The 57,671-nt window shown below is 43.4% G+C and carries 50 protein-coding genes and 1 tRNA gene (2 of these 51 cut by a window edge); 26 read left to right on the plus strand and 25 right to left on the minus strand.

Features of this window, described 5'->3' with window-relative positions; translation table 11 throughout:
- The 8 genes from AACS92_RS21150 to AACS92_RS21185 form a co-directional block, all read left to right on the plus strand.
- Positions 1-1,002 carry the final stretch of a hemagglutinin repeat-containing protein gene (locus AACS92_RS21150; protein WP_099109474.1) on the plus strand. 3,414 nt of this gene lie to the left of the window's left edge, so 1,002 of the gene's 4,416 nt are visible here — the last part of the coding sequence; its start codon lies beyond the left edge, outside the window; the stop codon is at positions 1,000-1,002.
- Positions 1,003-1,294: 292 nt separating this feature from the next.
- Positions 1,295-1,828: a ComF family protein gene (locus tag AACS92_RS21155; protein WP_206602239.1), complete on the plus strand. Its 534-nt coding sequence runs from the start codon at positions 1,295-1,297 to the stop codon at positions 1,826-1,828.
- A 1-nt stretch (position 1,829) separates the two neighbouring features.
- The gene (locus AACS92_RS21160; protein WP_099109476.1) at positions 1,830-2,387 is read left to right on the plus strand and encodes a hypothetical protein; all 558 of its coding nucleotides are present in this window, start codon (positions 1,830-1,832) and stop codon (positions 2,385-2,387) included.
- Between the two features lie 53 nt (positions 2,388-2,440).
- Positions 2,441-3,412, plus strand: coding sequence for an inner membrane protein YhjD (gene yhjD, locus AACS92_RS21165; RefSeq protein WP_099109477.1), 972 nt, complete (start codon positions 2,441-2,443; stop codon positions 3,410-3,412).
- 55 nt (positions 3,413-3,467) lie between these two features.
- On the plus strand, positions 3,468-3,674 hold the full coding sequence (locus tag AACS92_RS21170; RefSeq protein ID WP_099109478.1) for a 2-hydroxymuconate tautomerase family protein: 207 nt from the start codon (positions 3,468-3,470) through the stop codon (positions 3,672-3,674).
- Positions 3,675-3,806: 132 nt separating this feature from the next.
- Entirely contained in the window at positions 3,807-4,304 is a 498-nt protein-coding gene (locus AACS92_RS21175; protein ID WP_099109479.1) for a CPCC family cysteine-rich protein, read from the plus strand.
- Positions 4,305-4,787: 483 nt separating this feature from the next.
- Positions 4,788-5,147 (plus strand): hypothetical protein, encoded by a 360-nt coding sequence (locus tag AACS92_RS21180; protein ID WP_099109480.1) that lies wholly within the window; start codon positions 4,788-4,790, stop codon positions 5,145-5,147.
- 111 nt (positions 5,148-5,258) lie between these two features.
- Entirely contained in the window at positions 5,259-5,990 is a 732-nt protein-coding gene (locus tag AACS92_RS21185) for a hypothetical protein (RefSeq protein ID WP_099109481.1), read from the plus strand.
- A 98-nt stretch (positions 5,991-6,088) separates the two neighbouring features.
- Here AACS92_RS21185 and AACS92_RS21190 read toward each other — a convergent pair whose 3' ends face one another.
- The 10 genes from AACS92_RS21190 to glyQ form a co-directional block, all read right to left on the minus strand.
- The gene (locus tag AACS92_RS21190) at positions 6,089-7,558 is read right to left on the minus strand and encodes an insulinase family protein (RefSeq protein ID WP_099109482.1); all 1,470 of its coding nucleotides are present in this window, start codon (positions 7,556-7,558) and stop codon (positions 6,089-6,091) included.
- A 93-nt stretch (positions 7,559-7,651) separates the two neighbouring features.
- Positions 7,652-8,353 (minus strand): HAMP domain-containing protein, encoded by a 702-nt coding sequence (locus tag AACS92_RS21195; RefSeq protein WP_099109483.1) that lies wholly within the window; start codon positions 8,351-8,353, stop codon positions 7,652-7,654.
- A 203-nt stretch (positions 8,354-8,556) separates the two neighbouring features.
- Positions 8,557-9,582 carry a dipeptide ABC transporter ATP-binding subunit DppF gene (gene dppF / locus AACS92_RS21200; RefSeq protein WP_099109572.1) on the minus strand — a complete coding sequence of 342 codons (1,026 nt, stop codon included), beginning with the start codon at positions 9,580-9,582 and terminating at the stop codon, positions 8,557-8,559.
- A gap of 17 nt (positions 9,583-9,599) precedes the next feature.
- The gene (gene dppD / locus AACS92_RS21205; protein WP_099109484.1) at positions 9,600-10,580 is read right to left on the minus strand and encodes a dipeptide ABC transporter ATP-binding protein; all 981 of its coding nucleotides are present in this window, start codon (positions 10,578-10,580) and stop codon (positions 9,600-9,602) included.
- A 9-nt stretch (positions 10,581-10,589) separates the two neighbouring features.
- Positions 10,590-11,513 (minus strand): dipeptide ABC transporter permease DppC, encoded by a 924-nt coding sequence (gene dppC, locus AACS92_RS21210; RefSeq protein WP_099109485.1) that lies wholly within the window; start codon positions 11,511-11,513, stop codon positions 10,590-10,592.
- A gap of 10 nt (positions 11,514-11,523) precedes the next feature.
- Entirely contained in the window at positions 11,524-12,543 is a 1,020-nt protein-coding gene (gene dppB, locus AACS92_RS21215) for a dipeptide ABC transporter permease DppB (RefSeq protein WP_099109486.1), read from the minus strand.
- A 140-nt stretch (positions 12,544-12,683) separates the two neighbouring features.
- Complete coding sequence (gene dppA, locus AACS92_RS21220) at positions 12,684-14,294, minus strand: dipeptide ABC transporter periplasmic-binding protein DppA (protein WP_099109487.1); 1,611 nt, start codon at positions 14,292-14,294, stop codon at positions 12,684-12,686.
- Positions 14,295-14,882: 588 nt separating this feature from the next.
- A tRNA-Pro gene (locus tag AACS92_RS21225) sits at positions 14,883-14,959 on the minus strand.
- A 195-nt stretch (positions 14,960-15,154) separates the two neighbouring features.
- Positions 15,155-17,224, minus strand: a complete 2,070-nt coding sequence (gene glyS, locus AACS92_RS21230) for a glycine--tRNA ligase subunit beta (protein WP_099109488.1) — start codon at positions 17,222-17,224, stop codon at positions 15,155-15,157.
- A gap of 9 nt (positions 17,225-17,233) precedes the next feature.
- A complete protein-coding gene (gene glyQ / locus AACS92_RS21235) occupies positions 17,234-18,157 on the minus strand; it encodes a glycine--tRNA ligase subunit alpha (protein WP_099109489.1) in 924 nt (307 codons plus the stop codon).
- A gap of 322 nt (positions 18,158-18,479) precedes the next feature.
- Here glyQ and AACS92_RS21240 point away from each other — a divergent pair, with 322 nt between their 5' ends.
- From AACS92_RS21240 to AACS92_RS21250, 3 genes are all read left to right on the plus strand, one after another.
- Entirely contained in the window at positions 18,480-19,043 is a 564-nt protein-coding gene (locus tag AACS92_RS21240) for a DNA-3-methyladenine glycosylase I (protein ID WP_099109490.1), read from the plus strand.
- Between the two features lie 156 nt (positions 19,044-19,199).
- Positions 19,200-20,456 (plus strand): valine--pyruvate transaminase, encoded by a 1,257-nt coding sequence (locus tag AACS92_RS21245; protein WP_099109491.1) that lies wholly within the window; start codon positions 19,200-19,202, stop codon positions 20,454-20,456.
- 732 nt (positions 20,457-21,188) lie between these two features.
- Positions 21,189-21,539 (plus strand): YceK/YidQ family lipoprotein, encoded by a 351-nt coding sequence (locus AACS92_RS21250; protein ID WP_193756907.1) that lies wholly within the window; start codon positions 21,189-21,191, stop codon positions 21,537-21,539.
- Positions 21,540-21,753: 214 nt separating this feature from the next.
- Here AACS92_RS21250 and AACS92_RS21255 read toward each other — a convergent pair whose 3' ends face one another.
- Positions 21,754-23,043, minus strand: coding sequence for a DUF3748 domain-containing protein (locus AACS92_RS21255; RefSeq protein ID WP_099109493.1), 1,290 nt, complete (start codon positions 23,041-23,043; stop codon positions 21,754-21,756).
- Positions 23,044-23,179: 136 nt separating this feature from the next.
- Here AACS92_RS21255 and AACS92_RS21260 point away from each other — a divergent pair, with 136 nt between their 5' ends.
- A complete protein-coding gene (locus tag AACS92_RS21260; protein ID WP_099109494.1) occupies positions 23,180-23,797 on the plus strand; it encodes a trimeric intracellular cation channel family protein in 618 nt (205 codons plus the stop codon).
- Positions 23,798-23,894: 97 nt separating this feature from the next.
- Here AACS92_RS21260 and ligB read toward each other — a convergent pair whose 3' ends face one another.
- The gene (gene ligB / locus AACS92_RS21265) at positions 23,895-25,568 is read right to left on the minus strand and encodes an NAD-dependent DNA ligase LigB (RefSeq protein ID WP_099109495.1); all 1,674 of its coding nucleotides are present in this window, start codon (positions 25,566-25,568) and stop codon (positions 23,895-23,897) included.
- Between the two features lie 306 nt (positions 25,569-25,874).
- Between ligB and gmk the strand changes: the two genes are divergently transcribed.
- The 5 genes from gmk to recG are packed head-to-tail and all read left to right on the plus strand — an operon-like array spanning position 25,875 to position 31,822.
- Complete coding sequence (gmk, locus tag AACS92_RS21270; protein WP_099109496.1) at positions 25,875-26,498, plus strand: guanylate kinase; 624 nt, start codon at positions 25,875-25,877, stop codon at positions 26,496-26,498.
- 54 nt (positions 26,499-26,552) lie between these two features.
- Complete coding sequence (gene rpoZ, locus AACS92_RS21275) at positions 26,553-26,828, plus strand: DNA-directed RNA polymerase subunit omega (protein ID WP_086954696.1); 276 nt, start codon at positions 26,553-26,555, stop codon at positions 26,826-26,828.
- An 18-nt stretch (positions 26,829-26,846) separates the two neighbouring features.
- Positions 26,847-28,973, plus strand: a complete 2,127-nt coding sequence (gene spoT / locus AACS92_RS21280; RefSeq protein ID WP_099109497.1) for a bifunctional GTP diphosphokinase/guanosine-3',5'-bis pyrophosphate 3'-pyrophosphohydrolase — start codon at positions 26,847-26,849, stop codon at positions 28,971-28,973.
- Positions 28,974-28,978: 5 nt separating this feature from the next.
- Positions 28,979-29,686 carry a tRNA (guanosine(18)-2'-O)-methyltransferase TrmH gene (trmH, locus tag AACS92_RS21285; RefSeq protein WP_099109498.1) on the plus strand — a complete coding sequence of 236 codons (708 nt, stop codon included), beginning with the start codon at positions 28,979-28,981 and terminating at the stop codon, positions 29,684-29,686.
- A 54-nt stretch (positions 29,687-29,740) separates the two neighbouring features.
- Positions 29,741-31,822, plus strand: coding sequence for an ATP-dependent DNA helicase RecG (gene recG / locus AACS92_RS21290; protein ID WP_099109499.1), 2,082 nt, complete (start codon positions 29,741-29,743; stop codon positions 31,820-31,822).
- A gap of 86 nt (positions 31,823-31,908) precedes the next feature.
- Here recG and gltS read toward each other — a convergent pair whose 3' ends face one another.
- Entirely contained in the window at positions 31,909-33,120 is a 1,212-nt protein-coding gene (gltS, locus tag AACS92_RS21295; protein ID WP_099109500.1) for a sodium/glutamate symporter, read from the minus strand.
- 239 nt (positions 33,121-33,359) lie between these two features.
- On the opposite strand from gltS, the gene AACS92_RS21300 reads away from it, so the two are divergent.
- A complete protein-coding gene (locus AACS92_RS21300; RefSeq protein WP_099109501.1) occupies positions 33,360-34,745 on the plus strand; it encodes a uracil-xanthine permease family protein in 1,386 nt (461 codons plus the stop codon).
- A gap of 214 nt (positions 34,746-34,959) precedes the next feature.
- Positions 34,960-36,735, plus strand: coding sequence for an AsmA family protein (locus AACS92_RS21305; protein WP_193756901.1), 1,776 nt, complete (start codon positions 34,960-34,962; stop codon positions 36,733-36,735).
- Positions 36,736-36,797: 62 nt separating this feature from the next.
- Here AACS92_RS21305 and fabY read toward each other — a convergent pair whose 3' ends face one another.
- The 4 genes from fabY to typA form a co-directional block, all read right to left on the minus strand.
- Complete coding sequence (fabY, locus tag AACS92_RS21310; RefSeq protein ID WP_099109502.1) at positions 36,798-37,715, minus strand: fatty acid biosynthesis protein FabY; 918 nt, start codon at positions 37,713-37,715, stop codon at positions 36,798-36,800.
- Positions 37,716-37,796: 81 nt separating this feature from the next.
- Positions 37,797-38,234, minus strand: a complete 438-nt coding sequence (dtd, locus tag AACS92_RS21315) for a D-aminoacyl-tRNA deacylase (RefSeq protein WP_099109503.1) — start codon at positions 38,232-38,234, stop codon at positions 37,797-37,799.
- Between the two features lie 234 nt (positions 38,235-38,468).
- The gene (gene yihX, locus AACS92_RS21320) at positions 38,469-39,086 is read right to left on the minus strand and encodes a glucose-1-phosphatase (RefSeq protein ID WP_099109504.1); all 618 of its coding nucleotides are present in this window, start codon (positions 39,084-39,086) and stop codon (positions 38,469-38,471) included.
- A 240-nt stretch (positions 39,087-39,326) separates the two neighbouring features.
- Positions 39,327-41,150 (minus strand): ribosome-dependent GTPase TypA, encoded by a 1,824-nt coding sequence (gene typA, locus AACS92_RS21325; protein ID WP_099109505.1) that lies wholly within the window; start codon positions 41,148-41,150, stop codon positions 39,327-39,329.
- 565 nt (positions 41,151-41,715) lie between these two features.
- On the opposite strand from typA, the gene glnA reads away from it, so the two are divergent.
- From glnA to glnG, 3 genes are all read left to right on the plus strand, one after another.
- Positions 41,716-43,125 carry a glutamate--ammonia ligase gene (gene glnA / locus AACS92_RS21330; RefSeq protein WP_099109506.1) on the plus strand — a complete coding sequence of 470 codons (1,410 nt, stop codon included), beginning with the start codon at positions 41,716-41,718 and terminating at the stop codon, positions 43,123-43,125.
- Between the two features lie 174 nt (positions 43,126-43,299).
- The gene (glnL, locus tag AACS92_RS21335) at positions 43,300-44,349 is read left to right on the plus strand and encodes a nitrogen regulation protein NR(II) (protein ID WP_193756902.1); all 1,050 of its coding nucleotides are present in this window, start codon (positions 43,300-43,302) and stop codon (positions 44,347-44,349) included.
- 8 nt (positions 44,350-44,357) lie between these two features.
- On the plus strand, positions 44,358-45,788 hold the full coding sequence (glnG, locus tag AACS92_RS21340) for a nitrogen regulation protein NR(I) (protein ID WP_099109508.1): 1,431 nt from the start codon (positions 44,358-44,360) through the stop codon (positions 45,786-45,788).
- An 8-nt stretch (positions 45,789-45,796) separates the two neighbouring features.
- On the opposite strand, the gene AACS92_RS21345 is transcribed toward glnG, so the two are convergent.
- From AACS92_RS21345 to yihI, 4 genes are all read right to left on the minus strand, one after another.
- On the minus strand, positions 45,797-46,204 hold the full coding sequence (locus AACS92_RS21345) for a type II toxin-antitoxin system VapC family toxin (RefSeq protein WP_099109509.1): 408 nt from the start codon (positions 46,202-46,204) through the stop codon (positions 45,797-45,799).
- Entirely contained in the window at positions 46,204-46,530 is a 327-nt protein-coding gene (locus AACS92_RS21350; protein WP_099109510.1) for a hypothetical protein, read from the minus strand. Before AACS92_RS21350 ends, AACS92_RS21345 begins: the two co-directional genes overlap by 1 nt.
- Positions 46,531-46,609: 79 nt before the next feature.
- Positions 46,610-47,983 carry an oxygen-independent coproporphyrinogen III oxidase gene (hemN, locus tag AACS92_RS21355; protein ID WP_099109511.1) on the minus strand — a complete coding sequence of 458 codons (1,374 nt, stop codon included), beginning with the start codon at positions 47,981-47,983 and terminating at the stop codon, positions 46,610-46,612.
- Positions 47,984-48,271: 288 nt separating this feature from the next.
- The gene (yihI, locus tag AACS92_RS21360) at positions 48,272-48,787 is read right to left on the minus strand and encodes a Der GTPase-activating protein YihI (RefSeq protein ID WP_099109573.1); all 516 of its coding nucleotides are present in this window, start codon (positions 48,785-48,787) and stop codon (positions 48,272-48,274) included.
- 147 nt (positions 48,788-48,934) lie between these two features.
- Between yihI and AACS92_RS21365 the strand changes: the two genes are divergently transcribed.
- Positions 48,935-50,401: a glycosyltransferase family 39 protein gene (locus tag AACS92_RS21365; RefSeq protein WP_099109512.1), complete on the plus strand. Its 1,467-nt coding sequence runs from the start codon at positions 48,935-48,937 to the stop codon at positions 50,399-50,401.
- Positions 50,402-50,503: 102 nt separating this feature from the next.
- On the opposite strand, the gene AACS92_RS21370 is transcribed toward AACS92_RS21365, so the two are convergent.
- Together AACS92_RS21370 and AACS92_RS21375 are read right to left on the minus strand one after the other, a co-directional pair.
- The gene (locus AACS92_RS21370; protein ID WP_099109513.1) at positions 50,504-51,838 is read right to left on the minus strand and encodes an NCS2 family permease; all 1,335 of its coding nucleotides are present in this window, start codon (positions 51,836-51,838) and stop codon (positions 50,504-50,506) included.
- Positions 51,839-52,001: 163 nt separating this feature from the next.
- On the minus strand, positions 52,002-52,553 hold the full coding sequence (locus AACS92_RS21375) for a TetR/AcrR family transcriptional regulator (RefSeq protein ID WP_099109514.1): 552 nt from the start codon (positions 52,551-52,553) through the stop codon (positions 52,002-52,004).
- A gap of 105 nt (positions 52,554-52,658) precedes the next feature.
- On the opposite strand from AACS92_RS21375, the gene AACS92_RS21380 reads away from it, so the two are divergent.
- The 3 genes from AACS92_RS21380 (at position 52,659) to AACS92_RS21390 (ending at position 56,231) form a co-directional block, all read left to right on the plus strand.
- Positions 52,659-54,152 (plus strand): MFS transporter, encoded by a 1,494-nt coding sequence (locus AACS92_RS21380; RefSeq protein ID WP_099109515.1) that lies wholly within the window; start codon positions 52,659-52,661, stop codon positions 54,150-54,152.
- A 377-nt stretch (positions 54,153-54,529) separates the two neighbouring features.
- Entirely contained in the window at positions 54,530-55,645 is a 1,116-nt protein-coding gene (locus AACS92_RS21385) for an acyltransferase family protein (RefSeq protein WP_193756903.1), read from the plus strand.
- Positions 55,646-55,844: 199 nt separating this feature from the next.
- A complete protein-coding gene (locus AACS92_RS21390; protein WP_099109517.1) occupies positions 55,845-56,231 on the plus strand; it encodes a cupin domain-containing protein in 387 nt (128 codons plus the stop codon).
- On the opposite strand, the gene AACS92_RS21395 is transcribed toward AACS92_RS21390, so the two are convergent.
- Together AACS92_RS21395 and AACS92_RS21400 are read right to left on the minus strand one after the other, a co-directional pair.
- Positions 56,232-56,483, minus strand: coding sequence for a LuxR C-terminal-related transcriptional regulator (locus AACS92_RS21395; RefSeq protein ID WP_099109518.1), 252 nt, complete (start codon positions 56,481-56,483; stop codon positions 56,232-56,234).
- 70 nt (positions 56,484-56,553) lie between these two features.
- Positions 56,554-57,671, minus strand: partial view of a hypothetical protein gene (locus AACS92_RS21400; RefSeq protein WP_099109519.1) — the 3' portion only. 82 nt of this gene lie beyond the right edge of the window; the window shows 1,118 of its 1,200 coding nt (coding positions 83-1,200); the start codon falls outside the window, past its right edge; the stop codon is at positions 56,554-56,556.

Below are 57,671 nucleotides of genomic sequence, written 5' to 3' on the forward strand. Positions count from 1 at the left end.
GGACAGAATGTAAACCTGAATGCTGCGAATAACCTGACTCTGCAAGGCACGAACGTTTCTGGCAAGCAGGTCGATCTGACGGCACAACGTGGCAGGATTGAACTGGCCTCAGCTCATGATGCAGTCAACAACAATGGCTGGAACTTTGGCGCTAAAGGCAAAGGCGGTATGGCTAACACAGTGCGTAATAATGAAGGCGGCGATGGCAACGCCGGCAATGGAGAGGCCGGTAACAGCATCATCGATAACAAATACAATATAGGCGGTGAAGTTAAATTCGGTGTTGATAGACTGAATAAAGTGACTTACCACAACAATCAGGTTACTGGTGGTAACGTCACACTGACCAGTGCCCGGGATACCTCACTCAAAGGCAGCAACATCAACGCAGATCAGGTCACGGGTAATATTGGTGGCAACCTCAACGTTGAAAGTCTGAAAAATAAAACCGACAGCCTGAATATCGGATTAGATAGCAGATTAGGGTATAGCAGAACAGTCAAAGGTGATAACAGCCATAAAGCGACATTACCGATTGCTGACAATAATGCTCCGGAAATCGCTGCAACTAACGATGATAAAACAAACACGGAAGCGCCAAGCCTGACAGATCGTCTGACTGCTGCTTTTAAAGATTACAACGGAAAACTGAAGAGCAATTACGACACGCTTGATCAGGAAACCGTTGGTGAGCAATCAACCCTGAACGGTGCTAACGGGGTTAATCTGAATGTCGCGGGCAGAACCTATCTGACCGGTAGCCGGATTGACAGCACTCAAGGAGCCGTATCCGTGAATACGCAGCAAATCGCTCATCAATCCATAAAAAGCCACGACAGAGGCAAAAACATGGGAGTTAACTTACCTGACTCAATCGCAGATTTCACCGGAGCAGCCCAGAAAGATGTCTTTTCGGGTAAAATTCCTTTCGTGAAAAACGAAAATCACAATACAGAAACGCCAACCACATATAGTGGAATCAAAGGACATCAACTGGATTAATTGATCACACTCTGAGTTATATTCGCGAATCTTAATACAAACGGCATCATAAACATGATGCCGTTACTCATAGAAACACAAAAACCATATAAATAAACAAATAAATATCATCATTAACTCATTTATTTTACTTGAGTTTTTCCAATGATTGTATATGTGAAAATGAAATTGAAGACACTACGTTTGCGTAGTAATTTCTCAGTAAACAAAAAATATACAATAACGGGATACATGATGAAAGTTAGCCTGAGAAAAATAATAGGAAACTGGAAACTGGACACTGGGATATGCATTGGATAAGCACTCGGTAGGTAGTACCTTTTTAGGTTACAACGGGGCCGGGCATCCGATTTTCGATACCGTCAGAACAGACGTTGGCCAGGCACTTTATCAGCTAAAATATCATAATAACTTTCAATATATTAACCAACTTTCTCATTGTATTGTGGAGGAAATAGTTAAACCTTACTTTCCTAAAATCGGGTTTGTCATCCCTATGCCAGCGTCAAATATCAGAAAGGTTCAACCTGTCAGCGAACTCGCCAAAAGAGTAGCCAAATTGATAGATCGCCCATTCTTCGATGGTATCCTGCTTAAAGCTACCGGAGGAACTTCTCTCAAAAATTTATCAAATAAAGAGGAAAAGGAGGAAGCTATTGGTAATTCATTTTCAATTGAAGATACCATCAAAAATGAAGGAAAATGGAACGTACTGCTAGTAGATGATCTGTTCCATACCGGTGCTACAATGGAAGCAGCCTGTAATGCACTTTCGAGCTATAGTAAGGTTAAGAGCATTTATGTCGCAACATTGACTTGGAGGTAAAATGACAACCGTTTTTATCGCTGGATCTATCACAATCAAAAACCTCGACCCACTGGTCACAGAGCGCATACGGAAAATTGTGAACTCCCGTTACAACGTTGTTGTGGGCGATGCCAACGGCGCAGATTCCTCCATTCAGAAACTGCTACTAGAGATGGGTAGCCATCAAACAACCGTATTCAGTAGCAGCAATACACCAAGGAATAATCTGGGATCCTGGCCTGTTCGTGTCATAGATTCAGCGCATACAAAAGGAACGCGTGCGTTCTTTACGGCGAAAGATCTGAAAATGGCGGAAGAAGCCGATTATGGTCTGATGGTATGGGATGCGAAGAGCACAGGTACTCTGAGTAACGTGATTGAATTACTGTTACAGAATAAATTCAGTGCAGTATTCATCAATAAAGCAAAGAAGTTTGAGGTCATTAAAAAAACGAAAGATCTTGAAACACTGATCGCATATATGTCTCCGATAGCATTGGAAAAAGCTGAGCAAAAGATAAAACTCCGCTATAAATTGGCATCACTAAATAATAGCCAGTACCAAATGCCATTGTGAATGAAAAGGATATTATGGCATATATCAAATACGACCAGAATTAAGAGGATGTAATGCCCACTGACTTAAAAAAAAGGGAAAATATCAATAAGGAAACTATCAGCACACCATTACAGAAGGGGCTGGATGGTGGAAAAAAAGCACTTTCAGTGACGATCCGCATTGGCAACTATATCCGTCATATCCCATTCATTGCCCACTTGATCCGGGCAGCACAGCGTTTCAACGATAGAATGGGCAGCCAATTTGGTGCTGCTATTACCTACTTTTCCTTTCTGTCACTTATTCCGATATTGATGCTCTCTTTTGCCATCGCGGGTTTTGTGTTGGCTTCCAACCCTGATTTGCTGACAAGACTCATCAATGGAATTGCTAATAGTATCAATGATCCATCACTGGCAAATACGCTGAAAAACAGCGTGGATACCGCCATAAGGCAAAGAACAACCGTAGGATTAACAGGTCTGGCAATTGCACTCTATTCAGGCGTGAATTGGGTCGGCAATCTGCGTGAAGCAATCCGCGCTCAGTCCCGCGAGGTCTGGGAACGCACTCATGAAGATAAAGAGAAAATCTACTTTCAATATATCCGTGACGTTTTCTCCCTGTTTGGCCTGTTATTTGCGTTAGTCATAACACTCTCCCTGAATTCCATTGCCGGATCTGCGCAGGCAAGCATAGTTCATGCCCTTGGCTTAGAGAGTATAGAGTGGCTTCGCCCAGCATGGACATCCATTGGCATGTTCATTTCCATTTCAGCCAATTATCTGTTATTCCTGTGGATATTGTGGATCCTGCCCCGCCATCAGCCCGAACGGAAAGCGCTGTTTCAGGGAACCTTAATGGCTGCTATCGGGTTTGAGATCATTAAATCGATTATGACAATGATGCTACCACGCCTTGCCAGCTCACCTTCTGGCGCTGCTTTTGGTTCTGTTATTGGCCTGATGGCATTTTTCTATTTTTTTGCCCGACTGACCCTATTCTGTGCTGCGTGGATAGCCACCGCAGAGAAAAAAGAGTGACAAAACGAGACTGCTTCACCAGAAGCACTTTATAAAAAACTACAAGGAGTCATATATGCCATTTGTAAACATCAAAATCACCCGCGAAGGTGCAACTGCTGAACAGAAAAAACAACTGATTGAAGGTGCAACCCAGCTGCTGGTGGATGTACTTGGCAAAAACCCGGCCACCACTTTTGTCATCATTGATGAAGTAGAAACGGATAACTGGGGAGTGGGTGGAAAAAGCGTAACAGAAGTGCGAGCCGCCGCGAAGAAATAACGTATTTCTTGAAAAGAGAAATCAGCGATTAGGGCGAATATATCGCCCTTTTTATTTTAATTGGGTAAGGAGTCATGTTATGCTATCAATAAGTTTATTTGGCAATTTAAGGAGTAAAAAGCAGGTTAATTTATGAAGAAGATTGAATTTTCATGCTCCCAAGTAATGGACTTTTTGAACGTTTATTCTTTATTTAAGGAGAGAATAGATGAACGGGCTAGAATACTTATTGAAGCAGGAGAAATAGAAGATAAACTACCATCAGAAGCAATAAAACAAAAATACAACCTTATCATATTGAATAATATCCTATACTCAAAGTTACTAAAAAATAGCTTTTTGGAAAAAACAGTCAAGGAAATTACAGGAAATGATATATCCATTATAGACCGTGATAATAGCTTAATTAGTGGTACTAATTGCCCAGCTTGTAATTATATTGTATTTGAAAGTAAAGAAGATTCATTCTATGAAATTTGTCCTGTGTGTATGTGGCAAAATGATGGCACCATCGGTGATAATTATAGTAGCTGCAATCATAGCACCATAAATGAATACACAAAAAAAGATTCGTTTAAACTAAGATTAATTATAGGAAATGAAAAATATATTAAATTTGACAATCAATAATCGGAGATAAATTATTACCAATAAAGCAGGAAAGTTCCCTATGATCTTCCGGCTTTAATCTTTCAGTAGTTGCTCACTTGCTAGTGATTGGCGTTATCATTTTGTGGCAATATCCCATTGTAATAATGTTCTGTTTTCTCGGCTTTACTTATTGCCCATTGCCGAATAGAATCGGAGTACAACATCAGTCTGTTAAGTGAATCACTGCCTATATAATTTACCAATGGTTATTGAGCCAAAAGTGCATCGAGGCATATAGATGAGAATATCAAAATATTATATCTGTGTTTTGAATTCACAGAAGTAAGCGAAACAGGTAAAACAGTCTTTTAATAAAAAGACATTGAAAGATAAAATCACTAAAAAAGTATTACAGCTTTCAAAACTGTCCACAACTGTGTAAGCTCACTGTGCAATAACACAAATCACACAGTAACAATAACCGCTATGGCTATAATAATTGGTAAAATAGAGTAATTTTTCATGGCTAGATTAATCGCGAACGTCAAAATTAATTGGGTTTCTGAAACTCAAGGTGGTAAATCAACTCTACCACTTAATGAATTATATTATGTTATTACTGACCCAATAAAAGGAAAATTTGGAGAATCAATTTCTTGGAGTTTAGTATTAGACATAAATAATAACTATTATGATGTTGTAATAGGAAGCAGAATAGGATTAGGAAGAGCTTATTTTTTAGTTGATGAGGCTCCTCACTTTTTGCTTTATGAAGGGTTTACTTTAAATGTATATGAAGGACCTCACTTTGTTGCCGTAGTAGAAGTAAAAAGTCTTACTTCCTATTACAGCGACAATCATACAGTTCTCAATGATCCCTGAATTAAAACTGTATAATTTTTTGCACCCTTGTTAACCTGATAAGATAAATACTTATCCATAACTAAACTTTATAATAAATACCTCATGGATATTCAATAAAATGGTACCACGATGATTCTTAGTCAATATTACATATATGTCAATGATAAAAAACTTGCTATATCTGACAACATCGACTTATTTCACCTAAAGACTTATGGTAACGATGAATTCGAATTAATTTTATTGCAATCGAGAGAAATTACAATATTTAATGACTTTAAAATCAGACAAGAGGATCTTGTTACCATATCTTATTATATTAATAATACGTGTATTTGTGAATTTTTTGGAAATATCATAGAAAAAGAATACACTCTAACAAACTGTCAGAAATTTTCATTGTTAATAAAAACTTCTGATGAGCCACCTATTACAATCATGACCATTTTGAAAGAGTGGGCTCAAGGAAATGATTTTCTATACTGGAAAAATAACAAATGCAAAGAATCGAAAAAACTATGGCTAACTGCATGTTTATACTGGCAACAAATTTTTCTACCAAAATCTGAAAAAACAATCCATGTTTCACTATATTTAGACGGAGTTAGCAACTATCTTGATTTTTTTTGTATGCTCGGGGAGGCATTTTTTGGTAAAAGAGGATACATAGGTAAAGATTTTCATGGATTCGATGGTTTATTGAGTGATTTAAGTTATAAAAAATCAGAAATTAATATTTACACTAATAACATTAAGAAGTTAAAACTACTTTTAGAGAGAATTAGCCCTCCCGAACATAATTATTATGATATATTTATAGATATATTGATAAATAGAAATTGTAATCTTATCGAGAAATAAGGAAATAACTAAAACTGTATACGAAGCAATCATCACCTCCTATGGAGGTGATTTAAAATTAACAATAAAAAAGCAGTTTAGGTCCTCTTGGGATAAGGTCAGTCTGCTTTTTTTATCGCTTCAGTTTCCTGCGGTTCTTCCGGCAATGGCCCCGGACGCATAATCTGGTTAAAGCTGTCCCTGAGCTGATTCACATCAATAACCGCTTCCCCTTTTGGCTGCACCAGAATAAATGAGGTTTCCTGAGATAACATCTCTTGCAGTTTTTTGTTTAACACTTGCGGTGTGAGGGAAGATAAAAATATCTGTCTCAGTCTGCTGTATTGCTCAGGAGCAATATCGATCACATTGTTCTGTTGGGAAATCAGGCGTTGGTTAATGAGTACGTCTGTGTCTGTGCGAGCATATACGGCGAAAAGATGCTGAAGTTGAATACGCTTCTGCTTGTACAGTTCATCAAACTGTTCCTGTGGTAACCCGCTTTCACGTAGTGATGCCAAAGCGGAAGCCAGATAAAGTGTGGAATCTGTCAGTTTGCCTGATGAGGTGTTCAGATTTAAGTAGCAATTTGCCCGTTGATACACAACCCGACAGTCCAAATCCAGTTTGGCGTTATTTTGATTTTCTTCCAGCTTCAGTTGCAAATAATGGTAAAGAGCCTCACGGGCAAGTTCATTAGACCAGTGCTGAAATAGTGTCTGAGAATCATTAATCGGCTGCCAGTTCAGGTTCCAGGCTAAAGAAAGCCTGTCCTGTATGGCTTTCTCACTTTCTACTCCCAGTGTTTCTGTTTTTAATGGCAGCAGGATAGGAACCGCAACAGGGGTCTGACGTTTGCCTTCTAATGATGAAAATACCTGATTAAGGCGCTCTGGTAATATCCGGCTATCCACATTGCCTGCAATATATAAAGTCATTGCATCCGGCGTATACCACTGCCGATAAAATGCTTCGACTTTTTTGACATCGACAGGGATTGATACATTCGCTCCGGGGTCATGACCAATCAGAGTTGAGCCCTGTAATCGTATACGCCATGCAGGATCATGGATGTCTGATGGCAGAGTTGATACCAGATGTTCCGATGTTTTCATCGCCGGAGTTAACGTTTGCGGTGTGAATACAGCACCGCCAGCAATATCGGATAGCCAGATCAGTGCATCCTGCAATAATTCAGGCCTATTATTCGGTAAGCTGAGGCTATAAAGGGTGAAATCATAGGAAACTACGGCTGGCGGGAAAGGATTTTTGCTGTCAACTGCGTTGTGCCACAGGTTTTCCAATTTTTGTGAGGATAAATCTTTACTGGAGGAGAGAACGATTTTGGGTATGAGATAAGTATAACCCTGCTGATAGCTTTTCTCCGCCAGAGATCCGGTTTTTACCATTAAGCGCAACTGTATTCTGTCATTCGGCCGTTGTGGGGTTTGCAGGATTTGCCAGCTGAACCCATTTTCCAGTTTTCCTTGTTGCCAAGCAGGATCAGGCTGTAAAGTCTCTGCCTGAGCAAAGTAAGTTGTAGCCAGAATGGTGCCACCAATAAGATATCCGATTTTTTTGCATTGCATTCTCACTTACCCCTACCTGTTTAATTTTATCCTTGTCTGAACCAATAAAGATCGCAAACTGTTAGACCTTTATTCACCTTGTAAGGTTTCATTTCACCGAGACTTTTGCTTACTTATTTGGCGATTATAACCTTTTACCAGCAGACCCAATTCATCATCCTGATGACCTTTGGGGCAGGTCATGGAAGCTGGCGGATGTTCTTCATGCAGTTCTCTCGCGATGTCACGCAACGGATGTATGATGATACGATTTACACACCAACTTACTGACACCGTAATAATAAGCGCGAGCAATAAGTAAGTCGTCAACATTAACGCAAGTGTATTTAATGCAAAGCGATACACACGATTGGAATCAACCTGTAAGATGAGATGCCCCTGTGACGCCAAGTCTTTCGATGAAATACCATAGACATGTAAAGGAATATTAATTTCTACAGGGATGCCGAAAACTCGCTTTGCCAGTTCCGGTATAGGCCGATGGGTTGCGAAATCCAGACTCATAATCCGGGAGTCATCTCTGGATATCAGTTCAGCCCGCCCTAAAATACCCGATGTTTTCAGCCCGATCAGTAATGTTTTCGCTGTATTGAGATCAGACCTCAATAAAGCATCTGTCAGGGGAGTTTGAATCTGAGCAGCCGCATTATGGAGTTGGTTAATATAATCATCTTTTCGCTGCTGCAACAAATGCGATAATTGGATAGTAATGAAAATAGCAAGAGTGACCAAAGTAACTCCAGTCACTGCCGCCATCTGTTTAATAGTTAACGAACGTTTGACACGCGATTTCATTTTATCCAAACCAGTAATTAACCAAAGACGGGCTATAACGCCTTATTAATGCGGCTGAGTATACTTGATTTTTATTCTTATCGTCTCGTTTAGATGAATACCCCGCCGTAATTGGCGGGGTATTAGAGAATAAAGGGTGAAATCAGCTACTGCGTAGTCATTCTATGTACGCCCACTGACGTTAATGCTACTACCCGTGGCAATTATGCCGGTGGATTTTGATTCTGTTCTACTGCAAAGCAAGCAACAAGCCGCTCGCCGTATTGCTGTAATTTAGGCTGGAGCTGAGTACATGGGCCAAAAGCATGGCGGCAACGGGCTGCAAAAGCACAGCCCGGAGGCGGATTCATCGGGCTGGGCAGTTCTCCTGTTAATTTGATGCGTTCACGACGGAGTTCAGGATTTAAACGCGGTGTTGCAGACAATAGTGCCTGAGTGTAAGGGTGACTCGGGTTATTGAAAATCGTATGTTTGTCGCCCTTTTCAACACAGCGCCCCAAATACATGACCATCACTTCATCCGCAATATGCTCAACAACAGAGAGGTCATGAGAAATAAATACGTATGACAAACCCAGTTCTTGTTGCAAATCCATCATCAGATTCAGAACTTGCGCCCGTACCGAAACATCCAGCGCGGAAACAGGTTCGTCTGCAATAACGACATCAGGATTCAGCATTAATCCACGGGCAATGGCAATACGCTGGCGCTGCCCCCCAGAAAACATATGAGGGTAACGCTGGTAATGTTCAGGTTTTAGCCCTACTTTCTCCATCATTTGCAGAACGTTTTCTCTGCGCTCTTCTGATGTCAGTGTTGTATTGATAAGTAAAGGCTCTTCCAGAATCTGCCCCACTTTTTTTCGTGGATTTAATGATGCATAAGGGTTCTGGAATACAATCTGGATTTTCTGACGTCGCAGTTTTTCGGCTTCTTTATCTGGCAGCAATAAATCCTGCCCCAGATAATACAGTTCCCCTTCTGTCGGCTTTTCTATCATAGTCAGCAGGCGCCCTAACGTGGATTTTCCACAGCCAGATTCCCCTACGACAGCTAGCGTTTTGCCTTTTTCCAGTTCAAATGAGACGCCATCCAATGCTTTCACCATACGTTCAGGTGAAAATACCCCCGTTTTAACCGGATAATATTTTTTTAACTCTGTCGCTTTCAGCAAAGGGGCAGAAGCTTTTTCCTGCCCACCCGTGTTGTGAACAGCCTGTTTGTGCATAACCGTTTCTTGAATACTCATATCGTCGGCCTCCCCTTATCATCCAGCGGCATATGGCATTTAACCTGACGTTCTCCAACCAATTGCAATGCAGGCTCTACCTGATAGCAACGTTCAGTGGCATAAGGGCAGCGCGGATTAAGCAGACACCCGACAGGACGATCATATTTACCCGGAACAACACCCGGCAACGAGGCCAGACGAGCCTTGTCTACCGCAAATTCCGGTAATGCCCGCAATAATGCCTGCGTATAAGGATGACGGGGCGCTTGGAATATTTCAGTCGCCTTCCCGGCTTCCACTACCTGACCTGCGTACATCACAATAATATGCTGTGCAGCTTCGGCAACCAGCGCCAAATCATGAGTGATCAGGATCAGCGCCATATTCTCCTGCTGCTGTAATTCAAGCAACAGTTCAATAATTTGAGCCTGAATAGTGACGTCCAGTGCTGTTGTCGGTTCATCCGCAATCAGTAGTTTTGGCCGACAGGCAATTGCCATCGCAATCATCACGCGCTGGCTCATTCCTCCCGATAACTGATGTGGATAAACATCTAAACGGGAAGCGGGATCCGGAATACCCACCAGAGTCAGCAAATCAATCGCCCGCTGATAACGGGTTTTGCGGCTGCCGCCCTGATGGACTTTCAACGCTTCCATGATCTGATAACCCACGGTATAGCAGGGATTCAGGCTGGTCATCGGATCCTGAAAAATCATCGAAACTTCCGCACCAATCAATTGACGGCGTTCTTTTTCAGAAATTTTTGTCAGATCACAGCCATCAAACTCCAGTTTTCCTGCCATCACTTTGCCCGGATAATCTATCAGCCCCATAATCGCCAGTGAACTGACAGACTTACCCGAACCAGACTCTCCGACAATACCGACAACCTGCCCCTGCTCAACGCTGTAGCTGATACGGTCAACGGCGCGGAATGGTGCATCTTCATCTCCGAAGTGCACCGATAATTGGTCTATATTCAACAATGCCATTCCATACCCCTACTGCTTGAGCTTAGGATCGAGCGCGTCACGCAGCCCGTCTCCCATCAGGTTAAATGCCAGTACTGTCAACAGGATCGCCAGCCCCGGAAAAGTAACTACCCACCAGGCACTCTGAGCGAATTGCAATACATCTGACAACATGGTTCCCCATTCTGGTGTAGGCGGCTGTGCCCCCATCCCCAGAAAACCCAATGCTGCCATATCGAGAATGGCATTCGAAAATCCCAATGATGCCTGCACAATCAGAGGAGCAAGGCAGTTAGGCAAAATATTGATGAACATCTGACGTACTGCACCTGCTCCGGCAATCTGAGACGCAGTCACATAATCACGGTTGACTTCCACCAGCACTGCCGCCCTTGTCAGACGGATATAGTGGGGCAAAGCGACAAATGTCAGGGCCAGAGATGCGTTCACAATAGACGGGCCGAAAATAGCCACCAGCACCAGTGCCAACAGCAGGCTGGGCAAGGCCAGCATAATATCGACTATCCGCATAATGGCTGCGTCAACCGCACCGCCAAAATAACCGGATAGTAGACCCAGAATAATCCCCATCACCAGCGACATAACAACAACCAGACAACCCACCAACAGTGAAAGACGTGCGCCATACATCAGGCGGGAAAGGATATCTCGCCCGACATCGTCAGTACCGAGAATAAATTGCCAGCTTCCTCCATCCTGCCACACCGGAGGCAACAGTAGAGAATCGCGGAACTGTTCAGCAGGGCCATGTGGCGCCAGTAAGCCTGCAAACAACGCGATCAATAACATCAGAATGATATAGGCAAGGCCAATGACTGCCCCTTTATTACGTTTAAAGTAATGCCAGAATTCCTGTATCGGCGTCATCATTTTTGGCGCACCTGATACTGTTTGCTCAGCATTTGATGCTGATTGTTCAGTAAGTTGAGTCATCATGCGCTCCTTATTTCTTATGCCGGATACGTGGGTTGACGATGCCATACAGCAGGTCAACCGCAAAGTTGACCAAAATGATCATAGTTGCCACCAGCAAAACTCCACCCTGCACCACCGGATAATCACGGCGCTGAAGTGCATCAATCAACCAACGCCCCAGCCCCGGCCATGAAAAAATCGTTTCGGTCAGAATCGCGCCCGCCAACATAACCCCCACTTGCAGACCAATCACCGTAACCACCGGCAACAAGGCATTACGTAGCGCATGAATGATAATGACACGCAAACGGCTCAGGCCTTTTGCTCGCGCAGTACGAATATAATCTTCGCCCAAAACTTCCAGCATGGATGAGCGGGTCATGCGCACAATGACCGCCAGTGGGATAGTTCCTAGCACAACGGCCGGAAGGATTATATGCATCACAGCATCGACGAAATCGCCGTCTTCTCCCCAAAACAAGGTGTCTATCAGCATAAAACCTGTCAGGGGATGACTGTCATCAAGAAACACACTATCGCTTATACGACCAGAAACAGGAGTCAGGTTCCAATGAACAGAAACCAGCATGATGAGCATAATGCCCCACCAGAAAATGGGCATTGAATAACCGGTCAGTGCCAGACCAACAGCGGTATGATCAAAGACAGAGCCACGTTTGACCGCCGCCAGCACTCCAACTGGAATACCGACTGAAATGGCGAATAACATGGCACAGATGCCTAATTCCAGAGTGGCCTGAAATCGGGGGACAAATTCATCCCATACGGGAATACGGCTCTTCAGGGAGGAACCCAAATCACCATGTAGTATGCCATTGATGTAATGAAGATATTGCTCCCAAAGAGGCTTATCCAGCCCCATTGCTGCCATCAGTTCAGCATGACGTTCAGCTGAAATACCACGCTCTCCCGCCATAATCAGTACCGGATCACCGGGGATCATATGCACAAAAGCGAAAGTCAGCAGAGTAATACCAATAAACGTCGGGATCACTAACCCCAGACGCCGGAGGATAAATTGCAGCATATCCTGAATTCTCTTTTTAATTATTAATTACAGCTCTCAGGCTGTTTATGTATTACACAGACCTGCTTGCCTACCAGAGAAGAGTAACCATCCCCCGAAGAAATTCGGGGGATGGCAGTCATAACAAATGAAAAACAGAATTATTCGAGGTCTACGTTGTAAAAGAGGTGCTTGCCCAGCGGATCAACCACATAGCCTTTCACTTCCTTACGAATAGGTTCATAAACCGTAGAGTGGGCAACAATCAACGCCGGAACCTGTTCATGCATCACTACTTGCGCTTGCTTATAAAGCTCAGTGCGTTTGGCAACATCAGCTGTTTTACGGGCAGGCAGAATGATGTCTTCAAATTGTTTATCACACCATTTTGAATAGTTAGAACCCTGATCTTTAGCTGCGCAACTAAACAACGTACCAAAGAAATTATCAGGATCTCCATTATCCCCTGTCCAGCCCATCATAACGTTTTGAGGTTCACCATCTTTCGCCCGTTTCAGATATTCACCCCATTCATAACTGACTATTTTGGCTTTTACTCCAATTTTGGCCCAGTCAGCCTGAATTATTTCCGCCATACGGCGCGCATTCGGGTTATAAGGGCGTTGTACCGGCATTGCCCAAAGATCGGTCTCGAAACCATTCGCGAAACCAGCTTCTTTCAGCAGCTCTTTAGCCTTAACCGGATCATAAGCATAATCTTTGATATCATCGTTATAACCCCACATTGTAGGAGGGATCAGATTCTTCGCTTTCTGGCCCGCACCCTGATATACCGCCTCAATAATGGCATCTTTGTTCACTGCCATCGTCAGCGCCTGACGCACTTTGAGGTTATCCATTGGCTTTTTAGTGACATTGTAAGAAAGATAACCGACATTCATCCCAGCCTGCTCTTTCAGGACAATATCTTTGTTCTGCTTCATACTCGCAATATCAGCAGGGTTCGGGTATGGCATGACCTGACATTCATTTTTCTGTAGCTTGGCATAACGAACAGAAGCATCAGGGGTAATAGAGAAGACTAAACGGTCAATTTTCGCTGGTCCTTCCCAATAATCCTTAAACGCCTTATAAAGAATACGGGAATCTTTCTGGTACTGTACTAACTGGAATGGCCCTGTACCAATTGGGTTCAGGTCGACTTTTTCCGGCGTACCCGCTTTCATCATGACATCAGCATATTCTTTGGAAAGAATTGAGGCGAAATCCATTGCCAGATTAGCGAGAAAAGGAGCTTCAGGACGGGACAACACAAAACGGACAGTATAGTCATCCACCTTCTCTATTTTATTGATAATATTCTCCATATCCATGCCGCTAAAGTATTCATAGCCGCCACCGGATACTTGATGATATGGATGATTTTTATCCTTCTGCCTCATAAAGGTAAAGATAATATCGTCGGCGTTGAAATCACGTGTTGGCTTGAAATCTTTACTGCTATGCCACTTCACACCCTTACGCAAATGGAATGTGTAGGTTTGACCATCATCACTAACGTCCCATCGTTCAGACAAACTGGGAATAATCTCTGTTGTACCTAATTTGAAATCTACCAGACGGTTATAAATTGGTCTGGCACTGGCATCAAAAGTGGTACCAGAGGTGAAAAACTGCGGGTTAAAACCTTCAGGTGAACCTTCTGAGCAATAGACCAGTGTTTTTGCCTGCACACCAGCAGCTACAGCCAAAGAAACAAGACCAATACCCAATTTCAGTAAACCGGGCTTTTTCTTTTTGGAGAGAATCATTACATAAGCTCCGTTTGTGGTGTTTATTGTGCCTTAGCCAAGCCCAGAATTTCCTGCCTAAATATCACTGTCCCGGCCTGTGTTATTGTTTTCGATTATCAATTAAACAATTGTTATGCCTGACGTCAATATAACCTCAGCAAAATATGAAACAATAGAAAAACACAAACGCAAAAGAATATTAACAAAAATAGTTATAAACTATGACGCGAGACACACACGCGGAGAAAAACACTAAAAATATCACTTATATAAAGCATTACATCCTATGGTTTATAATTTTAAATTTGTGACCGGATACTTAAATAATGAGCAAAAAGAGTTATCAGGAAAGTAAGCGAGGTAAGAGGCTAAAACGAATAAAAAAAAGAAAAACCTTAAATTCACCCTATTCAGGACAAATTAATGGCGTTATCCATTAAATTGAAAAATTAAGATGAGATAACCTTTTAAAGCTTCGAAAATGAAAGCAACATTAGTGGCTTAATGAACGAGATAAAGGGTGGTTGATAAATCAGAATATGATGAATTGGTTTTCGCCAGCTATATACGAAAAAACCCCGCTCAAAGAGCGGGGTTTCAGAATGCTGGTCGGCGAGAGAGGATTCGAACCTCCGACCCACTGGTCCCAAACCAGTTGCGCTACCAAGCTGCGCTACTCGCCGAAAACGAAGCGCATCTTACTGCCAGCGTCGCAGATCGTCAATAACTTTTTAAAGATAAGTAGTTATTTGACGAGAATACAACCAAATTCTACCCTATAACACATCCGCAGTGTTCAATATCTCAGCAGAAAAAAGCCTCGCTCAGTGCGAGGCTTTGAGGGAAGCAATCCGATAATATTCATCGGCTATTACTTATTACTGTAACAGTGAAATATCCGCAACCCGCAGGAACAGATCACGCAGTTCACTCAGCAATGTCAGACGATTTACCCGCACTTGCAGATCTTCATCCATGACCATCACATTATCGAAGAACGCATCCACAACTTCACGCAGGGAAGCCAATTCGACCAATGCATCCTGATAATTGCCTTCAGCAAACAGAGGAGCCAGTTTTTCTTTCAGGACGACAAGATGAGTCGCCAGCTGGATCTCTTCCGCTGCTTTCAGTACTGAAGCCTGAACTGCATCACTCAGTTTCTCTTCTGACTTCGCCAGAATGTTGGAAACACGCTTATTAGCCGCTGCCAGAGAAACAGCCTCATCCAGCGTACGGAAATGCGTTACCGCTTTCATACGGGCATCAAAATCGGCTGGTTGTGTCGGACGACGCGCCAGAACTGCCTGAATGGTATCAACGCTGTAACCCAGCTCCTGATACCAAGTGCGGAAGCGGCCGAGCATAAACTCAACAACATCATCCACAACTTTTGCATTGGTCAGTTTATCGCCATACAGACGTACAGCTTCTTCTGCCAGAGTCTGAAGATCGAGAGGTAATTTTTTCTCAACAATAATACGCAGTACACCCAGTGCGGCACGACGCAAAGCAAATGGGTCTTTATCCCCTTTAGGATGCTGGCCGATACCAAAAATGCCTGCCAGCGTATCCATTTTATCGGCAATCGCGACTGCGCAAGAAACACCGGTTGATGGCAGTTCATCACCAGAGAAACGTGGCTGATACTGTTCGTTCAGCGCCAGAGCCACATCTTCAGCTTCTCCGTCATGACGGGCATAATGCATACCCATCACACCCTGCGTATCAGTGAATTCAAAGACCATGTTGGTCATTAAGTCACACTTGGACAGCAAACCTGCGCGGGTTGCATGAGTAACATCCGCCCCGATCTTGTCAGCAATCCAGCCAGCCAGAGCCTGAATGCGGTCTGTTTTATCACGCAGTGTACCCAACTGTTTCTGGAACAAAACAGTCTCCAGACGCGGCAGGTTATCTTCCAGACGCTGTTTACGGTCAGTCTTAAAGAAGAATTCGGCATCTGCCAGACGTGGACGGACTACTTTTTCATTACCTGAGATAATCTGCTGTGGATCAGAAGATTCAATATTGGTGACAAAAATAAAGTTCGCCATCAATTTGCCGGATTTATCGTAAACCGGAAAATATTTCTGATCGCCTTTCATGGTATATACCAGTGCTTCCGCCGGTACTTCGAGGAATTTTTCTTCGAATTTTGCCGTCAGAACTACAGGCCATTCTACCAGAGAAGTCACTTCTTCCAGCAGGCTGTCGGTCAAATCCGCCACACCACCAAGCTGGGCCGCTGCCTGCTCTGCATCGCGCTTAATCAGGGTTTTACGCGTTTCATAATCTGCAATAACCCGACCACGCTCCTGCAAAATTGCCGGATACTGTTCTGCGTTATCAATGGTGAACTGCGCTTCACCCATAAAACGATGACCACGGATAATACGATCAGAGTTGATACCCAGAATTTCGCCTTCAATGACCTCACTACCCAGCAGCATAGTGACGGTATGAACAGGACGGACGAACTGAGTTTCTTTATCACCCCAACGCATCAGTTTAGGGATAGGCAGTTTAGCCAATGAACTGCTTACCATACCTGCCAGCAACTCTTTGGCTTCACAACCTTTAACCTGTGCCCGATACAGCAGCCATTCGCCTTTATCGGTTACCAGACGCTCTGCCTGATCAACAGTGATCCCACAACCTCGCGCCCAGCCTTCTGCCGCTTTGGTTGGTTTCCCTTCCGCATCGAACGCCTGAGAAATGGCAGGACCACGTTTTTCTACTTCACGATCAGCCTGTGCCGCCGCCAGATTGGCCACCTTCAGCGCCAGACGACGCGGAGCAGCAAACCAGCGAACTTCACCATGACCCAGATTGGCGTTGTTCAATTCTGTTTCAAAATTGGCCGCAAAGGATTCAGCCAGTGAACGCAGCGCCTTTGGTGGCAACTCTTCTGTGCCGATTTCCACAAGGAAAGTCTGTTGAGTCATGATGGCCTCTTAATTTTCTGTTACACCGTTTTTGTTACACATCGGGAAGCCAAGCGCCTCGCGGGAAGCATAGTAAGCTTCAGCAACTGCTTTGGTCAGAGTACGGATACGCAAGATATAACGCTGACGTTCAGTCACAGAAATCGCTTTACGGGCATCCAACAGGTTAAACGTATGACCCGCTTTCAGAATGCGCTCATAAGCAGGCAGTGGCAGAGGTGTTTCCAGTGCCAGCAACTCCTGCGCTTCTTTTTCATACTGTTCGAAACAGGTGAACAGAAAATCCACATCTGCGTGTTCAAAGTTGTAAGTAGACTGCTCAACTTCATTCTGATGATAAATATCACCATAAGTCGTCTTACCCAGCGGGCCATCACTCCACACCAGATCATAAACACTGTCTACACCCTGAATATACATGGCGAGACGTTCCAGACCGTAAGTGATTTCACCGGTAACAGGCTTACACTCAAGACCACCAACCTGCTGGAAATAAGTGAACTGAGTCACTTCCATACCGTTCAGCCAGACTTCCCAGCCCAGACCCCATGCACCCAGAGTCGGGTTCTCCCAGTTATCTTCAACAAAACGGATATCGTGAACGGTAGGATCAAGCCCCAGCTCTTTCAGTGAACCAAGATAAAGCTCTTGAATATTCTCTGGAGAGGGTTTGATGATAACCTGAAATTGGTAGTAATGCTGAAGACGGTTCGGGTTTTCACCGTAGCGCCCATCAGTCGGACGACGGGAGGGCTGCACATAAGCAGCAGCAATAGGTTCCGGCCCCAAAGCACGCAGGCAGGTAATAGGATGAGAGGTTCCTGCGCCGACTTCCATATCCAATGGTTGGACAATGGTGCAGCCTTGACGCGCCCAGTAATCCTGTAATGTCAGGATAATGCCCTGAAAGGTTTTGGTATCAAACTTTTGCATGTTGAATCCGCACGCGATACGTATACACAATGGATTCCAAGATGCGTCGTGGCGGCAAAGGAGTCACCCCCCGGGAGCATAGATAACTATGTGTGACCGGAGTGAGCGAACGCAGCCAACAAAGAGGCAACTTGAAAGACGAAGTGTATATGAATTTAAACGAAAGGAGTCAGTATACCCTTTGACTGTAAGATATACAGCACTGATCACCGCCCAATTTTGTCACAACATAAAAAAATCTTATCCGAATGACTTTACATGGATATTCATACAGCTAAAATTGGTGTAATTCTTCACCAACGCCTACGGAGATACGCACTTCATGAATAAAGTCATAACCCGCTGTGGCTGGGTTACCTCAGATCCTGATTATCTGGCCTACCATGACAATGAGTGGGGAAAACCATTAAAGGATGGCCAAAAGCTTTTTGAATTGATTTGTCTTGAAGGACAACAAGCGGGTTTATCATGGTTTACGATTTTGAAAAAGCGGGAAGGTTACAGAAAATGTTTCCACCAGTTTGATCCGGCAAAAGTTGCTGAAATGGGTGAAAATGACGTCGAGAAATTAATGCAGAACCCTGCCATCGTCCGCCACCGTGCAAAAATTAACGCCATTATTGATAATGCCCGCGCCTATCTGAAAATGGCCGAGCAGGGCGAAAATTTCAGTGAATTTATCTGGCAATTTGTTGACGGTATTCCGCAAATAAATCATTGGGAAACATTGGCAGAAGTACCAGCCAAAACTGACCTTTCTGATGCTCTTTCAAAGGCACTGAAAAAACGTGGCTTTAAATTTATCGGTAGCACCACCTGCTATGCTTTTATGCAGGCTTCAGGTTTGGTGGATGATCACATTGCAAACTGTTTATGTCGGAAATAATCGATACAAAAAAACTGAAAATAAGCGTATATGCTCTCAACAAAGAGGTAACTTAAAAAACGAAGCATAAAAATAGGTGACAATATAACAAGACGCGAGTTATGGTGTCTTCTTACCATACTCCTACAAAATACAAACAAAGACGCAACAGCCGTTATGAAATTCTCTCAATTCGGAAACAAATTCACACAAGAGTCAGGTATTACGCGCCTGATGAATGATCTCAACCAGGGCCTGAGAACACCCGGCGCGATTATGCTTGGTGGTGGCAACCCTGCCCATATTCCTGAAATGGATGAGTATTTCCAGCAACTATTGGCGGATATGGCGTTAAACGGCCAATTAACTGAAACCCTGTGTAATTACGATGGCCCACAGGGAAAAAATACGTTAATTGCTGCACTGGCACAGGAATTACAGGAAAAGCTCGGTTGGGATGTTAATCCACAGAATATTGCTCTGACCAATGGTAGCCAAAGTGCTTTTTTCTACCTGTTTAATTTATTAGCAGGGCGTGATGAAAATGGCTCAATAAAACGGGTTCTGTTTCCGCTTGCACCTGAATATATTGGCTATTCTGATTCTGGTCTGGATGAAGGTTTATTTGTTGCTAATAAACCTAATATTGAATTATTGCCTAATGGGCAGTTTAAATATCATGTTGATTTTGACCACCTGAATATTTCTGAAGATATCAGCCTGATCTGTGTTTCCCGTCCAACTAATCCTACGGGTAATGTTGTCACTGACGAAGAATTACTGCGTTTGGATGCATTGGCTCAAAAACATCAAATCCCTCTGCTGATCGATAATGCCTATGGCGTGCCATTCCCGGGTATTATTTTTAGTGAAGCAACCCCTCTGTGGAACCCGAATATTATTTTATGTATGAGCCTGTCCAAGCTTGGGCTACCGGGTGCTCGCTGTGGAATCATCGTTGCCAATGAAAAGATTATTCAGGCAGTCAGTAATATGAATGGTGTGATTAGTCTGGCTCCGGGGGGCATTGGGCCTGCCATGACGCTGGAAATGATCCGTCGTAATGATCTGTTCCGTTTATCCCAAAATGTTATCCAACCATTTTATAAAAAACGGGTAGAACAAGTCATTGAGATCATTCGTCGCTATCTGCCAGAAGAATACTGTCTTATCCATAAACCAGAAGGGGCAATATTCCTCTGGCTCTGGTTCAAAAATCTGCCGATTACAACTGAAGTCCTTTATCAGCGCTTAAAAAAGCGGAAGGTATTAATGGTACCGGGACATTATTTCTTCCCTGGTCTGGAACATAACTGGCCTCATGCGCATCAATGTATGCGCATGAACTATGTACCTGATCTGGCAAAAATAGAAGAAGGTATCCGTATTTTGTCCGAAGAAATTGAGATTGCCCATCAGGAAGTAGCGTGTTAATCGGACTATAAAAAAAAGCTCCCTCATTTAAGGTGAGGGAGTAAGATGATAACGAGGACTTTTTACCTGAGAACAGGACAGTAGTTATTAGAATCCCAAAAGAATTCTTCACACACAGTAGGAAAGGAAAACGATCCTTGTTTATGCACTTTCCCTGAACTCGGTATATTTAACCAGAAAACAAAAAAGATAATGGTCTGAATAGACAGGTTTTTTTCACTTTAAATTGCCTCTACTATGTGAAATTAAGACAATTACCCCGTATTGTGTGATCTAAAGCACACTTAATGAATCAAACACATATACTTAATTATTCAACGCTGTTTTCAATCTTCCTCTCTGCTAGAAAATAATATCTACTAACAGTCTCCAGATTCAGTGACGGTCAGTATTAATAGGCAAGCTCGCTTGTTAGTAGGACAAATTTGTTTCCGACGAATTTTTCGTACCTTTTCCACTACGACTCAACTCGAAATACTGGAATATAAATTCAAATAAAATAATTACTTTTGTTTTTATTTCAAATGAAAATCATTGCAGAGAATTAAAGAAGTTTATCGAAAAAAATTATTGGATTTAACAATAAGTGCTATAGCAAACTGTATATTACCTAACTATAGTAAATAGTATTAAAAAGTTATTTTTATGCTTACTCATGAAAAAATCATACTAGGTATAAATATAACTTCTGGATATTGGCAATTAACTCATTGAGCTCAAGGAATGGAAATGATGAAAAACTATAAACTGCTTCTATTACCTTCTACTATTATTGGGGGGCTTTTGCTAACAGGCTGCTCCAGTATCATGACTCACAGTGGCCCTAATCAAGGGTATTATTCGGGAGCACAAGCCAATATTAATATGTTAAAAGATGACAAGACAGGATGGTTCCTGAAACCCCTGCTCGTAGTCGATCTCCCATTATCTGCCTTTTTAGATACCCTTTTACTCCCCTATGATTATGCTCACTCCAATCAGGATCAAACGGAGCAATCCCCTAAACTTCGTATTGAAAAACTGGAAGAAAGCACAAACAGCACACAATCGATATTAGAAAACTCGATGAATAATAAACCCTGATTTTGCCAATATCGATTATACACTTCGTCTTTCAAGTTGCCTCTTTGTTGGCTGCGCTCGCTCACCCCGGTCACCGTTTTTATAAACATACGGTTATCTATGCTCCTGGGATTCACTCCCGTGCCGCCGCGACGCATCTTGAAATCCATTGTGTATAGGCTGAAAATTATCTTATTTCTACTATTTTTCAGGCATCGTTATTGTACAACGGTGCCTATTTCAACCCTGTTTCAACAATGAAAAGCTGACGATATCCATTAATATCCCGCATAAATGCAATATATCGGCCATCAGGTGAAAACACGATTGCATCAGCACAGGGAGCATCATCAGTACGAGCTGTTAACCGCTGGAGCTCCCCACTTTGACTGTCACAAAGCATGACACTGTTATCACAAACAAAAGTAATAAACCGCCCCCGCCTATCCCAGTTAAATGCCGATTGTATGTCATGAATATTATCTGTGATCTGTACCGGCTCGCCTCCATTTGGAGATATATACCATAACTGAATAACACCATTGCCATCTCTCATCAGAAAACAAATTTTACTACCATCCGGTGATGCTCTGAGCCAATGCCGGGGGACATTGACTACCCCCGGATAACAATTCTGATGGGTGAAAGTTAATCGTTTCTGTTTAACTCCAGCGGGCGGCGCAGGTAATGCCGTTTCGGTTCCGGCTAATGGCTGGCAACCTTCGAGTGCATAATCCTCATCATACTCAGGTAAGTCAACCAGATAAATTTCAGGGATCTTTTCACCATTTTCAGCACACGTATCACCAATAAAAGCCAGTGCCCAACGCTGCCATTGCCCATTCTCTTTAAGGTATCCCTGTTGGCCAACCCACCCTTCTTCATATGCACGATTGATCTCATCACTACCGGGGTATGGATGCGTTGTGGTTTGGCTAACAACGACTGAAAAATAACGACCATCGTATTCTCTCGGGTGTTTTTTCACTGAAATCACAGTTCTTAGTGGAACAGCCACAGCAACATTACGCAAATCAAGAGCAGGATCTAACTCATGCATAACATGGTCATTATAGGTAAAACTCAAACGACTACTGTCAGGACTGAAAACATGCACATGTGTACCACCTCGCAAGGCTCCGGCGGTATAAGGAGGGGTGATGTCCAGTGCATCAATATTGACAGCAACGCTTGGTTCGCTGTCGGAAACAATCACCCCACGACGATGATGAAAATCATATTGCCAGTGATTATCCGGGTGCTCCGGGCCATGAATAAATGCGTAACGTACCGGCTCTTGTGGGCTAACAGTAACAACCCCAACATGTGCCCCATCTTTTGCCTGATAAATAATCTCTGTCTGGCCGTTACTGATATGAATTTTTTCTATCGTCAGGCCAGAAAAAGATGCTCCGTTAGGACGTACATCATAAACCAGCCACTGGCTATCAGGAGTCCAGATATTTATATTAGTTATCTGATGGCTACGGTTATCAAATGTAATCTGACGTTCCTTGAAAATCATTTTTTTCCACCTTAATATGCGGGAATTCGGATAATAAAAACTAACTTTATGCAAATTTAACTAAAAATTTTCAATCGAGGCGTTATTATTTCCGCATTACTCTTACTTCTTCATTATCTTTCATCTGACTAAATTTATGCTACTCAGTGTCCTTTATATCATTGGTATCACGGCTGAAGCCATGACGGGTGCTTTAGCCGCAGGTCGCCGGAAAATGGATGTCTTCGGCGTGATTATTATCGCTTCTGTAACAGCCATCGGTGGTGGCTCCGTTCGTGACATAATTCTGGGCCATTACCCACTTGGCTGGGTCCAAAACCCGGAATATATCGTGACTGTTGCCTGTGCTGCTGTTTTCACTATTTGGATTGCTCCAATGATGAAACACCTGCGTCGTTTGTTTCTTATTCTGGATGCAATCGGCCTGATTGTTTTTTCAATTATTGGTGCACAAATCGCACTGGATATGGACTACAGCCCAATAATTGCCGCCATTGCTGCTGTTATTACCGGGGTTTTTGGTGGCGTACTGCGCGATATGTTTTGTAATACCATCCCGCTGGTGTTTCAGAAAGAAATTTATGCTGGGGTCTCCTTTGCTGCTGCTTGGTTATATATCGCCTTATTGCATACTCCACTACACCCCAACAGCGTCATTATCATAACCCTTATTGCTGGCCTCGCAGCCCGCCTAATAGCTATTCGCTATCGTCTTGGATTACCCATCTTTAATTACGATGGTGCTGATCACTGATATGAATCTGAGCGTTTGAAGCAGACTTTTGCTCCTACGCTCTCATTCGACTCCCCAGTTTTATTTTCCTGATCTCCAATGACTGTAAAAGATGTATCTATAGATCAATGCCTTGTAAAGTTAGTACTTCCACTAATTTTTTAACATCAGGGTGCTGAAAAAATCTCTCAATTTTTGCTCTTTGTTTAACTGATAAAGCACTATATTTTTGTGTTTCTACTTCGGGTAACTGCATCTTTCCGAACAAAGCTATTTTATTTGTAAATTTATTGGCATAAGGCATTCCTATCGCTTCGCGCCATAATGAAGCTGGCTGCTGCTTTGATTGCTGGAATTGATTGAAAATTGATTCAGCACGCTTAGTTCCGATATTTGGTATTTCGGCCAGTTGGCTGACATCCAATGCTAACCAATCTGTCAGGTTCTTGATCTTGTCACTCGTAACTAAAGTCATCCATGTACCTTGGCTCACTCCCCTCATTTTCAACTTTTCGCCCATCCATGTAAGACGTGCGATAAACTGCTGTTGGCATTCATCATTATTCAATACAAAACAACTGAGTGAATGAAATTGTTCTGCATCAGGAGGATTAAGATGTTTGCGTTCAGCTATACGCCAAACCACCTTATCAAGTTTTGGTATGCCATGCCCTGCCAGTGCTATTGTTACTTTATCTCCCGGATAAACATCCCAATGCTTCCAACGCGTCACCGAGCCAATATGAACGCGGCTAATCTGCCTGTCATCTAATTGAATCTTTTCCAGTTCCAGCAATACGGAAATTTTCCCTGTGCGGCCTATTCTGAATTGAATATCGTTTACTGTGGTGACCTGTTGCTGTAGAGGATACTTCCATGCAACAGCCCAGCTGTTTGAACCTGAACGCCATTGCCTGCCAGCGGGCTCAGTCTCTTGCCTTAATACAACCCCATCAGTAGCAAAAGGGAGAGGATGGGTAAAATACATTTTCCATTTTTTTTCTGCCTCTTCCTCATTAGAAATAGGGTGGCTAAATTGTTGCGTAGCCGGAAAGCCCATGGAAGCCAGTTGTTCAAGCTTAGCAGTCATTTCATCCGGCCCATCCGGCCAGCTCCATACAAATATCCCTATTTGACTGAGTTCTGCTGAATGGGCCTTACGCATCATCAAACCCGCAACCTTGCTGCGCGCGCCCTGACTACCAGCAACCGACTGGCGATGATTATTCTGTCGCCAAAAAAGCTCGCCTTGTAACACCATATGTTCCGGGGCATTTTTTATCTGTTGGGAAATACTGGATATAAATTTGCTTTTATCCAGCCAGTCTGTGCCTTCTGTTCCATTCCCACGGCTGATTAACCCTGTCAACAGCCCCTTCTGATAAACCAGTGTTACCGCAACACCATCAATTTTAGGCTGTAACCAGATTTTCGAGCGCCCTTGTATCCATTTCCGCACTTCCTCCAGACTTTTTAGTTTACGCAACCCTGTATGCTGGACAGGATGAGTCTGTTTTCCATTATCCGGAATAGCTATGACAACGTTATTATTCTGTGTCAGATTCAGGCAGTGCTGCCAGTGTGTCAGGGTTTCCAATAGCTGATCGTAAATTTCATCATCTATTTCACTAATCCCCTGCTGGCGATACAACTGCTCCCATCGCGCTACCTGTGGTGTCAGGTGTTCGATTTCAAGCTGAAGTTTTTCCTTTGGCCAGACGGGACAATCTGCTGCGAGTGCTATCGGCACTCCACATAACAACATCAATATTATAATGAGAAAATTAAGCATCCTTGCTCCACACGTTCCTTAAATGCAGGCAAAGAATAATAAAGAAATTTGGCTATACCAATGAGGAAAAAGAGTGTTTGCGATGAGTCTCGAAAAATTATTAGCTTGTTTCTGCAACCTATTATTTTATCTGGAATTGTTTTGCAAAATATCGCTTTAATCTTCGTTTGTTAATAAAAAATTTTGTTGAATCACTCGTAGGCATGTATTGTAACGCTGCATGGATTAACGTATCCGTGTATACTATGTGGGATTTTATATCCCTACGCTTGCATTTATTAATACCCAACCAGTCAAGAAATCAGCATGAGCCAAGGAACGTTATATATTGTTTCTGCACCGAGTGGAGCAGGCAAATCAAGCCTTATTCAGGCTTTATTAAACACCCAGCCTTTGTATGACACTCAGGTTTCTGTTTCACATACAACCCGCCCGGCACGCCCAGGCGAAAATCATGGTGAACATTATTTTTTCGTCACAACCGATGAATTCCAGAATATGATTAACCATGATGAATTTTTGGAACATGCCTGTGTTTTCGGTAACTATTACGGCACTTCCCGTAAAGTAATCGAAGATACTCTCGCCAGTGGGGTTGACGTCTTTCTTGATATTGACTGGCAGGGTGCGCAACAAATCCGTCAGAAAATGCCTGCGGCTCGTAGTATTTTTATTCTTCCGCCTTCAAGGGAAGAATTACTCCGCCGCCTGCGCGGGCGCGGTCAGGACAGCGAAGAGGTCATTGCTAAACGCATGTCTCAAGCTGTCGCTGAAATGGAGCATCATGGCGAGTATGATTACGTCATCATCAATGATGATTTCAATACTGCTCTGGCCGATTTACAATCGGTTATTCGTTCAGAACGCCTGCGTTTAGAAAGGCAGGCTCAACGGCATGATGCGTTAATCAGCAAATTATTGGCAGACTGAACTAAGTTTCAGTATCATGTCCGGTCACTTATTTATCTGTGGAGTAGCACACATATGGCACGCGTAACTGTTCAAGACGCAGTAGAAAAAATTGGTAACCGTTTTGACCTGGTGTTGGTCGCTGCTCGCCGAGCACGCCAATTGCAGTCAGGCGGAAAAGATCCTCTGGTTCCGGAAGAAAACGATAAGATGACGGTTATCGCTCTGCGTGAAATCGAGCAGGGTCTTATCAATAATAAAATTCTTGATGTTCGTGAACGTCAGGAACAACAAGAGCAGGAAGCTGCAGAAATCAACGCTGTTTCTGCTATCGCCGACGGTCGTCGTTAATTTTACGGTAGGTCTGCCTTGTACCTGTTTGAAAGCCTGAATCAGCTTGTTCTTAAATATTTGCCTGAAGATCAGATTGGTCTGTTGAAGCAGGCTTATATCGTAGCTAGGGATGCCCATGAAGGGCAGACCCGCTCCAGCGGTGAGCCATATATTACTCATCCGGTTGCCGTTGCCTGTATTCTGGCTGAAATGCGCCTTGATCATGAAACACTGATGGCGGCACTTCTGCATGATGTCATAGAAGATACACCAACGACATTTCAGGATATCGAGCAACTATTCGGGACAGCTGTCGCCGGATTAGTGGAAGGTGTCTCTAAGCTGGACAAACTGAACTTCCGTGATAAAAAAGAAGCTCAGGCAGAAAACTTTCGCAAAATGGTCATGGCAATGGTACAGGATATCCGTGTCATTCTGATCAAACTGGCAGACCGTACACATAACATGCGAACCCTTGGTTCCTTACGCCCTGATAAACGGCGGCGCATCGCCAGGGAAACGCTGGAAATTTACAGTCCGTTAGCCCATCGATTGGGTATCCATCACCTGAAAACAGAACTGGAAGAGCTGGGTTTTGAAGCTCTGTATCCGAACCGTTACCGGGTGATTAAAGAGGTAGTTAAAGCTGCTCGCGGCAACCGTAAGGAGATGATCCAGAAAATTCTGTCAGAAATTGAGGGCAGATTAACGGATGCCGGCATCAAATGTACCGTCAATGGGCGGGAAAAACACCTCTACTCTATCTATCGTAAGATGCACCTGAAAGAACAGCGTTTTCATTCCATCATGGATATTTATGCGTTCCGTGTCATCGTCGATAACCTTGATACCTGTTACCGTGTTCTGGGGCAAATGCACAGCCTGTATAAACCCCGCCCCGGTAAGGTAAAAGATTATATTGCCATTCCCAAAGCCAACGGCTATCAGTCCCTGCATACTTCTCTGATCGGCCCACACGGAGTTCCGGTTGAAGTACAAATCCGTACTGAAGATATGGATCAAATGGCTGAAATGGGGGTTGCTGCACACTGGGCTTATAAAGAGCAGGGTGAATCAGGTACGACTGCTCAGGTTCGTGCTCAGCGCTGGATGCAAAGCCTGCTGGAGCTTCAGCAAAGTGCCGGTAGCTCTTTCGAATTCATTGAAAGCGTCAAATCTGATCTATTCCCTGATGAGATCTACGTTTTTACGCCTGAAGGGCGTATTGTCGAATTGCCGGCAGGGGCGACACCTGTCGATTTTGCCTATGCCGTTCACACCGATATCGGTCACGCCTGTGTCGGGGCCCGTGTTGATCGTCAGCCTTATCCACTGTCTCAAACCCTCAGCAGTGGGCAAACCGTCGAAATTATTACCGCACCAAGTGCGCGCCCTAATGCCGCATGGCTGAACTTTGTCGTCAGCTCTAAAGCACGCGCTAAGATCCGTCAGCTATTGAAAAACCTAAAACGGGATGATTCAGTCAGTCTGGGTCGGCGTCTGCTTAATCATGCACTCGGCAACGGCCTGAAAGTTGCCGATATCCCAGAAGAAAACATTGCCAGAGAACTGGCAAGAATGAAACTGACTTCACTGGATGATCTGCTGGCAGAAATCGGCTTAGGTAACGCAATGAGTGTCGTTGTTGCTCATAATCTGTTGGGCGAGAAGGAAAAAATGCCAGACAGTAATAGTGGCAACAATAATAGTAATAATAGCCGTAAACTGCCCATCAAAGGTGCTGATGGTATCCTGATTACCTTTGCCAAATGTTGCCGTCCTATCCCCGGTGACCCGATTATTTCTCATATCAGCCCGGGCAAAGGTTTGGTTATCCATCACGAATCCTGCCGTAATATTCGTGGCTACCAGAAAGAACCGGAAAAATTCATGCCTGTTGAGTGGGATAAAGATGTCAACAGCGATTTTATTGCTGAGATTAAAGTTGACATGTTTAATCATCAGGGTGCACTGGCAAATCTGACAGCCGCCATTAATGATGCGAACTCCAATATCCAAAGCATGAATACCGAAGAAAAAGATGGCCGTGTTTATTGTGCTTTCATTAGGTTGACTGCCAAAGATCGTATCCAGCTGGCAAATATCATGCGCAAGATACGTGTCATGCCGGATGTACTACGAGTCAGCCGTAACCGAAATTAGAGGTTATGAATCCTAAACGTTATGCACGTATTTGTCAGATGATGGCAATGCGTCAGCCTGACCTGACGATTTGTTTAGAAGAAGTACACAAACCCCATAATGTATCTGCAGTGATTCGTACTGCGGATGCAGTTGGCATTCACCAAATCCACGCCGTCTGGCCTACTCAACAATTACGAACTCAACTCTCTTCCGCCGCTGGCAGTAATAGCTGGGTTCAGGTAAAAACTCATTCATCCGTTGAGCAGGCTATCAACCAGTTTAAAACTGCCGGAATGCAGGTATTAGCGACCAATCTTTCTGATAAAGCCGTCGATTTCCGTCAGATTGATTACACTAAACCTACCTGTATCATTATGGGGCAGGAAAAGAAAGGCATTTCCAAACAGGCTATTGCTCTGGCAGATCATGATATTGTCATTCCTATGGCAGGCATGGTTCAGTCGCTAAATGTCTCCGTTGCTTCTGCGCTGATCCTGTATGAAGCACAGCGGCAACGCCAGCTTGCCGGTATGTATCAGCGAGAAGAAAGCACGCTATCTGAGGAAGATCAGCAAAAATTGCTGTTTGAAGGGGGATATCCCGTTTTAGCGGCAGTTTCACACCGTAAAGGGCTGGAACAACCTTTGATTGATAAGCAAGGGCAAATCATAGCAAGTGAATCCTGGTGGGCAGCAATGCAGGCAACGACAGCACCATCAGCAGGGAAATAAATCACACTGACGGAAAACCGGATTGATGGAGAACTGGATTAATGGAGAATAGATATGAAAGGCCGATTACTTGATGCCATCCCGTTAACAACTTTACGGGGTGTTGGAGCCAGTCAGGTAGGTAAGCTTGCCAAACTGGGGTTGGTCAATCTACAGGATCTATTACTGCATTTGCCTCTCCGTTATGAGGACCAAACCCGGCTATACCCCATCAATGAAGTGTTGCCCGGTATTTATGTGACAGTGACAGGCGAAATTTCACGTACCAATGTCGTTTTTGGGCGTCGGCGTATAATGACCTGCCAAATCAGTGACGGCACTGGCGTGTTAACCCTGCGTTTTTTCAATTTTACTGCCGCCATGAAAAACAGTCTGGCAGAAGGTAAACATATCATCGCTTATGGTGAAATACGCCGGGGCTCTCAGGGTGCTGAAATTATCCACCCGGAATACAAAATCCAGCAACACGCCGAGCGTATCCATTTGCAGGAAACCTTAACCCCTGTCTATCCTACCACAGAGGGAGTACGTCAAACTACGCTGCGTAAATTAATCGAACAGGCTTTGGAGCTGCTGGATACCTGCGCCGTTAATGAGCTATTACCGGAGCAGTTCAGCCGGAATATTATCAGCCTCTCAAATGCCCTGCATACGTTACACCGCCCACCGCCTGATATTTCCTTAGCTGATTTGGAAAGTGGCAGACATCCGGCTCAACGTCGCCTGATTCTGGAAGAATTACTGGCTCATCATTTAAGTATGCTGGCAGTCAGAGCGGGAGCGCAGCGCTTTCAAGCCCAGCCACTCACTGCGGATAATTCATTAAAGCAGCGGTTACTGGCTCTGCTCCCCTTTTCACCGACTCATGCACAAGATCGCGTGGTAGCAGAAATAGAGCATGATCTGGAAAAAGAAGTTCCGATGATGAGGCTGATTCAGGGGGATGTCGGTTCCGGAAAAACACTGGTTGCAGCACTGGCGGCAGTCCGTGCCATCGTTCATGGTAAACAGGTTGCACTGATGGCACCTACTGAACTACTTGCTGAGCAACATGCCAACACTTTTCGCCAGTGGCTGGAACCACTCGGTATTCAGGTAGGATGGCTGGCTGGAAAACAAAAGGGCAAAGCCCGGCAAGCACAACAAGAAGCTATTGCCAGCGGACAGGTCAGTATGGTCGTCGGCACACATGCTATGTTTCAAGAACAGGTTAAATTCGCCGGACTGGCATTGGTAATTATTGATGAACAGCATCGCTTCGGTGTTCATCAACGTCTGGCGCTGTGGGAAAAAGGGCATGAACAGGGCTTTCATCCTCATCAATTAATCATGACTGCCACACCAATCCCACGGACACTGGCAATGACAGCTTATGCCGATTTGGATACATCCGTTATTGATGAACTTCCTCCGGGGAGGACACCTGTAACAACTGTTGCCATTCCCGATACCCGTAGAAATGAGATTATCCAGCGAGTTAAAAATGCCTGCTTAGATGAAGGACGTCAGGCTTATTGGGTGTGTACTCTGATTGAAGACTCTGAAGTTCTGGAAGCACAAGCGGCTCAGGTTACTAGTGAAGAACTTGCTCTGGCGTTGCCTGAATTGAAAATCGGTTTAGTTCATGGGCGAATGAAGCCAGCTGAAAAGCAAACCATCATGGAGGCTTTTAAAGGTGGTGAACTACAACTATTGGTTGCGACAACAGTGATTGAGGTTGGTGTTGATGTTCCCAATGCCAGCCTGATGATTATCGATAATCCGGAACGATTGGGACTCGCTCAGTTACACCAGCTTCGTGGTCGCGTCGGGCGTGGAGCAATAGCCTCACATTGTGTTCTGCTTTATAAAACACCGCTGACCAATACCGCCAGGATCCGTTTGCAGGTTCTGCGGGACAGTAATGATGGTTTCGTCATTGCCCAAAAAGATTTAGAGATCCGCGGGCCGGGTGAACTTCTTGGTACACGTCAAACCGGTAATGTCGAATTCAAAATTGCTGATTTATTACGGGACCAGAGTATGCTCCCTGAAGTTCAGCGTATTGCCCACTATATCCACCAGCATTATCCGGAAAACGCGAAGGCCCTGATAGAACGCTGGCTTTCTGACCGCTCTCAGTATAGCCATGCCTGAGTGATAAGATTTAACAAAAATAACTAAAAAAATGCCGCTGAAATCTTCCAGCGGCATACCTAACAAGAACAAAAAACGAAGTTAAATTAACCTGTGACAGATGGGAATATAGGTAACATCAGGTAAATTTTGATAATTGCTGCGTTGACGATATCAATAAAGAACGCACCTACCATTGGTACGAGCAAGAATGCTACATGTGAAGGCCCGAAACGGTCAGTGATTGCCTGCATATTTGCGATAGCTGTAGGTGTTGCACCCAATCCGAAGCCACAGTGACCGGCAGACAGTACTGCTGCATCATAATTTTTACCCATGACTCTGTAAGTCACGAATATTGCGTACAATGCCATCACTACCGCCTGTACAGCGAGGATCACCAGCATAGGCAGGGCAAGGGAAGCCAGTTGCCACAATTTGAGACTCATCAATGCCATTGCCAGGAAGAGTGACAAGCTGACGTTACCCAGTACTGATACAGCCCGATCAAATACCCGGTAAAAGCCGAGCAGAGATAGGCCATTACTCAGTATCACACCGGTAAACAGAACACAGACAAACGTTGGCAAAAAGAGAGTATCTTCCAGCACCTTCTCAAGGTAGTTACCGACTAACAAGCAGATAGAGATTAATGCGATGGTTTCCAGCATGACCAATGGCGTGATCAAGCGACCGGTATAAGGTTTTTCAAATGCAGATGGAACTTCAGCATCATCACTCTCCAGACCCGGTGTTTTGTCATTTCTCACCAGTAAACGAGCAACAGGCCCACCAATCAGGCCTCCGAGAATCAAACCGAATGTCGCACAAGCCATTGCTACTTCAGTCGCATTCTCAAAACCATAGCGTTCAGTAAATACCTTACCCCATGCAGCGCCCGTGCCGTGCCCTCCCGAAAGGGTCACAGACCCTGCCAGTAGCCCCATCAATGGGTCAAGGCCGAGCATTTTTGCCAGCGCAATACCGACTGTGTTTTGTACCAACAGCAAGCCTACAACGGCAACAACAAAGATTAAGAGAAGTTTTCCGCCTGCTCTCAGGCTGGCGAGGTTAGCATTCAGGCCAACTGTGGCGAAAAATGCCAACATAAGGGGGTCTTTGAGGGATAGGTCAAAGCTGACTTCCCAGCCCGTAGACTGTTTAACTGCCAGCAGAACAAAAGCAACCAGTAAGCCACCTGCGACTGGCTCTGGAATTGTATACTTTTCAAGAAATGAAATTGACTGTACGAGCTTTCTTCCCAGTAGCAAAACAAGTGTGGCCGCAACGAGCGTGCCATAAATATCCAGATGATACATTTATGTACCCCATCTAATTGTTAAAATTATGTTAATTTAATGCGACGTTATAATCATCCTATAAAAACGCCAAGAGCAGGTAAGGATTGGATTAGAAAAAAAATTCCTAATAAACACAAGATAAAACATTTAAAAGTGTGACGAAATAAGGTTATAAGCCATAGGCAAAATTTCACGCAAACGATTGCTTTTATAATCTAGATCAATAAAATGTGTTTTTTTCACTCGAAACGACACTCATGGCCACCTCAACACGCGAAAATCCAGCACTGGAAACTCTCAAAAAATCAGACAGCGAATTAATTTACCGTCTGGAAGATAAACCCCATCTTCCGCATGCTGTATTTGCCGCCTTTCAGCATCTGCTGGCAATGTTCGTTGCCGTTATCACGCCAGCTATGTTGATCTGTCAGGCGCTTGGACTTCCGGCAGAAGATACCCAACGCATCATCAGTATGTCTCTGTTTGCCTCCGGTCTGGCATCACTGATTCAAATCCGCTCCTGGGGACCTGTTGGCTCTGGTTTACTTTCTATTCAGGGTACCAGCTTTAATTTTGTCACTCCCCTCATCATGGGTGGCTTGTCCCTGAAAAATGGCGGTGCTGATGTGCCGACCATGATGGCTGCTCTGTTTGGTACGTTGATGCTTGCAGCAACGACAGAGATATTACTTTCCCGTGTACTTCATCTGGCTAAAATGCTCATCACCCCTTTGGTTTCCGGCATTGTTGTCATGATTATTGGCCTATCACTTATTCAGGTCGGGCTGACTTCTATCGGTGGCGGCTATTCTGCTATTCAGCAAGGTACATTCGGTGCCCCTGAAAATCTTTTTCTGGCCGGAATTGTTCTTGCCATCATCGTATTGCTGAATCGTCAGCATAATCCCTATCTGCGGGTAGCTTCTCTGGTTATTGCCATGACAGTAGGTTATCTGGCCGCCTGGTGCATGGACATGCTACCCCACTCCGCCACAACAGAAGACAAACCAATTATCACTGTGCCTGCCCCGCTGTATTACGGGCTTTCTATTGACTGGCATTTACTCATCCCATTAATCCTGATTTTTATGGTGACATCATTGGAAACGATTGGGGATATTACAGCCACTTCAGATGTTTCCGAGCAGCCAGTCTGCGGCCCGTTATATATAAAGCGCATTAAGGGTGGTGTATTGGCAAATGGCATCAATTCGATGATTTCTGCTGTATTTAATACATTCCCGAATTCCTGTTTTGGTCAGAATAACGGCGTCATCCAATTAACGGGTGTTGCCAGCCGTTATGTTGGCTACCTTATTGCTTCTATGCTGATCCTGATGGGGCTATTTCCGGCAGTCGCCGGTTTTGTCCAGCATATTCCAGAGCCGGTATTAGGTGGCGCGACGATTGTCATGTTCGGCACAATTGCAGCATCCGGTGTCAGAATTGTTTCCCGGGAACCGTTAAATCGCCGTGCCATTATGATCATTGCATTATCACTGGCCATGGGGCTTGGCGTTGCACAACAACCCCTTATTTTACAGTTTGCACCTGAGTGGATAAGAAATCTGTTTTCTTCCGGTATTGCAGCTGGTGGCCTGACTGCAATCCTGCTTAATCTGATTTTTCCTCAGGAAAAATAAACTATCGCGTTTCAATCTAAGATTTTCACCTTCGTTTTCGCCTTGTTGTTATATTATCCCGCTCTAATCGCGGGATTTTTTTTATATTTTGCGTAACCTTTCGCAATATTCTGCCCTAGATGGGGGAATTAAAGGTTTTTCAGCATTGTCTATTGAGTGATGCTCTTTTTTACGGCATAAAAGGATTTTTTCAGGAAGATTATATTGGGGTGAGATGATGAAGTGGTTAGGGAAAGGCTTTGCTGTTCTGCTGTTATTACTGATTCTGGCAATTATTGCTGTTTATTTTGTTGCCCAGACACACTGGGGAGCAAAGAAAATAAGCAGATGGATTAATAAACAAGGTCATTATCAGGTCAATATTGAAAATATCAATCACAGCTGGCTCCAGCCTATGACCTTAATGCTCCATAATGTGAGTCTCAGTGATAAGCAGAGTTCTTTCTCACTCAATGCCAATACTGTAGATCTGGATTTTAAATGGCAGGCCCCGACAAAATTAACAAATCTGCGTAAGTTGACCTTACAAGATGGAAAACTGATACTTTCAGGCTCTGAGTTTACCCAAGCCTTGAAAGCCGATGTTTTGCAACTGAATAAAATGGATGTTCAGCTAACAACCCCCAGTTCACAGATTCAGGGCAAAAATATTGTCGGCGGTATTACTCCCTGGTCTCCTGATAAGAATACCCTTTTTGGCTCAGGGCAATACCAGTTCAGTGCCAATAATATCAACATAAATGGCCTGTCATTTGATAAGGTCGTCATGCAGGGTAGCTATCAGAATAACAATCTGGTTATAAATTCCTTTGGTGCGAAGTTCCTACAGGGTCTTATCTCTGGGAATGGGCAACAATTAGCTGATGGCAGCTGGAACTTAGAAAATATTCTGATCAATGACATCCGCTGGCAGTCACCCATGACTCTGGCTGCGCTGACAGAAAAAACCCGCCATCTGCCCGCTATCCACATTAAAGATCTCAATCTCACTAACGCCAAATTACAGGGAAAAGACTGGTCTGCTGATTATCTTAATACCAGCATTAAAGGATTGGGGTTGGTCAACGGGCAATGGCAGGCAGAAGATGGCCTGATTGACTTTAATGCCATGAACATGGCCTTCAACGAAGCTCAGTTCAAAGATATATTAGGCCAATTCAGTTTTTCCGGTGATATTTTTACCATCGCTAATCTGACGACCCATTATCAGAAGGGCTTATTTAATATTAAAGCGCAGTGGGATCGACAAAATCACCAGTTAACCCTCAATGATAGCTCTGTAACCGGTTTGATTTACGCCTTACCTCCAGAGTGGCGCAACTATATTAAAAATCCGGCACCTGAATGGATTTCAGCACTGAAGTTAAATAATGTCAGTATCAACAATACGCTCCTGATTGATACCAACCCTGATTTTCCATTTCAGCTCACCACCTTATCGGGATATGTCGATACTCTGGATATCCTGAAAGATGGTCACTGGGGATTATGGAATGGGAAAGCTTCATTGCAGGCCATGAGTGGCACATTCAATAAAGTTGAAATAGTGCGTCCTTACCTGCAACTACATGCCGCAAATGACAAGGTTATTATTGATAAAATGAATACCTTTTCAGGTGACGGTATACTCCAGTTTAACGGCTTCCTTGAGCAGCTTGCTACCCAAAACCCCTTCCAGCTCAATGTCAAAGGAATGAGCGTGAATTTGGGAATTTTGCCACAATGGGGCTGGATACCACTTCACCTGCATGGTGAAGGTAATTTCTCACTGGCTATCACTGGGAACCTGTCTGCCGATAATCTGAAAAGCACGATCAATGGCACACTGACAGCTGAAGATAAGGCATCCAATAAAGAGTCACAATCCATTAAGCAAGGCGTGATTTCTACTGACAACTGCCCAGCCGGGCAATCTAATACAGAACAATCTGGTGAGGCTGGGCAACCAAATGGTGATCAAAGCAAAACCTGTGCAACCGTCGTATTGTAAAAATTCAGTATGTTTTAGGTTGTAGAAGAGCCACATATTTCAGCAACTCAGGTTGTAATAGCTTATGCTGCCGCTGCCCGCTCTGCGGGTAAGACAATATAAGTGCCGGTGAACACACTTCCGAGTCCCTGTTCACCGCTGACATGAACCTCCAGTTTTACACGTGCTTTATTACCACGGGCAAGACGGGCTAAATCACCGCTCATATTATTGAGGTCGGCAACAGCACTAGGACGACCAACAATAGGTTTTTGGTAACGAATATTCGCATCCACCAGGATGATTTCACCCCCTAGTTGACGCTCCTGCAATAGCAGCCAAATCAGACCCCAGGCGGTTAATGTCGATTGAGAAAATAGACTGCCAGCAAAAATAGTATGATGAGGGTTTTGGTTCCCTGCTTCCGGCATAGTGGTAATAAAGCGCTGCCCCGTATATTGAGTAATACGTACCCCCATCTTTTCACTCAGGGGGATATGTTTGTACCATGCCTGCTGCAATTGAGCACACCAGTCCGGACGATGCAAAATATCATCAAGACTCATAATGGGTTTAATCATCAAAAAATGATTAATAGGAGATGAGTTAGCGCCGTTGATAAGCCCACGGTTTTGAAATCCCAGCTTATTAAAGAAATCAACCGCATCCTCACGCGCACTGCAAACTATCCGTTTCACACCTTCCTGCCGGGCAACAGATTCCAGAGCCATTGCAATCAAGGTGCCCAGCCCTTTTTGCTGCTCATTCGGGTCAACAGCCAGAAAACGGATAGCACCTTCACTGTCCGCATTGATATATAAACGTCCGACAGCGACTGGCCTGCCTTTCTCATCAACCACCATTTGATGGTGAGCCATTGAGTCATAAGCATCTTTTTCTGAGCCGACAGGCTGATGAAGTGGTTTACGCAGCATCTCCCAACGGAATTGGTAATAAGTTTCCAGCTCTTGTTCGGTTTGAGGTACTCTGAGGTGATACATAGAAACAGCCCCTTCTTTGCGTGTTGTCGTGTGTAGTCGGGGAGCATGCATGCTTTTAACATTATATTTCTAATCAGAAAGTCATACTTGTAACCAGAAAGTCACTGGCCCGTCATTTGTCAGACTTACTTTCATGTCCGCAGCAAATTGCCCCATTTCTGTTTTTACACCAGTTGCACGGCACTGTTCAACAAAATAGCGATAAAGTTCATCTGCTTTTTTGGGTTCAGCGCCTCCAGAAAAGCTTGGTCTTAAACCTTTTTGGGTGTCCGCAGCCAGAGTGAATTGAGAGATAACCAATAGGCTACCATTGGCTTGCTGGACGTTGAGATTCATTTTCCCATTTTCATCACTGAATACGCGATAACCCATTACCTTTTCACACAGACGCTGTACTTTTTGCTGGTCATCTTCTTTTTCAACCCCCAGAAAAACGAGCAGCCCCTGTTCAATTTCACCTATAGTCTGACTATCAACAACTACTTTTGCCTGTGTTACGCGTTGAATTAATGCAATCATTTTTCTTATGTATGATCCGTATCGGTAGATTAACCTGTAAGGGTGGAGCCTCGCTTGCCAAGATGCCACCCTATTTAGAACTTGTTGAATATTATACCCTTCGTCTTTCAAGTTGCCTCTTTGTTGGCTACGCTCGCTTACCCCAGTCACATAGTTATCTATGCTCCCGGGGATGAGTTCCCTTGCCGCCGCGATGCAACTCGAAATCCATTGGGTATACATGAAGATCAGAAATTATGTTACGGTGAGAGGTGAAAAGTCATGTGCCTTAAAATAATCTGGGATAGTATCCCTACCGCTTACATGAATAGCATTGAAACCTAATCTTTTGGCTGCTTCAACATTTTCCAGAACATCATCAAAAAAAACCGCCTGCTCAGCAGCAACACCTTCTTTTTCCAGTAAATATTTAAAGATGTCCTGATTAGGTTTACGTATCCCCAGATCCTGAGACAGGTATAAATGATCTGCTGATGTAGTGACTTCAGGGTATTGTTGCGGCCAATACTTAAAATGTAGGTTATTTGTGTTGGATAACACCACAACCCGATGCCCTTGCTCACGCAGTTTATTCATCAACGCAATAACTTCCTGCCTGACACCAACGAAAATCGCATTCCAGCCTTCAGAAAACTGTTCAAAGCTAAGAGAAACTTCCATTTCATCGCATAGTATTTCGGCAAATTCTGCATCTGTAATTTGGCCACACTCGTGCTTTTCAAATGCTTCACCCAGAGCAAATTTGGGAGCCAGAACTGCAAGTGGTGTCCCGCTCAGGTTACTCCAAACAGCCAGTACCCTTCTAAAATCAATATCAATAATCACGTTACCCATATCGAAAATATACAGCATACTCCCTCCTGACTGAGGTATCTCGTTTTGTATTTTTATCATAATTTCATCAATAAAAAAGGTGAAGCGACAAAAAATAGACAAATTACGCTGATAATCAACCCACATAAAGAGTCAATCTTAGTTGAAAAATAAGAAACTGAGTGAGGTTGCAATACTGGCAGGCTATTGAGAGAAGAGAGCAGATTAAGTGGATCATGAAACTCAGGGTGCCGAAGCACCCTAAGCTGTCAGGAGGAATTAAGCGTCTTTGCTGCGGCTTGCGCGGCGACGATCATTCTCAGTCAGATGGCGTTTACGCAGACGAATTGACTCTGGCGTCACTTCTACCAGTTCGTCATCATCAATAAACTCCAGTGCCTGCTCCAGTGTTTTCTTGATATGCGGAGACAATGTTGTCGCTTCATCAGTACCTGAAGCACGAACGTTGGTCAGCTTTTTACCTGTCAGACAGTTTACTGTCAGGTCATTGGAGCGGGAGTGAATACCGATGATCTGGCCTTCATAAACTTCTGTACCATGGCCAAGGAACAGCTTACCGCGCTCCTGCAAACCATACAGAGCATAAGCAACGGCTTTACCCTGCCCATTGGAGATCAGTACACCATTCTGGCGACGGCCAATTTCACCCGGACGGATGTCATCATAGTGGCTGAATGTTGCGTACAGCAGACCAGTACCGGAAGTCATAGTCATGAACTCAGTACGGAAACCGATCAGACCACGGCTTGGGATAACATAATCCAGACGTACGCGACCTTTGCCATCTGGCAGCATATCACGCATCTCGCCTTTACGTTCACCCAGTGCCTGCATCACATCACCCTGATGCTGCTCTTCGATATCCAGAGTTACCTGCTCAAAAGGTTCCTGCTTACGGCCGTCAATTTCACGGAAAATAACTTTCGGACGAGAAACGCCCAGCTCGAAACCTTCACGACGCATGTTCTCAATCAGAACGGAAAGGTGCAATTCACCACGACCGGAAACACGGAAAGCATCTGGATCTTCAGTTTCTTCAACGCGCAGAGCCACGTTATGAACCAGTTCTTTTCTCAGACGATCAAGGATCTGACGGGATGTTACGTATTTACCTTCACGACCACAGAAAGGTGAAGTGTTAACACAGAAGTACATGCTAACGGTAGGCTCATCAACGGCCAGCGCTGGCAGAGCTTCAACAGCATTAACTTCACACAGCGTGTCAGAGATGTTCAGATCGCCCAGACCGGTAATCGCGATGATGTCGCCCGCTTCAACCTTATCTGATTCGATACGATCCAGACCCAGGTGGCTGAATACTTTACCAACTTTACCGTTACGAGTTTTACCTTCGCTATCGATAAGCGTGATGTTCTGGTTTGGTTTTACGGTTCCGCGCTTAATGCGGCCGATACCGATAACACCCACGTAGTTGTTGTAGTCCAGCTGGGAAATCTGCATCTGGAACGGGCCATCAAGATCAACTTTAGGTGGCTCAACATGGTCAACGATTGCCTGATACAGCGGAGTCATATCTTCTGCCATTTCAGTGTGCTCGTTGCCTGCGATGCCCATCAATGCAGAAGCATAAACGATAGGGAAATCCAGCTGCTCATCAGTTGCACCCAGGTTTACGAACAGGTCAAATACCTGATCGACAACCCAGTCAGGACGTGCGCCCGGACGGTCAACTTTGTTGATAACAACAATTGGCTTCAAACCATGAGCGAAGGCTTTCTGGGTGACGAAGCGAGTCTGTGGCATAGGGCCATCCATCGCATCCACCAACAGTAAAACACTGTCGACCATTGACATTACACGCTCTACTTCGCCACCGAAGTCGGCGTGGCCCGGGGTATCCACGATATTGATACGGTAGTCATTCCATTTGATGGCAGTATTTTTTGCAAGGATGGTAATACCACGTTCTTTTTCCAGATCATTGGAATCCATCACACGCTCAGCTGTTGCAGCACGTTCACCAAATGTACCGGATTGCTGTAAGAGTTTATCAACCAGCGTTGTTTTGCCATGGTCAACGTGAGCGATAATGGCAATGTTTCTTAAATTATTAATTGACAAGTATTTTTACCGTTTTAGCTATTTGAAGAAATATTAAATGGGTACAGCATGCAGGGTGCGATGCTACCCTCATTCAACACAAATATGGTGCTATTTTACACGTTATAACCACAGAGTGAAATAAATGTGAGACGCATCACTTTTGAAGTTTATCTGTTTTTTTGCATATAAACACGACATAACCTGAAATAACATTAATAACCATCATGATAACAACCGTGATAACAATCACAATTATAGTAATTAACCTGTATTTTATAGCGGCTCCAGCAATTCACCATAACAGTGCAGATCGTCATTCCAATGCACCAATTAAGTGCAAAAACCCTCAAAAACTCCTCGCCCTTTCTATCAATTCCCTATAATTTTTCCCCATTTATGTACGGATACATCAGGATTAAAGCTTTTTTAAAAATTGGCACGCTTTTCGCATTAGTTTTCACATTAGAGTTTAGCATTGAAAATTGCCACGAATTGTCTGTATACAAAGACAGCATCAGCTGCTTAAGATAAAGGCGGCGTTTCTGACAACGCATCCGGCTGACGTAAACCAGGAGAACTTAGTATGTCCGTTGAACATGTTTTATCCATGATTGAAGAACATCAGGTGAAGTTTATTGACTTACGTTTTACTGACACTAAAGGTAAAGAACAGCACATCACTATTCCTGCCCACCAGATTGATGAAGACTTCTTCGAAGATGGTAAAATGTTTGACGGTTCATCTATCAAGGGCTGGAAAGGTATCAATGAATCTGACATGGTGTTAATGCCCGACCCTTCTACAGCCATGCTTGACCCTTTCTTTGATGATGCAACTCTGATTATTCGTTGCGATATTCTGGAACCCGGCACCATGCAGGGTTATGGTCGTGATCCACGCTCCATTGCAAAACGTGCAGAAGATTTCCTGCGTTCCAGTGATATTGCTGACACTGTTCTGTTCGGGCCAGAGCCAGAATTCTTTCTGTTCGATGATGTTCGTTTCGGCAGTTCTATCTCAGGCTCTTATTACCATATTGATGATACCGAAGCGGCATGGAACAGTGGAACTCGCTACGAAGGTGGTAACAAAGGCCACCGTCCCGGTCTCAAAGGCGGCTATTTCCCAGTTCCCCCGGTAGATTCTTCTCAGGATCTGCGCTCAGCAATGTGTCTGACGATGGAAGAGATGGGGCTGGTTGTGGAAGCTCATCACCATGAAGTTGCAACCGCAGGCCAGAACGAAGTCGCAACCCGCTTTAATACTATGACCAAAAAAGCGGATGAAACCCAGATTTACAAATATGTTGTACATAATGTCGCCCATGCTTTCGGTAAAACCGCCACATTTATGCCGAAACCACTAGTTGGAGATAATGGCTCAGGCATGCACTGTCATATGTCACTGTCCAAAGGCGGTGTTAACCTGTTCGCAGGCGACAAATACGGTGGTTTGTCCGAAATGGCACTTTATTATATCGGCGGTATTATCAAACATGCCCGTGCTCTGAATGCCTTTACCAATCCAACAACCAACTCATACAAACGTCTGGTGCCCGGTTTTGAAGCTCCAGTGATGCTGGCCTATTCTGCCCGTAACCGCTCAGCTTCTATCCGTATTCCGGTTGTTGCCAGCAGTAAAGCCCGTCGGATTGAAGTCCGTTTCCCTGATCCGGCTGCAAACCCTTATCTGGCGTTCTCAGCTCTGCTGATGGCGGGCCTTGATGGGATCATCAATAAAATACATCCGGGTGATTCGATGGATAAAAACCTGTATGACCTGCCAGCCGAAGAAGCACAAGAAATCCCAACCGTGGCCTCTTCTTTGGAAGAAGCACTGGCGGCTCTGGATGCAGACCGTGAATTCCTGACACGCGGCGGTGTTTTCACTGATGATGCAATTGATGCTTATATCGGTGTACTGAATGGTGAAATTGAACGCGTCCGCATGACACCACACCCTCTGGAGTTTGAACTGTATTACAGCGTGTAATGCTTAAAAGCATCACCGCCGTTCTTGATTAGTTTTGTTGCCGTGAAACTTTTGGCCCATTTTCGAATGGGTCCTTTTCCTTCTGACCTTTCCCTCCGATATCTCAGATATAAAGAGGGGTACTCAATTTATGATTAAATAAGATACAATGCACCAAAAAAGTGCAAAGGTTGAATGGCAATGGCTGATTTTCCCAAAGCAGAACAAATTCTTGATTCATTGATAAATAGTGTATTAGTGCTGGATAACGATTTGATTATCCACTATGCCAATCATTCCGCTATGCAACTTCTGGCACAAAGTACACGTAAATTATTCGGCACTCCGCTTCCGGTTTTATTCAGCTATATCTCGCTGGATACGGAATTTATGCGATCCAGCCTGATACGCGGGCATGGTTTTACAGATAACGAAGTGATATTGGTGATCAATAATCACTCGCATGTTATGTCGCTCAGTGCCCAGCCAATTTCCGAACAGTTTATTCTGTTGGAACTCGCTCCTATGGATAGTCAGCGACGTTTAAGCCAAGAGCAGGTACAACAGGCACAACAGATAGCTGCACGGGAATTGGTTCGGGGGCTGGCACATGAAATTAAAAATCCGCTGGGGGGTTTACGGGGAGCCGCTCAATTACTGGCAAAGACATTGCCGGATCCCTCTTTGCGGGAATATACACAAGTCATTATTGAACAGGCTGACAGACTTCGTACCCTTGTCGATCGGTTATTGGGGCCTCAACATCCGGGGGCTAAGATTAGCCAGAGTATCCACCATGTTGTCGAGCGGGTTTATCAGTTGGTATCACTGGAAATGCCCAGTAATATTACTCTGGTCAAAGATTACGACCCCAGCCTGCCGGAGCTGTCTCATTACCCTGATCAAATTGAGCAGGTTTTATTAAACATCACCCGCAATGCGCTACAGGCATTAGGTAATCAAAAAGGCACTATTACTTTACGTACCCGGACAGCCTTCCAGATCACCTTGCACGGTGAACGTTACCGTTTGGCAGCCCGGATTGATATTGAAGATAATGGGCCGGGCATTCCTCCGAATATTCAGGATATGCTATTTTACCCAATGGTGAGTGGGCATGAAGGCGGAACCGGGCTTGGGTTATCTATTGTCCGCAATCTCATTGATCAGCACACGGGAAAAATAGAATTTACTAGCTGGCCGGGGCATACGGAATTTTCCATTTACCTGCCTATCAAGAAATAGGGGATATCATGCAACGAGGAAAAATCTGGATCGTTGATGACGACAGTTCTATCCGCTGGGTACTTGAACGGGCGTTGAGCGGCGCGGGTATGGATTGTGTCAGTTTTGAAAATGCAGATTCCGTATTGGCTGCATTATCACAGAACAGCCCTGAAGTACTGCTGTCAGACATCCGTATGCCGGGTCTTGATGGGTTAAGTTTGCTCAATCAAATCAGGCAGAATCACCCCCAGCTTCCGGTCATCATTATGACCGCCCATTCTGATTTAGATGCAGCCGTCAGTGCCTATCAGCACGGAGCATTCGATTATCTGCCAAAGCCGTTTGATATTGATGAAACGGTCGCACTGGTTGAACGGGCATTAAGCCATTCACGTGAACAACAACAAACTTCCCGCAGTCCGAAAATAGCCTCATCGGTTTCTGAAATAATCGGAGAAGCTCCTGCCATGCAGGAGGTATACCGGATTATCGGGCGCCTTTCCCGCTCTTCCATCAGTGTGTTAATCAATGGTGAATCGGGAACAGGAAAAGAGCTGGTAGCTCATGCCCTGCATCGCCATAGCCCAAGAGCCGCCGCGCCTTTTATTGCCCTGAATATGGCGGCGATCCCAAAAGATTTAATTGAATCAGAGTTATTCGGCCATGAAAAAGGGGCTTTCACCGGAGCTAATCAGGTTCGTCAAGGGCGCTTCGAACAAGCCAATGGCGGTTCACTGTTTCTGGACGAAATCGGCGATATGCCACTGGATATCCAGACGCGCCTGTTACGGGTTCTGGCAGAAGGGCAGTTTTATCGGGTTGGTGGCTATGCACCGGTAAAAGTTGATGTTCGTATTATTGCCGCCACTCATCAGAATCTTGAACAACGGGTCGAAGAAGGTAAGTTCAGAGAAGACCTTTATCATCGCCTGAATGTCATTCGATTGCAGCTCCCCCCATTACGGGATCGTGTGGAAGATATTCCCCGCATCGCTCAACATTTCCTGCAACAGACCGCCAAAGAGCTGGGAATTGAGGCTAAAGAACTGCATCCTGATACTGAAAAAGCCCTGATGAACCTATCATGGTCCGGAAATGTCCGTCAGCTGGAAAATGTCTGCCGCTGGCTGACGGTGATGGCTGTCAGTAAAGAAATTCTGGTACAGGACCTACCAACTGATTTAATTGAAAGTCAGCCCGTTGAGCAAACAGATAATGTTCCTGTTTCCGGTTTTTCATCATCAGAAGAGTGGCCACAACAATTAGCGACATGGGCAGAGAATGCCTTACAAGCCGGCAAAACGGATCTTCTTTCTGACGCTTTACCATTATTGGAGCGAACCTTACTTAACTGCGCATTAACGCATACTAATGGGCATAAGCAAGAAGCAGCCCGTTTACTTGGCTGGGGCAGAAATACAATCACGCGGAAATTGAAGGAATTGGGGTTGGAGTGATATATCAGCTATCTATTACTAAGTAGATATTTAGAAAAGTCAGTAAACTGGGTTAATATCGCTTCATCATTTGTTACTAATATTATCCCTTCGTATTTGGCTTGAGCCACTAGCATAAGATCAAAAGGATCCCGGTGCTTTACTATCGGTAATTCATAATAGCTAAGAGAATGCTCTATTGTTACCATCAAAGGCAAAAAACCCACCTCATTCTGTGCCACATCAGTGATAATTGCTGGCTCAAAAGAATAATCACTCCTGCCCAATCTCCTCTTTATCGCTATTTCCTGAATACTGACAGCACTGAAATAGACTTCATTATCAGTATCTCTCAATAATTCATTGATTTCTTTTTTCAGCTTTGCGGGTTCAGCCAGATACCAGAGCAAAATATGTGTATCTAATAAATAACGCATTACTCTTTCCCTTCAAACATAGAAAGAATTTCACGATCATATCTGGCAAACTCTTCCTCTGTCGGCACAGAAATCTTTCCAGTTAAGACACCAATCGGCCTTAATTGCTTTTCAGGATTAGCAAGCCCACCTATCGGTCTCTTCACCCTAAGCTTTGCAAGTTTTGTCACTATATTCGGGACATGTTTTCCACGAGAACGACGGTAAGCCTTCACCTCTACTATTTCTTTACCACCATCTCTGATAACAACTGCCTGACCTTGCCTGATGACAGCTCTTAATTCTTCAGGTAACTCTGCAATATTGAGTTTCATTTCTGTACTCATAAATCCTCCCTTAAAATTGAAGGTGTGCATTAATTTTAACCAACTATTGATTAAAAGTTAACTTGAATACTCAACAAATTCATATCACCCGTGAAAACTGCCGCTGGCGCATTTGATTACGCAGATAATGATCAAAACACATGCAAATATTGCGGATTAGCAAACGCCCTTTTGCTGATACCCGAATCTGCTTTTCACTCACTTCAACCAGCCCATCTTGCGCCAACGGTGCCAATAATTGCAGATCTTCGGCGAAATAATCTGCGAAACTCACGCCATAAGCACACTCAATATCAGCAAAATTTAACCGGAAGTTACAAATCAGTGCCTTAATCACATCACGACGGATGCAATCATCTTGCGTCAGCGCTAACCCCCGCCATAACGCATGCCCCTGCGCGTTTACCTCAGCATAGTAGGTTTTGAGATCTTTTTGGTTCTGTACATAACAGTCGCCCAACATACTGATAGCCGAAACACCGATGCCCAATAAGTCACAGTCATCTTGGGTGGTGTACCCCTGAAAATTGCGATGCAGTACACCTTCTCTTTGGGCAATCGCTAATTCATCATCAGGGCGAGCGAAGTGATCCATGCCAATAAACTGATAGCCGTTACCTGTTAAAGTCGCGATAGTTTGCTGCAAAATATCCAGTTTCTGTGCCGCACTCGGTAAATCACTCTCTTTAATTTTGCGTTGTGCCGCAAATAGATTCGGCATGTGAGCATAATTGAACACACTCAGACGATCCGGCGATAACGCCAGTACACGCTGCAATGTGAAAGCAAAACTTTCCGGTGTCTGCTTGGGTAGACCATAAATCAAATCAATACTGGTTGATGTAAAACCTGTCTCGCGGGCACGATTGACCAATTCGAAGATAAAATCCTCGTCCTGTTCACGATTGACCAGACACTGAACTTCCTTATTGAAATCCTGCACCCCCATACTCAGTCGGTTAAAACCCTCATTGCGCAGATGATCAATGACATTCAGCTCAATTTCACGCGGATCAATTTCTATGGAAATTTCAGCATCGGGCAGAAAACAGAAGTGGCTACGCAACATCGACATCAATCGGCTAATCTGCATCTTATCGAGATACGTCGGCGTTCCTCCGCCCCAGTGCATCTGACTGACTTTCCGATGAGTAAATAATTTTGCCCTTGTTGTTATCTCTTGTTCCAGAACAGCCAGATAATCATCTGCTTTATGTTTCTGCCGCGTAACCAGCTTATTGCAACCGCAGAAATAACAAAGCTTGTGGCAAAACGGAATATGAATATAAAGGGAAAGAGGACGCTCAGGATAACGCGCTGCGGCCTGTATGAACGCCGCATTATCATACTGCTGGTTAAATTCCAGCGCTGTTGGGTATGAAGTATAACGAGGCCCTGAATAATTATATTTTTGGATCAAAGGCAGATCCCAGACAATGGCTTGCTCTGACATGCTTATCTCTTCCGCTGTTCTGGCCTATCAAATGGGCTGCTATAGTTTACCCAATCAGCACAGCAAATACCATATTGAAAGTATGGGTATATACACAATGGATTTCAAAATGCGTCACGGTGGCAAGAGATAGAGTAAGTCCCCGGGAACATAGATAACTATGTGACCGGGGTGAGCGAGCGCAGCCAACAAAGAGGCAACCTGAAAAACGAAGTGTATACCGCCTTTGATGATCAAGATAATTTATGCATGAATGGCTAGCCATTCAGAACCGTTAACCTTCAGGAATTATTTACCTTTCAGCAACTGCATAATGTCGTCTTGTTTTTCTTCTTCGCTGTCATCCTCTTCCAGATCGATACCCAGCTCTTCCATCAGAACATCAATGCGATCGAGCATCTTATCGACATAGACATTATCTTCTTCGGAAAGGTTTTCACCCTGCTCAAGACGTGCCAGCAAATCATCCAGACGTTCATCATTTTCCAGCATTTCCAGTTCTTCCCGCGCTGACAAGCGAGGTTTTTCGGGCGCTTTAGGCTGTTTCGCTACTGGCTTAGCGACTGCTTTTTCACCCACAATCAACGGAACCGCGACTTTACTCCCGATACGAGGATCTCTCTCTTGCTTAGTACCAGTCTGTTTTTTCTGGTTACTTTCCTGATGGCGATTACCGGATGGATTACCGCGATGTTTTTTCTGGCGCTTACGCTCACGCCCTTCTGCGTTTAATTCTTCACGGCTTTTTCTTTTGTGCTTACCCGCAGAGGCTCTTGCCGGGGATTTTTTCTTTAACTGATTCATAGCGTGTGACTCAACTCGTGTTATCAAGATATTTTCGGCGGAATCTAACAGAATCCACATATAACATCCAATGTCATTCACTTATTCTTTCAAGTTCAGCTACTATTTTGAGTTACCTTAACTCAAATAATATAAGCCTTAGCAACTATGCGTTTCTTTGATATTTCTTATAGAACTTCATTGTATCTTTGGTGTATTGGTTATGCTGTCTTATGGATGTTAGTAAGTTATTACCTTGATCCGACTGTTCCCTATGATGCTGTAGAAGCCCTGAACTGGGGCGTAAACGGTGAATGGGGTTCCCCGAAAAACCCGTGGCTGGTGGGTGTTGTGATGTTACCAGCTATTCATATCAGCCATATTTCTCTCAGTTTTTATTGGTATTTCATCCATTTTGCTGCCATTGCTGTAGGTATGATGGGTGTCTGGCAGCTGGCTTTGCGCTTAACAGGCAAAATTGAACTGGCATGGCTGGCTATGCTGTCTCTCAATCTGTCTGGCGTCATCAATTTCGATATCATTCCGTATAATGACAATTATCTGCTGGTAATGTTGTGGTCGTGGTCACTATTGTTCTTCCTGAAGGCTATCGATGATCATCCCAAATGGTGGCTGGCGTTCGCGTTAGCTACAGGGTTGGCAACAATGAGTAAGTACTCTTCACTCTCGATTGTTGGCTCAGTCTTTTTACTTTCTCTGTTTGTTCCCAAAGTACGGCGACATTATCGGGAACCACTGTTTTATCTGGCGCTTGTGCTATGGCTGATGTTGGTGTTACCCAATATCTGGTGGCTGGTAAATAACGATTTTTCTGCCTTCAAATGGGTAGACTCGCAAATCAAGCAAGGATTTAATCTGCACACCACGCGCTCTCTGTTTTCAGTCTTTTATCCTCTCATTATCGTCAGTACCATTATTTATCTATTAGGCGGAAAAATTGGCTGGCCAAAACAGCAATCTAATCAACTGACCAATATTGTCATTCTGCTGCCTCTGCTGATTATTTATGGCTGGTTTTCCTTCAATGAGGGCGGGCGCATGACCGAATGGCTACAGCCTTTCATGGCAGTAGCTCCAGCGCTGCTAGTCGGCTCGATAACCGTATATCCCCATAAATCCTTAACAGGGACATTGCGAGGTCTGGCTGTGTTTGCTGTTGTAGTTCTCATTGGCTATGCCAGTATTATGCTGACAAATGTCCGTGGTGCAGGAGAAAAATTTGCCGGAATAAAGATCTTTTCCAGCCAGCTGGATCAGCGCTGGGATGAATTGTATTCAACACCACTGCATTATGTTGGAGGTGAATACCTGCATCAATGGCTGACATTCTACAGCCACTATCGCCCCCAAACCATACAGCCGTGGGAAACCGGCAGCGGTGTGCCGCCCAATATTTATAATCGCCATATTAAAGAGAGTGATATTGTCAAATATGGTGCAGTGCTGGTGGGGAAAAGAGGGAAGAACTGCTCACAGGAGCATTTCCAGTCCACGTTGGCTACATGGCCTGCATTAACTCTCAGCCATAAGGAAGATTTCACTTTTCAGGCACAGCCCGGCGCGGAATCTGAAGTAATTTGTATCGGTTTTATTGCACCAGAAAGCCGCCATTAATCTTTTTTTAGAAAAATATTTTGTATAATTTCTATAAAAAAGCCTGATACATCAGGCTTTTTTTATATTGCTCGGTACTCGGTTTAACTGAGATTATAATTATCAGGCATCGACAAATACCATTTTCAGCACAAACAGCAACGTGACAACAATAACGCACGGGCCTATCTCCCGCCATTTTCCTGTTCCCAGTTTCATCACGCAATAAGCCATAAAGCCCAGTGCAATACCTTCAGTAATTGAGAAGCTGAATGGCATCATAACAGCGGTGATAAATGCCGGAACGGATTCCGTCAGATCATCCCATTTTACCCGTGTCAGGCTGGATGTCATCAAAACGCCGACATAAACCAGCGCACCCGCCGTAGCATAAGCCGGAACCATACTGGCCAGTGGAGAAATAAACATCACCAGCAGGAATAAAATACCAACGACGACAGCGGTTAACCCAGTACGGCCACCCACAGAGACGCCAGAAGAACTTTCTACAAAAGCGGTTACCGAAGAAGTGCCGATGTAAGAACCTGCCACTGAGCTGATGCTATCAACATACAGAGCCTGCTTCATCTGCGGGAATTTACCGTTACTGTCAGCAAGGCCGGCTTTATCGGTCACACCAATCAGCGTACCGGATGAATCAAATAGGTTCACCAGCATAAAAGAAAAAATAATCCCGACTAATGCGATATCCAGCGCGCCTTTCACATCAACATGCCCGACAACACTCATAACACTGGGTGGCAAATCAAAAATTCCCTGATATTCCACATACCCCAGCATAAACCCGATCCCCGTCGTTATTACGATGGACAGCAATACTGCGGCATGGAAATTACGTGCTGCTAAAATAGCAATGATAAAAAAGCCCAGCGCTCCCAACAGGACGTTATGAGCAGTAAAGTTACCAATAGAAACGATCGTATCTGGATTCGGTACAATAATGCCGGCATTTTTCAGACCCATCATAGCAATAAAAAGCCCGATACCGCTGGTGATACCGACTCTCAGCCCCACGGGAATATTCGCTATCATCCAGTAACGGATGCGGAAAATCGTCAGGATCAGCAGCCCTACAGCACCCCAGAAAATTGCGCCCATCGCAACCTGCCACGAAACACCCATAGCACCAACAACAACGAAGGCAAAAAATGCATTCAGACCCATAGCAGGCGCAACCGCAACAGGTAAATTAGCCACTATCCCCATCATAATGCTGCCAAGTGCAGCAATTAAGCAGGTTGTGACAAATACAGCTTTAATATCCATTCCGGCAACAGACAGAATTTGTGGGTTCACAAAGACGATATAAACCATCGTCAGAAAGGTTGTCAGCCCCGCAATCATCTCGGTGCGAACTGTTGTACCATGCTCTTCCAGTTTAAACACGCGCTGAAGTAAACCCTGACTATTTGCAGAGCCTGAATTGAGTGTACTCATTAATGTTTTATTCCTAAACAGATGAAGTTTTCGATTCATCCTACAGGAAATCAAAATAAATCGTTATCCTAAAAGATCAAAAAAGAAAACGATTGCCATGAGTACAATCAATAAGTTATATCACAAAGTGATTATTAACGAACTACACTAATGGGCGCTGTTTTTATTCACTATTTTCAGAAGGTGCCATCTCCAGAATATCGCTGAAAATATCCGCCCATTCATCCTTACCAATATCCATCAAGCCAAAGAAACGTAAAATAAATACACCTTCTGTCGCCAAAAAAGCTAAACGGGCCAGACGACCTTCTGCTGTTGTTGTATCCAAATTAGCGATGCGCTCACGATACCAGTCACGGGTTGATTCCAGATGTTCCGGTGTTTGCAATAACGATGCCATCAGCCCCGCTGCTTTCGCCGATGACACTTCATCGGAACATTTACTTGCTTCAATGTGCGCACGTATTGCAGTCAGTGGATCAGGAGCTTCTCCGGCTATTTTGTAGAATTGTTCCTCGTAGCCAAGCCCCCAACGTTCAAACATCGCCTCAATAAGCGCATCTTTCGTATTAAAACTGTATTGAACCCCACCCTTAGTGATCCCGACGGCTTTTGCTACCGCATCAATGGTAAGGGCCGCTGCCCCATGTGTGGTGACAATTTGTTCTGCTGCATCCAACAGAATGTTCCGGTCAATTGTTTTACGTCGTCCCATTATTACTCTCTTTTAATTCAATACGTATGTATTTATAATGTGCGCAATTTGTACCGTCAAGGGTTGGCGATACAGGCTCCCTAAACCACACTGATGAGTTCTTTCATGAAATCAAATACTCGCTGGCTTGTGCTGGCTGTTATTTCCAGTGCACTTTTGCTGATTGTCATCGACATGACAGTCCTCTATACAGCTTTACCACGTTTAACATACGATTTACGAGCATCTTCCACTGAGAAGTTATGGATCATGAATGCTTATTCATTAACCATTGCAGGCCTGCTTCCCGGAGCGGGTGCTCTAAGTGATCGCTTTGGTGCCAAAAAATTATTTACTACCGGATTAGCTGTATTCGGTATTGCTTCAATGATGGCAGCATTTTCTCCAAATACGAGTATGTTGATCTGTGCACGAGTGATACTTGCCATCGGTGCCGCAATGATGATGCCGGCCACACTCGCAATAATCCGTCAGGTTTTCGAAGAACCCGGAGAACGCGCTCTTGCCATCGGTATCTGGTCCGCTGTTGCTGCGGGGGGCGCGGCACTCGGTCCCGTCATAGGTGGAATACTGCTGGAATATTTCTGGTGGGGTTCCGTTTTCCTGATCAACGTCCCAATCGTCATTATTGCGTTGATATTCGCTCTATTCACTATTACGAAAAGCCAGAGTAACCCACAACGCACATTCGATCTGCTGGCCTCCGTCCAAATTATGATCGGGCTGATTGGCATTACTTTTGCTCTCAAAGAAATCAGCAAACAAGCCCCATCAATGGGAACTGCCATTATAGCCAGTGCAATCGGGATGATATTCACGATGATGTTCGTTTATCGGCAACGTCGTTCACCTGCACCGATCATAGACTTTACTTCATTAAAATCCTATGGTTTTGCTACCGGTGTCGCGACCGCTTTTGTTAGCACCGCAGCCCTGATGGGAGTTGAATTAATAGTCAGTCAGCGGCTGCAACTTATTGCTGGTTTATCGCCTTTACAGGCAGGATTATTTATTTTACCTATCCCATTAGCTTCTTTCGTTGCCGGGCCATTAGTGGGTCTTGTTATACCCAAATTGGGTTCAGGAAGAATTATGTGGCTTTCACTTTTTCTGGCAGGATTAGGTATTTTTGGCTATCTCATTGGCTTCCGGTCCGGAATGTTGGTACAAATCACGACATTCTCCATGATTGGATTTGGTGTCGGTGCTGCGATGACAGCAGCTTCTACCTCCATCATGTTCAGCGCCCCCGAGCATAGCGCAGGTACAGCAGCCTCAATTGAAGAAATTGCCTATGAACTTGGAGGTCTGATTGGGGTTGCTGTACTCGGTAGCCTGTTGGTAGCAATTTATACAGCAGCATTTACCCTACCAGCTGATATCCCTGTATCAGAATCAGTCAGTAATGCATTACAGAATAGTATTGATGAAGCGATTATCGTCGCAGAAGGGCTAAAGGGCGATATGGCTTTATCATTGCTTCAGGCAGCAAAACTGGCCTTTGATAGCGCATTTCTGTCCGTTTTAACCATATCAGGCGCATTGCTATTGTTAAGCGCTACCATAATTGCGTTGTTTACCCCGAAAAAGCACAGCTAATTTATCTTAAAAAGTGGCGTAAGCAATCATTACTGAGGACGCCACTTTCAAATTATTTCGAATAATCATATAGAACCGTCACATCAAAAAAATTCATTAAGTTAATTCAAATATAAATCATGGTTATTGAAACAAATGAAACTTGACCATATCGAAAATTTGTGAGCATTATGCAGATATTGGCTTCAATGCCTATTTAGGTTGCCACACGCTAACGATAAAACATATTAAGATAAAAGATAACTCCGGCCACTTTTTTATAGCGGTTATTAATCTCCTTTTTACATACTATGAAGTCACTAAATATATTAATTTTATTTAAAAATAATTATTTTTAATTGTACATAGTTAAAATTTACATATTGAATGAGATGGATATGATGAAGCGATTTGAATCTTTGGATGCGGTCAGAGGAATCGGTGCTTTAATTGTTGTGACTGGTCATTTACATATTGTTGGTGCATTTACCGAACTTCATTTTTTTCGTACCTGTTATATTATTGTGGAGCTTTTCTTTGTACTTAGTGGATTTGTACTGACACATACCTATGCATATAGAGATGTAAAATTTACTCCATATATATCTTCCCGTTTTTTCAGAATATTCCCTCTTCACATATTAATGTTATTGATATTTATATTTCTGGAATTTTGTCGATTATTGATTCAAAAAAACGTTGGCATTCATTTTGATACAACACCATTTACCGGCAGAACTGCGCCCTCGGAGATTTTACCCAATCTCTTTTTAATTCAATCATGGACTCCCACAACACATTATCTCAATCTGACTTTTAATTACCCTACGTGGAGTCTTAGTGTCGAATTCTATACATATATTATACTGTATTTAACCATTATTACTTTTAGAAAAATGAATATCGCTCCTCTAATATGGCTATTAATATCTGTAGCCACTTTATGGCTGCTTGTCAGTGGCAACCCTATATTACAACAAGCTGTTACACGAGGAGTATCAAGTTTTTTTGCTGGAGCATTTACCTATAGTATTTTCAGTATTTTCTCTGATATAAAAATAAGCACTATTACGGCAACTATTTTAGAAATTCTCTGTGTGGTGTTTCTCATTTATTTTGTCAATTCCCAATATGAAGCCAAGCAAATAATCTGCACTGTTATTTATTGCCTTACTATTTTCACCCTGGCATATCAAAGAGGTATTATTTCCTCTTTTTTCCTTAATAAATACATGCAGCATTTAGGTAAAATATCTTATTCTCTTTATATGGTTCATGTGGCAGTAATATTAATTATTACAACAATAATGTTTATTATTCAGAAAAAAACGGGCATAGAGTTAACTCAGCTCATCGCAGGAAGGAGAAACTTGACTACCGGTAATATTTTTCTCAATAATTTACTGGCATTAAGCATCTATTTTATCGTCATTGTCACCGCAACCATAACATATAACAATATTGAGGAGAGATTTATGAAATATAGGATTAAACCTTCATCTAATAGCCAATAACACTGGTATATATTGCTACCCATTCTGAAAAAAATACTCATCCCCCAATGTAGGTAAAAATAGCAAAACATTTAATATAAATGAGACATAATTCTGATAATTAAAAAAAATTATTTTTTTACACATGAATAAATGTTAAGTTTTAATACTCAATCAAAAAAGAGTAAAAAGTTCTCATTTTAAATATAAGGATGTAATTGTGATAGATTTTGCTAGCTTTTCTACAGAAGAAGCCATCAAAGATGATGCAGTGGGTATTTCTGTCAGGCACATGATAAAAAAAGAAGGCTTAAATGCTTATGCCACGTCTATTAATGCAGGTAAAAAAGTTGGGTGCCATAACCACAGCAACGGAGATGAATGGTACATAATACTTTCTGGTGAAGGCGAAATCTGGACAGGTGAAGTAGTAAATAATGATATTCATGATGTCCAAAAAAGGCAGTTCTCCCAAGGATCTATTTTCTGTATTTATCCGAATACAGCACATCAACTTGTCGCTCATGAAAAGGTGGAATTAATATTTTTATGCCCAGAATCCCACCTATCCCATGATAGAGTATGCTTTTCAGACATATGTGAATAATTATTTTTCAAAAGTAATAGACTGTGATTCCCTGAAAAAACTTTCAGGGATATAGTTAGCAATGTTATTTTCATAACAATATGCCACTAAATCTTTTTTACATTTTACCCCTGTTTTTCTATATACATTTTGAATATGATTCGCGAGTGTTCTGGCTGAGAGTCGTAGCTTTTCAGCTATATCATTAGTGGAAAAACCTTGCAAAATATAAAAGAATTTACTTTTCAAATATATCATTAGCCAATATCCCATCTTGCAACAGCTAAGTAATGCTCCACTCGATCCTAGAGTATCACCGTTGCAAGATTGTTTACCAGAAATACTATAATTTCATAATCATCCGATGCCATGCCAAAAAATAATGTAGTTCTCTGAGAGAATAGTTATAGTTTCGAGTATTTAACATAAAAAATGCCAGTAAAAAATCTATTACTATAATATATAAAGAAATATTTCTATATTCTATTATTCCCACAATAAACTTCAACCCCAATAATAGTAAAAATAATACAAAAAAGAGATAATGTGTAGAAATCAGCATCTTAAAACCAAAAACAACGCCTTTGTGCGTTAGTAAAACAGAGAAAGAAGAAAATATTAACACTAATGCGATAATAAAAAACAAAATAGGAAGATCATTTTTGTTATCCAGACTAGATAGCAATATAAATGCTGTCATTACATAAGCCTTAACCAATAAAATCATAGATAACACTGTTTTTATCAATACTTTTTTATTTATACTGAACAATAACAACCCATTATATTTACTTAACTTGTTATCATTCAGCAAATTCTTGTCATTATTTTTTACCCTCTGATTTAGCACATTAATTTCTTGAAAGGTTTTTCTTATATTTTCATTTAACATGCAATATTGCCAAATTATTTTTAACACACTCCTTTTTTTATTATTAACATCAGATTCAATTTCTTTTTTTTCTATTGATTTATTTATCTTATTTTGCAGGAGATCATTATTTATCTTATACCATAAGTTTTCCTTCATACTATGAGAAAAATGGTGGCTATTAATAATAACTCGATTAGTGAAAAAGTTAAAAACCACTATTATTAACAAATGCCACTCGTGATGCATATAATAGACAAAATAATCAAGCATGAATATAAATATTGCAAAAACAATACCTAATGTATTCAGCACATTCAATGTCTTTAAAGCTAAGAGATGGCCTTTATATGCGTATAGGGTTAAAGCCGAAGTAGAGGAAATAATAAATATATTAGCAGAACGTTGGAAACCAGTAACATCTGAATCAAAATAGAATCCATAAAATACAACAACCAGTATTATATAGGAAAAAATTATCAATATTGGAAATAATGCCTGTAGTAAACTTTCTCCTGAATAGGATGCAATAGATACTTCTTTTTTTAGATTAATAAGCTCCGGCTCATCCAATAATGATGGGGCACCAT

The sequence above is a fragment of the Xenorhabdus sp. KJ12.1 genome (assembly GCF_963876495.1).
Taxonomy (GTDB): Bacteria; Pseudomonadota; Gammaproteobacteria; order Enterobacterales; family Enterobacteriaceae; genus Xenorhabdus; species Xenorhabdus stockiae.

Excerpts from the sequence above, each read along its gene's own strand:
- glnA (WP_099109506.1), top strand. The coding sequence starts at position 41,716 with ATGTCCGTTGAACATGTTTTATCCATGATTGAAGAACATCAGGTGAAG.
- yihX (WP_099109504.1), bottom strand. The coding sequence starts at position 39,086 with ATGCTGTATATTTTCGATATGGGTAACGTGATTATTGATATTGATTTT.
- AACS92_RS21255 (WP_099109493.1), bottom strand. The coding sequence starts at position 23,043 with ATGATTTTCAAGGAACGTCAGATTACATTTGATAACCGTAGCCATCAG.
- AACS92_RS21250 (WP_193756907.1), top strand. The coding sequence starts at position 21,189 with ATGAAAAACTATAAACTGCTTCTATTACCTTCTACTATTATTGGGGGG.
- yihI (WP_099109573.1), bottom strand. The coding sequence starts at position 48,787 with ATGAATCAGTTAAAGAAAAAATCCCCGGCAAGAGCCTCTGCGGGTAAG.
- AACS92_RS21345 (WP_099109509.1), bottom strand. The coding sequence starts at position 46,204 with ATGCGTTATTTATTAGATACACATATTTTGCTCTGGTATCTGGCTGAA.
- glnG (WP_099109508.1), top strand. The coding sequence starts at position 44,358 with ATGCAACGAGGAAAAATCTGGATCGTTGATGACGACAGTTCTATCCGC.
- AACS92_RS21370 (WP_099109513.1), bottom strand. The coding sequence starts at position 51,838 with ATGAGTACACTCAATTCAGGCTCTGCAAATAGTCAGGGTTTACTTCAG.
- glyS (WP_099109488.1), bottom strand. The coding sequence starts at position 17,224 with ATGACTCAACAGACTTTCCTTGTGGAAATCGGCACAGAAGAGTTGCCA.
- AACS92_RS21180 (WP_099109480.1), top strand. The coding sequence starts at position 4,788 with ATGGCTAGATTAATCGCGAACGTCAAAATTAATTGGGTTTCTGAAACT.
- dtd (WP_099109503.1), bottom strand. The coding sequence starts at position 38,234 with ATGATTGCATTAATTCAACGCGTAACACAGGCAAAAGTAGTTGTTGAT.
- rpoZ (WP_086954696.1), top strand. The coding sequence starts at position 26,553 with ATGGCACGCGTAACTGTTCAAGACGCAGTAGAAAAAATTGGTAACCGT.
- dppF (WP_099109572.1), bottom strand. The coding sequence starts at position 9,582 with ATGCACAAACAGGCTGTTCACAACACGGGTGGGCAGGAAAAAGCTTCT.
- AACS92_RS21395 (WP_099109518.1), bottom strand. The coding sequence starts at position 56,483 with ATGGGATATTGGCTAATGATATATTTGAAAAGTAAATTCTTTTATATT.
- dppB (WP_099109486.1), bottom strand. The coding sequence starts at position 12,543 with ATGCTGCAATTTATCCTCCGGCGTCTGGGGTTAGTGATCCCGACGTTT.
- dppC (WP_099109485.1), bottom strand. The coding sequence starts at position 11,513 with ATGACTCAACTTACTGAACAATCAGCATCAAATGCTGAGCAAACAGTA.
- recG (WP_099109499.1), top strand. The coding sequence starts at position 29,741 with ATGAAAGGCCGATTACTTGATGCCATCCCGTTAACAACTTTACGGGGT.
- AACS92_RS21245 (WP_099109491.1), top strand. The coding sequence starts at position 19,200 with ATGAAATTCTCTCAATTCGGAAACAAATTCACACAAGAGTCAGGTATT.
- AACS92_RS21240 (WP_099109490.1), top strand. The coding sequence starts at position 18,480 with ATGAATAAAGTCATAACCCGCTGTGGCTGGGTTACCTCAGATCCTGAT.
- glyQ (WP_099109489.1), bottom strand. The coding sequence starts at position 18,157 with ATGCAAAAGTTTGATACCAAAACCTTTCAGGGCATTATCCTGACATTA.
- AACS92_RS21300 (WP_099109501.1), top strand. The coding sequence starts at position 33,360 with ATGGCCACCTCAACACGCGAAAATCCAGCACTGGAAACTCTCAAAAAA.
- AACS92_RS21350 (WP_099109510.1), bottom strand. The coding sequence starts at position 46,530 with ATGAGTACAGAAATGAAACTCAATATTGCAGAGTTACCTGAAGAATTA.
- AACS92_RS21160 (WP_099109476.1), top strand. The coding sequence starts at position 1,830 with ATGACAACCGTTTTTATCGCTGGATCTATCACAATCAAAAACCTCGAC.
- hemN (WP_099109511.1), bottom strand. The coding sequence starts at position 47,983 with ATGTCAGAGCAAGCCATTGTCTGGGATCTGCCTTTGATCCAAAAATAT.
- gmk (WP_099109496.1), top strand. The coding sequence starts at position 25,875 with ATGAGCCAAGGAACGTTATATATTGTTTCTGCACCGAGTGGAGCAGGC.
- AACS92_RS21385 (WP_193756903.1), top strand. The coding sequence starts at position 54,530 with ATGATGAAGCGATTTGAATCTTTGGATGCGGTCAGAGGAATCGGTGCT.
- AACS92_RS21195 (WP_099109483.1), bottom strand. The coding sequence starts at position 8,353 with ATGAAATCGCGTGTCAAACGTTCGTTAACTATTAAACAGATGGCGGCA.
- yhjD (WP_099109477.1), top strand. The coding sequence starts at position 2,441 with ATGCCCACTGACTTAAAAAAAAGGGAAAATATCAATAAGGAAACTATC.
- fabY (WP_099109502.1), bottom strand. The coding sequence starts at position 37,715 with ATGTATCACCTCAGAGTACCTCAAACCGAACAAGAGCTGGAAACTTAT.
- dppD (WP_099109484.1), bottom strand. The coding sequence starts at position 10,580 with ATGGCATTGTTGAATATAGACCAATTATCGGTGCACTTCGGAGATGAA.
- glnL (WP_193756902.1), top strand. The coding sequence starts at position 43,300 with ATGGCAATGGCTGATTTTCCCAAAGCAGAACAAATTCTTGATTCATTG.
- AACS92_RS21375 (WP_099109514.1), bottom strand. The coding sequence starts at position 52,553 with ATGGGACGACGTAAAACAATTGACCGGAACATTCTGTTGGATGCAGCA.
- gltS (WP_099109500.1), bottom strand. The coding sequence starts at position 33,120 with ATGTATCATCTGGATATTTATGGCACGCTCGTTGCGGCCACACTTGTT.
- AACS92_RS21190 (WP_099109482.1), bottom strand. The coding sequence starts at position 7,558 with ATGCAATGCAAAAAAATCGGATATCTTATTGGTGGCACCATTCTGGCT.
- AACS92_RS21305 (WP_193756901.1), top strand. The coding sequence starts at position 34,960 with ATGATGAAGTGGTTAGGGAAAGGCTTTGCTGTTCTGCTGTTATTACTG.
- AACS92_RS21380 (WP_099109515.1), top strand. The coding sequence starts at position 52,659 with ATGAAATCAAATACTCGCTGGCTTGTGCTGGCTGTTATTTCCAGTGCA.
- AACS92_RS21260 (WP_099109494.1), top strand. The coding sequence starts at position 23,180 with ATGCTACTCAGTGTCCTTTATATCATTGGTATCACGGCTGAAGCCATG.
- AACS92_RS21365 (WP_099109512.1), top strand. The coding sequence starts at position 48,935 with ATGCGTTTCTTTGATATTTCTTATAGAACTTCATTGTATCTTTGGTGT.
- trmH (WP_099109498.1), top strand. The coding sequence starts at position 28,979 with ATGAATCCTAAACGTTATGCACGTATTTGTCAGATGATGGCAATGCGT.
- AACS92_RS21185 (WP_099109481.1), top strand. The coding sequence starts at position 5,259 with ATGATTCTTAGTCAATATTACATATATGTCAATGATAAAAAACTTGCT.
- AACS92_RS21170 (WP_099109478.1), top strand. The coding sequence starts at position 3,468 with ATGCCATTTGTAAACATCAAAATCACCCGCGAAGGTGCAACTGCTGAA.
- ligB (WP_099109495.1), bottom strand. The coding sequence starts at position 25,568 with ATGCTTAATTTTCTCATTATAATATTGATGTTGTTATGTGGAGTGCCG.
- AACS92_RS21175 (WP_099109479.1), top strand. The coding sequence starts at position 3,807 with ATGAAGAAGATTGAATTTTCATGCTCCCAAGTAATGGACTTTTTGAAC.
- dppA (WP_099109487.1), bottom strand. The coding sequence starts at position 14,294 with ATGATTCTCTCCAAAAAGAAAAAGCCCGGTTTACTGAAATTGGGTATT.